Below are 57,671 nucleotides of genomic sequence, written 5' to 3'. Positions count from 1 at the left end.
AGTACGCTTCTGTTTATAAAAACAAAACGCTAGAGGGATTCATTCCTGCGCTGAACCAAACCGTAATGTTTAAAGTGAAAAATATTGATGCCGAAGGTGAATTTGCCACCATTAAAACCACACGTCAAACCGGCGGTTATGATATCCGTAGCTTTAAATTGCATTTGGTACCTGAGCGTCCTGTCAAAGATTTAAAAGTTGGCATGAGTGTTCTATTTAAAATTAAAGAAGAAAAATAAAGCATGTTTGCCAGTATATTACGTGAACTAAACTATCTAAGAAGCAATAAATGGGATTTGTGTATGGTGACACTTATCCCTGCTTTTATCATTTTTTTGTTTAGCAGCATGTTTTATGCAGGTAAGGCTGAACATTTACCTATCGCGATTATTGATCAGGATCAAAGTGAGCTGAGCCGCAATATTGAAAAGTATCTTTCGTTAAATCATACGGTAGATGTTAAAACAATTACTGCAAGCTCGACCGAAGCTGAAAAACTACTCAATGAAACCAAAATTTGGGGCTATGTTTTTATTCCTGACGGCGCTGAAAAACGTTTTGTAAAAGCTCAAGACGCACAAATCAGTATTGCTTTTAATCAGTCATTTTTTAGCGTAGGAAATACGATTTCCTCAGCAATGCTAGTCAGTACACTCAATGCTTTAGCAGACTATGCAGGCCAGAGTTATCTTGCAAATAATATTCCTTATTTAGATGTCCCTACAGCACACGTCAAAATTTCAACACTCTATAATCCAAGCATGAGCTATGAATTTTATTTAGAACCTTTCATGGTTCCTGCTGTTTTGCATCTATTACTCTGTTGTTGTGTGGCTTTTGCTATTGGTCAAGAGCTTAAACACGGCACATTAACCCAGTGGGTTAACCGTGAAAATTTTATTCGCGGCTTATTGGCTAAAAATTTACTTTATAGCTTTATTTTTTGTCTCTGGACTTGGTTATGGATGTTTTGGCTCGTTGAGATTCGCGGTTGGTTTGTCGCAGGTTCTCTTAGTCTTTTATTAGCTGCCCAGTTTTTGCTTTATTTTTCTTATGCACTCATTAGTAGTACTGTTATTTTAGCTACCAAAAATTTAAGTAAAACTTTTGGTTTTATTGCAGTATACGGCGGGTCTTCTTTAAGTTTTGCAGGGGTTACCCTACCTTTAAATAACGCACCGATTTTCACTAAATTTTGGTCTTTAATTATTCCATATACACCTTATGCAAAGCTCCAAACCGAACAATGGGTGATTGGAAGTCCACTTTTTATTTCAATGACGCCTTTTTTAATACTGATTGGCTACTGCCTTATTTATTTTATTTTGAGTTCCTTGCTGCTTAAAAAACTAGTTCGGGGGGCAGCGCAATGAAAGAGTTCTTAAAGGCTTATGCCCAAACGTTTAAAGATATTGTTGGTAACAGTTCGGTTTTCACGACACTGATTTTATCAGTCATTCTTTATAGCTTTTTTTATCCAACTGCTTATAAAGCTGAACGTGCCGAATCAATTCCAATTGTCGTGGTTGATGAAGAACAGAGTCTTTTAAGCTCTCAAATTATTGGACAAGCAAGCAATAGTCCGCACGTTAAAATTGTTAATGTGACTGCTAATTTTCTCCAAGCTGAGCAAATGGTTCGCGAGCAAAAAGCAGATGGTATTTTGCTTTTACCCAACAACTTAACACAGAGCCTACGCCGCGGAGAAACTGGTGGAATTGGCTTGTACTTAAGTACAACCAACTTCTTAAAAACTAAAGAAATTGGGTTAGGTCTTGCTACCTCTATTGAAGCTACATTAAAAGAATATGTTGAAAAATTTGGAGAGCGTACACATTTCCAACCAGCCCTTTCTATTCATCAGGTTCCTTTATTTAACCCCCTTTCAGGTTATGGAAGCTATATTTTTCCAGCAGTTGCAACACTCATTATTCACCAAACGATTGTATTAGGTTTAGCCATGCTGATTGCAAGCTACCGCGAACAGCATGAAAAAATTACCTCCATTCGCTTTGCTGGAATTTTTGCCAGCCTGTTTACTATTGGTTGTTTAAGCAGCTTTTATCTTTTTGGTTTTACCTTGTGGTTCAACGACTACCCACATGGTGGAAACTTTATTGGTTTACTCGTCGCGGTTCCTATTTTTATTAGTTGTGTGATTGGATTAGGCATGTTAGTTGGTTCACTTTTAGATATGCCTGAACGTGCCGGACATATTATCGTATTTAGTTCAGTTCCTCTTTTCTTATTAACTGGTACCGCATGGCCCCACCATGCCATGCCTGAATGGCTAGAATGGTTTGCTTGGTGCTTACCTTCTACACACGGTGTACAAATGTTTGTACAGCTTAATCAAATGGGTGTTCCTTTAAATGTTGTGATTCCTAAATTGATTTTTCTAGCAACAATTGGAATCATTTTTTTAATTATTGCTCATTCACGTTTAAAAAATTCCAAATAAATTTAATGACTCATAAATGTGTATAAATTATATTTTTATTTACTATAAAATCTTATAGTTAAAGCTTATTTCTTAAATAATTGACCAAAAAAATCTAAAAAAACAAATAAATTCAAAGTATTAATTTGTATCAATTGTCATGAAACCTTAAGAAAACTTTAAGTTGAAATTAAGAAATTTTCTCCATAGTAATTAGTATAGTTTTTCAGCAGCTACGCAGAGTATTCTGTAATCCTGCCTATGACGGAATCTGGATATGGCAAAAGTGTGTTATTGCGCAGATGACTTTGCAATGAATGCAGAAATATCAGACGCAATTATTCAACTCATTGAACAAGGTGCCCTACAGGCAACCTCATGTATGACCCAATCTGAATTGTGGGAAACTGCTGCTGCCAAATTAAAACCTTTTAGCGATCAAATTGATATCGGTTTGCATTTAAATCTTACCCATCAATTCGCTTCAGGTAATACTGTTTTTTCCTTACCTATGCTTATTTTACGTGCATGGTCTTCAAGCCTGAATCGTGAATTAATTACGAAATGTATTGAAGAGCAATGGGACTTATTTGTTTCAGTCATGGGAAAACAGCCAGACTTTATTGATGGACATCAACATATTCATCAATTTCCGTTTATACGCGATATTTTGCTGCAATTGTTAAAAGAGAAGAAATTTACGGGCTGGATTCGAAATTTACAGCATCCGATTGATTTACCTCACTATCGTTTTAAGACTCGTGTGCTCTCTGCACTTGGTTCTAACTCTTTGGCAAAAGCATGTCAAACATATCAATTTAATCAGAATGACCAATTTGCTGGTATTTATGATTTTAAGCAAACTGATTATGGCGAACTCAATCAATACTGGCTTGCACATGCAAAAGACCATTTACTGATAATGTGCCATCCAGCACTTGCAGAATCAAATGATCAAGATCCGATTCAGCACGCCCGAATACAAGAATATGAATATTTTAGTTCGGATCAGTTTCAAATTGATTGTCAGCAATATGGTATCCAGCTCACTAGACTAGGGGCAATGCAATGAACACAAAACCATTTTTATCCTGCGTTGTTCCAGCCTATAACGAAGCAGAAAATTTAAAAACTTTTATTCCTGCTTTAGCAAATAGTCTAAAACAGCAAAATCTTAGCTTTGAAATTATTGTGGTCGATGATGGAAGTAAGGACGATACTATTCCAATTTTGCAAACAATGATTGATGACTATCCATTAGTTGTGCTTGAACTTTCACGCAACTTTGGTAAAGAAGCAGCTTTAAGTGCTGGTTTAGATCATGTGACAGGCGAAGTTACTTTACTAATTGATGCGGATTTTCAACACCCATTTGAAGCAATTCCAACCATGATCAACCTTTGGAAAAATGGTTATGACATGGTGTATGGCATTCGTAATCGCTCCACTGAATCTTGGCTTAAACGTGTTTTAACTCAAGGTTACTATCGTATATTAAACTTAAGCTCACCGATCGATATTCCAGAAAGTGCTGGAGACTTTCGTCTATTAGACGCAAAAGTTGTTGAAGCAATTAAACAATTGCCAGAAAAAAATCGCTATATGAAAGGTCTATATGCTTGGGTTGGTTTTAAAAGTATAGGCGTTAATTTTTCTGAACAGGAACGTCAGCACGGCCGTTCTAGTTTTAACGTAAAATCTCTATTTAACTTGGCTATGTCAGGTTTAACTGGTTTTTCAGATTTACCTTTACGCATCTGTATCTATTTAGGTGCAATTCTGGCTTTAGGTGCTATGGGCTACGGCGTATGGATCATCATTAAAACGTTGATAGAAGGAATTTCTGTCCCAGGTTGGGCAACACTTGCAGCAGGTATGACTTTACTTGGCGGTATACAGTTGTTATTCCTAGGTATTGTTGGTGAATATATTAGTCGTATTTACGCTGAAGTAAAAAATAGACCAAAATATATTGTTGCATCCGAACATTCTCGTATTAAACAAGAAAAATCTATCACAAAGCCGGAAAATACTTTCTCTAGTTTCTAACATGTTTGCTCATATTCTTCAGCTCACGCGGTTTGCTACTACTGGAGCCGCAGCAGCACTTACTCACTACAGTGTGGCCATGCTTCTGTTTAAGAAGCATGTTGCACTGCAATACGCCAATTTACTCGCATTTTTAGTTGCCTATTGGGTGAGCTATTTCGGGCATCGTATTTTTACTTTTAAAGCACAGCATCTTGATCATCGTCAGACTCTACCAAAATTCACATTGGTTGCAGGCTTAGGTTTTTTATTTAATGAAAGTTTTCTTCTACTCTCGAACCTCTATTTTAATGTCCCTGTTTCAACCTTAGTGTGTATTGCAATTGTTCTGACTTCTGTCATGACTTTCTTGCTTAACCGTTTTTTTGCATTTCAACATTAAGGATTGTGTATGCAGCAATGGCTTCGTAATTCCAAATTTTTATTATTTTTTTTACCGTGTTGGTTACTTCTTCTTTCTTGGATAAGACCTCTATCTGTACCTGATGAAGGACGCTATGGAGATATTAGCCGAGCTATGGTCGAGTCTGGAGATTGGTTAACTCCACGAATCGATGGTTTGCCATTCATGCATAAACCCCCTCTACTACACTGGTTAAGTTCTATTTTTATGGAGCTTTTTGGCGTACATGTATGGGTGTTACGGTTAGTACCAATTTTAGCTGGTACCCTCATGTTAGTGGGACTATTCTTATTTGTAAAAAAGCATATTTCGGAAGGCGTAGCACAGCTTACGGTTATCATTTTAGCGACCAACCTGCTTTTTTTTGGCAGTAGTCAATATATTAACCATGATTTACTAGTAGCCTCATGGATTACGATTAGTGTTTTATGCTTTGCTGATTTCACCATTTCTGCACGTAAACCTATTTTATTTTTAGGTTACATCGCAGGTGCAGCTGCTTTTCTAAGTAAAGGTCTCATTGGGGTTCTCATTCCAGGTATGATCCTGTTGCCGTGGATACTCTACACAAAACAATGGAAGAAAATACCTTCGCTTCTTAATCCATTGGCGATCTTGCTATTTTTGCTCATCATTAGTCCATGGCTCTATGCAGTACAAAGTAAATACCCTCAATTTTTACATTACTTCTTTATTGACCAACAATTTAGTCGATTTAGTTCAAAAGAATTTAATAATAAACAACCATGGTGTTTCTATCTGCTTATTTTATTTGTCAGCTGCTTACCATGGTTTTTTGCGAGTAGATTTGAATCTATTAAGACCATCTTTAAAGACTATAAGCAATCAGGTGTATTTGCCCTGCTTGTATGGTGGTTTATTTCTGTTACGGTTTTCTTCTCTATTCCGCCATCTAAACTAGCGGGCTATATTTTACCTGCTGTGCCACCTCTTGCTATTTTCTTAGCACTTGTGATTAACAAAGTTCTTGAAAGCAGTTATAAAACCAAATTACAGATTTGGGGTACTCCTGTATTTATTATACTTCTTGGAATTGGTATTGCTGCTACACCTCGTTTTATTCGTGCAAATCAACCTTTTTTCCAACACGAAGCTGTATTTATTTATACCATTGGTGCGCTGTTAATTGTGCTCCCACTGGTTTTAGTGTGGTTATACAAAAAGGAAAAAGTGAGCTATTTAAACTATATTTTTATAAGTTTAATTGTTTTATGTAGCTCTGTTCCTTTTGCCGTTCGTATTTTAGATACCAAAAATAATGTTGGCCAAACAGATTTTGCTGAGTACATTACTCCATCTACAAAAATAGTTTTCTACAATTACTATTTTTATGATGTGCCATTCCTTTTAAAGCTTAAACAGCCTGTCTATATTGTAAATGAATGGGATAGTGTCCATTCCGATAGTGCTTCTTTAGAAATTAAAGATGGCTTGTTATTTGAGCCCCAACTTAAAAAGTATTTGTGGAGCGAACAGCAGCTCAAAGATGCTTTATCTCAAAAGCAAGATCTAATCGTGGTAAGTCAACCAAATAATTTTTCGACTAAAGACCCATCGGTAAAAACTCTACATTACCGAAACTATGATGTATTTATTTTCCATCCGGCAAAATAAATAGACGAGAAATAAAAAAGGAAGCCTAGGCTTCCTTTTTTTTATTTTAAAACGTTTTACTCTTCAGAAGTATCTTCATTATTAGATACAACTTCTTCGCTATCAGTTTCAGTCGTATCTACTTCGCCTTCAAGAAGTTCTTCTTCGTCTTCTACAGCTTCAATTGAAACTACACCAACGAGGGTTTCTTCTTCACTTAAACGGATGAGACGAACACCTTGAGCATTACGGCCTGTCATTGCAACTTCTGCTGCACGTGTACGAACAAGCGTGCCACCATCAGAAATCAACAATAATTCTTTAGTTTCATCAATAGAAACTGCACCAACTAGCTCACCGTTACGTTCACTTGTTTTAATTGCAATAACGCCCTTACCACCACGTTTCTTGGTTGGGAAGTCATTTACAGGAGTACGTTTACCGTAACCGTTGGCACTTGCACATAGTACTTCACCTGTTTCAGGTACAACGACAAGCGATACGATACGACTTACTAGATTCGAATCTGCTGAATCATCATTATCATCTGATTCATCATTTTCTACATCTGCATCTTCTTCACTTAGGATACTGCTAGCAAAGCTCACGCGCATGCCACGTACACCTTTAGCTGTACGACCCATTGCACGTACGTCAGTTTCAGCAAAACGAATTGCCTTACCTTCGTTAGAGAACAACATGATTTGCTGATTACCATCAGTAATCGCAACACCAATTAAGGTATCTTCTTCATTAAGCTCAATAGCACGTAGACCATTTGAACGAATGTTTGCAAATTGTTCTAACTCAACACGCTTAACCGTACCAGAAGCTGTAGCCATAAACACATAGTGGTTTTCTGGGAACTCTGTTAACGGCAAGATTGCAGTTACTGTTTCTGTTGCATCTAGAGGTAACAAGTTCACGATTGGACGACCTTTTGCCCCACGTGATGCTTGAGGAACCTCAAATACTTTTAGACGGTACACTTTACCTACATTGGTAAAGCAAAGTACAGTCGCGTGATTCGATGCCACAATCAGATGTTGAATAAAGTCATCATCTTTCATTGAGGTTGCAGACTTACCACGTCCACCGCGACGCTGTGCCTGATAGTCTGAAAGTGGTTGAGTTTTTGCATAACCCGTTTGTGAAACAGTTAATACAACTTGCTCTTCCGGAATCAAATCTTCACGGCAAAAATCAACACGAGATTCAACAATTTCAGTACGACGTGCATCGCCATATTGTTGTAATACTTGTGCTAACTCTTCACGAATAACGCCCATCAACAAGTTAAAGTCGTTTAAAATTGCTGTAAGTTCAGCAATTTGACCTAAAATTTCAGTATATTCTGCGTGTAACTTGTCTTGTTCCAGACCTGTTAAACGGTGCAAACGTAATTCTAAAATTGCGCCTACTTGTGTCGGAGATAAGCGGTAAATTGAATCGCTTAGACCAAATGGACGATTTGGATCTTCACCTTCAATTTCATCTGGACGAACAGAAATAGCACCTGCTTTTTCAAGTAATGAAACAACACCACCACCTGCCCACTCACCAGCAAGTAAACGCTCACGCGCTTCAGCAGGGTTAGCAGAAGTTTTGATGGTTTCAATAATTTCATCAATATTAGCTAAGGCAACTGTCAAACCTTCCAAGATATGACCACGTTCACGCGCTTTGCGTAATTCGAACATGGTACGGCGTGTCACAACTTCTTGGCGATGACGAATAAATGCCGCAATAATATCTTTCAGATTCATCAACTTTGGCTGTCCATTGTCTAGACAAACCATGTTGATGCTGAATGAGTTTTCAAGCTGGGTATTTAAGAATAAGTTATTTACAACGACTTCTGCGTTTTCACCGCGTTTCAAGTCAATTGCAATACGCATACCTTCTTTGTCAGACTCATCACGAAGTTCTGAAATACCTTCAAGTTTTTTCTCTTTTACTAACTCGGCAATACGTTCAATCACTCTTGCTTTGTTTACTTGATATGGAATTTCAGTAAAGACGATAGTTGTACGGCCTGTCTTTTCATCTTCTTCGAAATGGTATTTACCGCGAATGTGCAGACGACCTTTACCGGTACGGTAGGCATCAACAATACCTGATTTACCGTAAATAATACCGCCTGTAGGGAAGTCAGGACCGGTAATATATTCCATCAATCCTTCAATCGAGATATTCGGATTGTCAGCATAAGCCAAACATGCATTCACAACTTCAGTCATGTTGTGTGGTGCCATGTTGGTAGCCATACCTACAGCAATACCCGCAGCACCGTTAATTAGCAAATTTGGAACACGTGTCGGAAGTACTTCAGGAATACGTTCCGAACCGTCGTAGTTATCTTCCCAGTCAACTGTGTCTTTTTCTAAATCTGCAAGAAGCTCATGTGCCAGCTTAGTCATACGGACTTCGGTATAACGCATCGCCGCGGCGCTATCGCCATCGATCGAACCGAAGTTACCCTGACCATCAACCAATAAATAACGTAAGCTAAAGTCTTGAGCCATACGAACAATGGTTTCATAAACAGCTGAGTCACCATGCGGGTGATATTTACCGATTACGTCCCCAACGACACGAGCAGATTTCTTGTAGGCTTTGTTATAGTCATTGCCCAATTCGTGCATGGCATAAAGCACACGACGGTGAACAGGTTTAAGACCGTCTCTCACATCCGGCAATGCACGAGATACGATTACACTCATTGCGTAATCTAAATATGAATGCTTGAGTTCGTCCTCAATGGCAATCGGTCGGATTTCCGATACGCTCATGCATACTCCTTCTTACAGATAGATATTTCTATCCGTTTATATGTCTTGATCTTGCAAAAAATTTAGTTCCGGAAAGTGAACTAAAATCGAAAAAAATATAGCTGTATACTATAGCATAAATTGCTCGATAACTGGGAGTCTAGCGATCTGAAAATAGCATTTTTTTACAATAAAAATTCTATTAGAATTAATAAGTTAAAATTATAGGTTTCTACTTTTAAATGTATTCATTAAAACTCAATTATTCGACCAAAATATAAACAGCATGAAAGTGCTCTTTTTAGAACACATTTCATGTATTTAAAGAATCTAACTTTTCGTCTTAGCTCAACTTAGCACTATTTGAGTTAAAGATTCCGAGTTCATTTTTAAAGCTAATTACACTTTTTGAAGAATCAATTTACAGGGCGATATTGAGCCGGTATCCATTGGTATCCTGTTGAGCTTTTACCAATGTGTCCAATGCCAGGAAAAGCGATATGTGCTGCCCCTATCCACCAATGGTTTTTATAGGCTTGCTCAAAGATATCTTTACGGACAGCTATGGCTAGTTTCGAGTCAGTATCGGGCTTATAGCTTGCTTCAGGATAAGGAAACTGTACCGCACCGTAGTGCACAACATCACCTAGACCTAAGAACTTTTGTCCGTTTTTTCCATCTACTAAGTATGAAGAATGACCTTCCGTATGACCATGAGTCACGATGAGTTGAACATTCGGTACATTAAAAGAGGATTTGGTAAACGCAACTAACTGCCCTGCCTTTTGGTATGGCTGTAATGCATCACGCGTCATTTTAAATATTGGTTTAAAAAAATCAGTGGCTTTTGCTTCATTAACAGGCGATGTCCAAAAATCTACATCTTCTTTAGCTAGATAAACTTTCGCATTTGGATAAGCCATTTTGCCATCGAGTGTAATACCGCATAAGTGATCGGGATGGGCATGTGTAATTAAAATCGTATCTATTTGTTCAGGCTGTACGCCTGCTTTCTTCAAGTTTTCACGTACATGACCTAAAGTTGGGCCAAAACATTTTGCAGTCCCTGCATCAATCAAAATATTTTGCGTAGGCGTTTGCACAAGATAGGCAGAGAAATCCGTGACAATCTGATTATGCTCATCTACAGGAACAAAGTTTTCTGCAAACAGTCGATTGGCTTTTTCAGCTGAAATACCCAGTAAATCACTACGAGGCAGTCCCAGTTCCCCATCAAACAATGCCGTTACTTTAAGGTTTCCTATTGGTTGTAAAAAATAACCATCAACCTGATGCACGGTTGGCTTTTGTTCTGCATGTATAACTGTACTGGCACTCAGCAGTAATAATATCGCAAGTGATTTTAATGATTTCATCATAGAGTCCTTGGTATTTTCATACTTTAACTCTATTGGTTTTTACTTATTTAAATCGCTCAATAAACTACAAGAAACGCTCAAATTGACTTATTCCGCAGCTAGAACAGCTGGATCTATCCCATAACGCTCTACAAAGCGATCACGAAAAATAGCAACAGACTGGTATCCAGATTTTGCTGCAATCGTTTTCATAGGTAACTTTTTCGAATACAACAACTCAAGCGCATATGTAAGACGTGCATGCGTAATCGTTTCTCTTAAGGTTGTATCTTCATGGCTAAGTTTGCGACGAAGTGTTGCACTGCTCAAACCTAAACGCATTTCAAACTCACTAGACTGCCAATGATGCTGCGGATTCTCTATTACCCAATCGTGAATGATTTTTGTCAATTTAGGTGGCGGTACAATTAGCACATCTGAGAAGTGCTGTTGACATAACTGTACTAGTATAGCGGTAATACATAAACGCGCTTTCACCACATCATGACTAAATAAAGCGGTTTGCCACTCGGTTAAAGAGGTAGCGAAATCATCAATTGAAAACTTTAATATTGCGTCGGTTCTGTCTACAACTGGCTTTGCCCAAATCATTTGTGCAGCTTGAATAACTTCATCACACATAGGCACAAGAATAGTGAGGTATTCACCCGTTATAGGGTCAGGCAAATTAACTGCATCGATAACCGTATCGGGTTTTATAATGTATAGATCACCGGCATTAAAATTGAATTGTTTTTTTTGAAGATTTAATTGTTGCTGCCCATATAAAATAAATCCCATGTGCAACTGGTTAACTTTAATATTGGCTAGCCCATGCTGATTTTTAGATCGAATACATAAATAATCTCGTGCCATATCTGCCCGTGCCAATCTCACCAATGACTGATGCAATTGATGAGCTTTTATGGAAGCAGAATAGTTAATATTCATAATAATGATCGAAATAAAAAACGCCCTTGGCTAGTTATAGCACAAGGGCGTTTTTCGAATAAGTATTAAGCTGTAAATTACAACTTGCTTACCAACTCTGGTACTACAGCATTTAAATCACCAACTAACCAGTAGTCAGCAACGCTGTTAATTGGCGCTTCTTCGTCTTTGTTGATTGCAACAATAACTTTAGAATCTTTCATACCAGCCAAGTGCTGAATCGCACCAGAAATACCTACAGCAATGTAAAGCTCAGGTGCAACGATTTTACCAGTTTGACCAACTTGGAAATCGTTAGGTACGAAACCTGCATCAACTGCTGCACGTGAAGCACCTTGTGCTGCACCAAGCTTGTCAGCTAATGGATCAAGTACTTTGTGGTAGTTCTCACCAGAACCTACACCACGACCACCAGATACAACAATACGAGCAGCTGTTAATTCTGGACGATCAAGTTTAACGATTTCTTCAGATACGAATTTAGAAATGCCAGCGTCTTTTACTTCGCCAACAGTCTCAATCGCAGCCGAACCACCTTCCGCAGCAACTGGATCAAATGCTGTACCACGAACAGTACCCACAATGATTGCTTCGTCAGATTGAACAGTTGCAATCGCGTTACCAGCGTAGATTGGACGCTTGAATGTGTTCGCAGATTCAACAGAAATAATGTCTGTGATCATGCTTACATCAAGAAGCGCAGCAACACGTGGAAGAATGTTCTTACCAGTCGTTGTAGAAGCAGCTAAAACGTATTTGTAACCTTTAGCCAAGTCAGCAACTAAGCCAGCTACGTTTTCAGCTAATTGGTTTGCATAAGCAGCGTTGTCAGCAAGTAATACTTTGCTTACACCAGCAACTTTAGCAGCAGCGTCAGCAACTGCTTGAGCGCCTGAACCAGCAACTAATACAGTAATATCACCACCGATTTTTTGAGCTGCAGCAACAACGTTTAAAGTAGCACCGTTAAGTGTCTGGTTGTTGTGATCAGCGATAACTAAAATACTCATGATTTTATCCTTCCGTATTAGATCACTTTCGCTTCATTTTTCAATTTTTCAACAAGCTCATCTACAGATTTCACTTGTACGCCAGCTTTACGTTCTGCTGGAGCTTCAACTTTAACAGTTTTAAGCTTAGTACCAGCTGTAACACCGTAATCAGCAGGAGATTTAGTATCAAGCGGTTTTTTACGAGCTTTCATAATGTTAGGCAATGCAGCATAACGTGGCTCGTTTAAACGCAAGTCAGTTGTAATAATTGCAGGAAGCGCAAGTTCAACAGTTTGTAAACCACCGTCGATTTCACGAGTCACTTGTACTTTACCGCCATCCACTTTCACTTCAGAAGCAAACGTACCTTGACCAGCACCTAATAATGCGCCAAGCATTTGACCTACTTGGTTAGAGTCATCATCAATTGCTTGCTTACCAAGAAGGATAAGTTCTGGTTTCTCAGCATCAACAACACCTTTTAAGATTTTAGCAACTTCTAGAGCGCCAATTTCGTCAGTAGTTTCAACTAAAATACCGCGGTCTGCACCCAAAGCCATTGCAGAACGGATTTGTTCTTGAGCTTCTTTAGGACCAATAGAAACAACAACGATTTCTGATACTGTTCCTTTTTCTTTTAAGCGAACCGCTTCTTCCACTGCGATTTCACAAAATGGGTTAATTGACATTTTAACGTTGGTAAGGTCAACCCCACTATTGTCCGGCTTAACACGAACTTTAACGTTGGCATCAACCACACGTTTTACAGCAACAAGAGCCTTCATGTAATCCTCGGCTGTTCTAGCAAAAGTAAATGTTGAGAAAAGTATATTAACTCTTCAATTCAAATTTTTTAGGTACCCTATCTTGCAATGTGTTTGGCATTTCGGTCAAGTCACAATTTTCTGGAACAGTACAAAAAAAATGAAATCATCAGTTCATAAAAAAAATTTCACACCTGACTCGCACTTATTTTATTCCATTTAAAGTCTATTTTATACATTGATTTTTATTATCTTTTTATCTTATTTACCTTATTAGTCAGAAACATAAACGCCTTATAAATGAGTCAAATTTTATCGTTTTTAGGCTATATATGCCGACAAAATGTGCAAAGTTCAAAATGGTCAATTGGGTAATTTCACATATTTCTTTTAAACAAATTTGTAAAAAAGTACAAATGATCTCTACATTCATCTGATTCAATGCAATCAAAGTTGCTTATTGATGGATAATTTATCTTAAATGTCTTAATGCTTGGTCGCTCGCGGATGGGCCTGATCATATACTTGAGCCAAATGATCAAAATCGATATGCGTATAAATTTGGGTAGTCGATAAGTTGCTATGGCCTAACATTTCTTGGACTGAACGCAAATCACCACTACTTGATAACATATGGCTAGCAAAACAATGTCGAAGTAAATGTGGATGTAAGTCGACATTTACACCTGCTCGTTGTGCCTGAAGTTTTACTCGTTTTTCAATTTGTCGTGGAGTGAGCACACCACCACGCTGTGAAATAAAAACAAAAGCATTTTGATCAAAATGCCCTTTCCAGATTTTATAAACTTTAAGCCAGTTCAATAGACTTTCTTTTGCCTTTTTCCCAAACGGGACAATACGGGTTTTATTTCCTTTACCCGTAATACGAACAAGATGACGATTAAAATCGATATCTTTAATTGTGAGGCCTTGTAGTTCAGCAAGTCGTAAACCACTTGAATACAGTAGTTCCAACATGGCTTTGTCTCTTAACCAAAGCTGCTGATCAATTGGTTTTTCCGGCATAGGTTGATCTAAAATTTGATTAACCGTTTCTATATCAATCATGCCCGGTAAAGGTCTAGGCTGACGTTTCAATTTAAAATCGTCAGTAGGATTAATTTCTAGGTATTTGCCCTGTTCAGCCCACTTCATAAACTGGCGTATAGAAGTGAGATGACGCTGCATGCTACTTGCGCTTAACTGGTCTTGCTCAACACGCTGAGCCAGATATTCACGTAAATCTGAAGCTTCAACATTTCTTAAGTCAATTTTTTTTGAGTCACAAAACTCAAGGAAGCTTTTAACATCTCGCTCATAAGCGGTAATTGTATGCTCAGACTGGTTTTGAATTTTTCTTTCTTTTAACCACATTGAGAGCAGTTGTAATGCAAAATCCAAATTGCTCTCCATTATTTGCCCATTTTTTTGAGTGTACCAAAAACTATTTGATCATGAAAATTTCATATCGCACAGCATAATGAATCTAACTTATATATTACAATTTATACCAAGTATTCATTGGACCTTGCTGCCATGACCACCATACTCATTCCTTATTTAATTGCCATTACTTTACTTACGCTTACTCCCGGCTTAGATACAACCTTAATTATTCGCACTGCCACACTTGAAGGTAAATCTAAAGCATTTCAAGCAGCTCTTGGGATTAGTTTTGGCTGTATTGCTTGGGGTATTGTTGTAACATGCGGTTTAGGTGCTCTGCTCATGGCATCTGACTTAGCTTTTAATCTATTGAAATGGATGGGTGCCGCTTATTTAGCATGGCTGGGTTTAAATATGATTTTAAAACCACGTAGCCAACTTGCAGACATACAAGAAAATAATCCAAATCGCTCTACATCAGAGAATTGGTTTGTTAAGGGTTTCTTTGGCAATTTACTCAATCCCAAAGTTGGCATTTTTTATATTTCATTTCTTCCGCAATTCATTCCAGCCCAAGCGTCTGCTGTCACTTGGGTGATGGGACTTGTGATGATTCATGTCGTGATTGGCGTATTATGGTCAAGTCTATTAATTATGGCTATGCAACCACTTTCACGTTATTTAAAACAACCTAAATTTGTGAAATATATGGACCGAATTACGGGCAGTATTTTTGTTCTGTTCGCATTGAAATTAGCTTTAAGTAAAAGATAATAAAATTAAAAAATTATTGTGCATATAAAAGAAAGCCTCTTTTATCACTTTAACTGATGAAAAGAGGCTTCTATTTAGGCTACGCGATTAACCTTGGAAATAACGTAAATCCAAACGTCCATCATATACATGGGTTGTTGGACCAGTCATCCAGACCACATCACCTTCTTGCCATTCAATTTGCAACTTACCACCAGCAAGTTCAACTTCAACTGAGTTCGCAAGCAAACCACGGCGCATACCACTTACCGCAGCAGCACATGCCCCTGTACCACAAGCTAATGTTTCACCAACACCACGTTCAAATACACGTAAGCGAACATGTTTTTCATCAATTACTTGCATAAAGCCAGCATTAACACGCTCAGGGAAACGTTTATGTGATTCAACTTGTGGACCAATACCTGCTACATCAGCAGTGAGTACGTCTGGAACAATAGTGACTGCATGAGGATTCCCCATGTTGACTACGTCAATACTAATGTTTTGGTCATTTGCCAACTCAAGCTTATATAAGGCTTCTGGCTCTTCCGCAACAAATGGAATTTCATTTGGTAGAAACTTTGGGTAGCCCATATTTACGCGTACCCAACCATTTTGCCCAAGCTCAGGCTTAACAATACCTGCTTTGGTTTGTACCGTAATGTTGGTTTTATTGGTTAAATGACGTTCATGCACAAAACGAGCGAAACAACGTACGCCATTACCACATTGCTCAACCTCAGAACCATCTGCGTTGAAAATACGATATTTAAAGTCAGCTTCTGGTACATCTGGTGGTTCAACAATTAAAAGCTGGTCAAAGCCAACACCAAAGTGTCGATCTGCCAAACGTTGAATGGTTGCTGTGTCTAAATAAGCTCTTTGGCTAATTAGGTCAACCACCATGAAATCATTGCCCAAACCATGCATTTTGGTAAATTCTAATAACATCTCATTTACTCCTCAGGCAATAAATGTTCTTTTTCCCAAAGCGACTCAACCGTTTCACGTTCACGAATTAAATAGCTGTTTTCACCTGATACCATGACTTCTGCAGCACGGCCACGCGTGTTGTAATTTGAACTCATCACAAAACCATAAGCCCCTGCACCGAGTACAGCCAACAAGTCATTTTCTTGTAATGCAAGTGAGCGGTCTTTACCAATAAAGTCACCTGTTTCACAAATTGCACCAACGAGGTCCCATACTTTTTCTTCAGTATCAGTACGTGGCACAACAGGCTGAATATCCATCCAAGCTTCATATAAAGCAGGACGGATTAAATCATTCATTGCTGCATCAATAATAGCGAAGTTACGATGTGTAGTTGGTTTAAGCAAATCAACTTTAGTTAAAAGTATGCCCGCATTTGCACTGATGCTACGGCCCGGCTCCATATAAACCTTAAGACCTAACTTTTCTAAAGCAGGTTTCATAGAGTTTGCATATTCTTCAACACTTGGTGGCGTCTCATCTTTATAACAAACCCCTAAACCACCACCGATATCGATATGTTTAAGATTGATGCCTAGTTTTTTCAACTCATCAATCATCACAATGACACGGTCTAAAGCATCAACAAATGGTTTAGTTTCAGTGAGCTGTGAACCAATGTGACAGTCAATACCTACAATTTCAAGGTTAGGTAAAGAAGCTGCGTATTGATAGGTTTCATAAACAGCATCACTTGGAATACCAAATTTATTTTCTTTTAAACCTGTTGAAATATAAGGATGTGTTTTTGCATCGACATCAGGATTTACACGCAAAGAAATAGGCGCTTTTTTACCTAAGCGAGCAGCTACTTTTTGAATGCGGTCTAGCTCTGCATAAGACTCAACATTAAAACAAGCAATGCCTACATTGAGTGAGGTTTCAATATCGACTTCAGTTTTACCTAAACCTGAAAATACGATTTTAGAAGCATCCCCACCGGCTTTTAAAACACGAGCCAGCTCACCACCAGAGACAATATCAAAACCCGCACCAAGTTTTGCCAAGACACTAAGAACAGCCAAGTTTGAGTTAGACTTCACCGCAAAACAGATTTGATGATCAATAAAGTCAAAGGCACGGTCCATATCTAAATAATGTTTTTCAAAAGCTGTTTTTGAATAAACATATAACGGTGTGCCAAATTGCTGCGCAAGCTGCTCTAGAGAACATTGCTCTGCATGCAATACTCCATTAATGCGGGTGAAACTCATGAATGTGTCCTTATTTCAAAGCTTAAGGTGAAGTTGTTTGGGTTGGAGCTGATGATGACTCGACTGGCTGTTCAGCCTTTTCATCTTTTTGCACAACTTGTTTTGATTCTTTATTACGATAGAGCAAGTATTTTGCACGGTGGTCATAATTTGGATCAGAAGGTAGCTGTAATGCTCCTGACTGACCGCAAGCTGTAAGCAAAATACTGCTGCTCAATAAACTGATGAGGCAAATGACACGAAGCATCTGAGCACCTGATTTAAACAATTCGATGCAGTATACCGTGATCATGCAAGCGGCTAAAGAGTAAACTTGAATAGAAAAACAATATGCATAAAAAACGCCAGCTTTTCAGCTGGCGTTTAGTCATAAGTAAATCAATTTCATTACTTTTTATGACGTGGTTTATAGAAGAAGAAATAACCAATGATCAGGATAACAAACCAGATTGGGCTGACTTTCAGTGCTTTAAAAGTATCTGGCTCTAAAGACAGCACATAAATCATGCCAACAAAGAAAATAATCGTGATCCAACAGGTAAATAGGCCGCCCGGCAATTTAAATGTTGATTTGGCATGCAGTTCAGGGCGTGTCGTGTAGTAACGGATATAACTCCAGATAATTAGTAACCACACGCAAATGAACAAAATAGTTGAAAGCGTTGTTGCAAGAGTGAATGCTTCAACTGTATTTGGTACAAAATACTGTAATGCCGCACCTAACAATAAACATGCAGCAGAAAAATACAATGCATTTGCAGGTACTGCACGTCTGTTCAATTTACCAAAAGCTTTTGGACCTTGATCTTCACGAGATAAACCAAACAACATACGGCTTGTTGAGAATACACCGCTGTTCATCGAAGACATAACTGATGACAATACTACTAAGTTCATCAAGATCGCTGCTGCCGCAATACCAGCTTGGCTAAACAAGTTTACAAATGGGCTGATCGCCGGATCAATTCTATTCCACGGAGTTACCGACATCACGATAAGCAATGCCAAGACGTAGAAAATAATGATACGAACTGGAATTGAGTTAATCGCTTTAGGTAAGTTACGCTCAGGATCTTTGGTTTCAGCAGCTGTTGTTCCAACAAGTTCTACGCCCACGAAAGCAAAGATCGCGATCTGGAAGCCAGCCAAGAAGCCATGCACCCCTGTTGGGAAGAAACCGCCATTTGCCCATAAATGAGTAAATGAAGCCACCTCGCCCGTACTAGAAGTAAAGCCAGTAAAGATCATCCATAGACCCACTGCAATTAAAATAATAATCGCAAGAATCTTAATAAGCGCAAACCAGAACTCTAATTCACCAAATAGGCGTACAGTTAACAGGTTCAAGCCCATAATAAATACAATAGCAGCCACACTAATCATTGCCCCTTCAACTGGTGAGAAAGGCTGGCCGTTATTGAAAAATTGTAAGTAATAGATAATTGCAGACAGATCGGCGATACCAATCGTGATCCAGCACAACCAATAGGTCCATCCCACAAAATAACCTGCCCATGGGCCAATTAAATCTGTGGTGAAATCAATAAATGATTTATAGGTTAAATTTGACAGGAGTAATTCGCCAAGCGCACGCATGACAAAAAACACCATCACACCAATAATCAAATAAATGAATAAGATAGATGGGCCGGCAAGACTAATTGTTTTACCTGACCCCATGAATAAACCAGTACCAATGGCACCACCAATTGCAATCAGCTGTAAATGCCGATTGGAAAGACTACGATGGAGCTCACCTTGTTCATGAGGATCACTCAGATTTTGATTCGACATTTTATGAATACACTCCAGTAATTTTTTTAGTCCGTTAGCTAAATTCAAATCAAAAAGACGATATCGCACCATTTGCAGGTATCTTTTAAATGTATATTTTTTGACAACTTTTCAGCTAACCAATTTTTGTCTGTATGGCTGATAATTTCAAGATACATACAATTAAATCCGATAATACGCACAAGAACATAGCAATACAACGCACCTTCCAGTCTAAAATTAAGACTTGAACCACTTTGATTTTTCAATTAAAAAAGGCAATCAGATCGATTGCCTTTTTATATTTTGCTTCTAAGTTATTTATTCTTGGGCAAAATTACGTTTTATTTTTGACTTATAAAAACCAAAGTAACCAATTGCAAGAACGAGGAACCAAATTGGACTGACCATAAGCGACTTAGCTGTGTCTGCTTCAAGGCTTAAAATCGCAATCGTAAATAAGAAGAAAACAATAACGACATAACTCATCGCTACCCCACCCGGCATTTTAAAGTTCGATTTTTCATGCAGTTCAGGAGATAACTTACGGTAGCGGATATAACACACCAAAATCAAAATCCATACCGTTAAAAATAAAATGGTGCATAACGTTGTTGCCAAGGTAAATGCTTCAATCGTATTGGGCACAAAATATTGTAATAAAGCACCACCCATAATACAGGCACAGGAAAAAATTAAACCATTTGCTGGAACTGCGCTTTTAGTCAACTGACCTAATGTTTCAGGTGCCTGACCATCACGCGATAAGCCATACATCATTCGGCTAGTTGAAAAAATACCGCTGTTCATTGATGACATGACCGATGACAACACCACTAGGTTCATAATAATTGCAGCAGTTGGAATACCTGCCATTAAGAATAGTTCAACGAATGGACTACGGTCTGCTTTTACCTGATCCCAAGGCGTTACAGACATCACCACCATTAATGCCAATACATAGAATAAAATGACGCGGATCGGAATTGCGTTAATTGCTTTAGGCAAATGTTTATGAGGGTCTTTAGTTTCAGCAGCTGTGGTTCCGACCAGTTCTACCCCAATAAAAGCAAAGATCGCAATCTGGAAGCCGGCAAGGAAACCATTTACCCCATGAGGAAACATACCGCCATGATTCCAAATATTAGAAATAGCCGCAACAGAGCCAGATGGTGATTGGAACTTGGTTACTACCATATAGATGCCGGCAAGAACTAGAGCAATAATGGCAACAATTTTGATAATCGCAAACCAAAATTCGACTTCGCCAAATAAACGAACCGTCAATAAATTTAAAATCAATAGAAAGAGAACACAGCCTGCACTAATCATTGCCTGTTCTATTGGGCTAAAACTAACTCCATTGGGGAGCCAAAAGCTCAAATAGCTCGTCACCGCAGTTAAATCTGCCATTCCAACAAGCACCCAACTTACCCAATAGGTCCACCCGACATAAAAGCCAGCCCAAGGCCCAATCAGGTCATAAGCCATATCGACAAACGACTTATAATTTAGGTTTGAAAGTAAAACCTCTCCCAAAGCACGCATAAGAAAGAAAATCATGGTGCCAATAATTAAATAGATAAATAAAATTGATGGCCCCGCCAATGAAATAGTTTTGCCCGACCCCATAAACAGGCCTGTTCCAATGGCCCCTCCAATAGCGATCAATTGTAAATGGCGATTGGTAAGCTTTCGCTGTAAGTCGCCAGCATGATCATGATGCTGAAGATTAGACATAGGTAAATATCCTAAAAATTTCCCACCTTAGCTAAAGCAAAATACATTCCAATATTTTTAGACAACGCATGAAAAATAGGCCCTTGAAAAATGATCGGGTTCTGCCTACGTTCAGGGTGTCGTTTTGCTATACTCTGTTTTTACTGATTATGAAGTTAACAAACCGAAGTCGAATATGAGCAAAGTCAAAACTGTTTACCGTTGCGAACAATGTGGTGCGGATCATCCTAAATGGGCTGGTCAATGTTCAGAGTGTGGTGAATGGAATTCTCTGACTGAAGTTAAACTCGAACCTACTACAGCCCATCGCGCTCGTCCTAAAATTGGGGGCTACGCAGGCCAAGTTGCCAATATAACAACACTAAATAAAGTCTCGGTTTCTCATGAAACCCGCTTACCTACAGGTATTAGCGAGTTTGACCGCGTACTTGGCGGTGGCTTGGTCACAGGCTCAGTAGTCCTGATTGGTGGTGACCCAGGTATTGGTAAATCGACCATTCTTTTACAAACAGCAACCTACATGGCAAGTGCAAAAAGTTCTGCACTTTATATTACGGGTGAAGAATCATTGTCTCAGGTGGCCTTACGTGCTCAGCGCCTTGACTTGCCTACAGACCAGTTAAAAGTCATGGCTGAAACCTGTGTCGAACGCATTTGTGAAGTTTTAGAGCAAGAACGCCCTGTGGTAGCAATTTTGGACTCGATTCAAACGCTTTACACAGAAACGCTTCAATCTGCACCTGGTGGGGTTTCACAAATTCGTGAATCTGCTGCGTTATTAACCCGCTATGCAAAAAATAGTGGCACGGCGTTATTTATTGTTGGTCACGTGACCAAAGAAGGTGCACTGGCAGGCCCACGTGTTTTAGAACATATGGTGGACTGTGTGCTTTATTTTGAAGGCCAATCAGACTCACGCTATCGTATGATTCGTGCGGTGAAAAACCGTTTTGGTGCAGTCAATGAACTTGGTGTATTTGGCATGACCGATAAGGGCTTACGTGAAGTGGCTAACCCTTCTGCTATTTTCTTAAGTCGTTATGACGAAGCCATTCCCGGTTCAATTGTCATGATTAGCCGTGAAGGAACTCGCCCACTCTTAGTTGAAGTTCAAGCTTTAGTTGATGATGCTCAAGGACAACCTAGACGTGTCGCTCTTGGTCTTGAACAAAACCGTTTAAACATGTTGCTTGCTGTAATGCACCGTCATGGTGGTGTACAAACTACAGGGCAAGACGTTTATGTCAACATTGTCGGTGGTTTAAAAATTACCGAAACAGGTTCTGACTTGGCTGTTTTACTGGCGTGTGCATCAAGTTTACGTACCAAGGCATTGCCTCAGCAACTTGCAGTTTTTGGTGAAGTTGGTCTTTCAGGTGAAATCCGACCTGTACCGAATGGACAAGAACGCTTAAAAGAAGCAGCAAAACATGGCTTTAAATATGTCATTTTACCTAGAGGCAACGCACCACAAAAAGCGATTCCGGGAGTACAAGTAATTGCTGTGGCGCGCTTACATGAAGCCCTTACCGAAGCGATGCAGCTCAGCGATGAATTGACATAAAAAAACATATTTTTATAGTTGAAATTTAGTGTAAATGACTGCATAAATACAATTACAAATTAATTTTAAACAGGAATTTCCTATGGAAGTACACCAGCGCGGCTTGATAACCGGTATTTTAATGGCTGCTTTGGCAATTTCTCCTCTTGCTGAAGCAAAACGTGCAGGTGGTGGTAAAAGCCACGGCATGGCACGCTCTACCACTTCAAGCCAGTCATATCAACAACCTCGTCAAGTGACTCCAGTTCAACAACCTGCTACAGCACCTCAAAGATCTGGTCCGGGTGTTGGTTCAATGGTTGCAGCTGGTGTAGCTGGTGCTGCCGTAGGTGCTGTTGCAGCACATGCTTTAGCTGATGACAAACCAACATCAACTGAACAACGTGTAACCCAGCCAGACAACGAGCAACAAGCGGTTCAAGCTCAACAGCAACAAGAGAAGAAAGGTGGTATCCCAGGCTGGTTATGGGTATTACTTGCTGCTGCTGTTGCCTTTTTTGTATTCCGCAAATTGGGCGGGAAAAAAAAATTAGCAGCAAATAATCCTTACGCTCCAAACAGCAACGGACAAAACACATTTGGCCGTTCAGCTGCACCAACTAACTCAAACGACAACACCAATATTTTTGGTCAGTCTGTTGGTGGTGGTACAGCAACTCAAGCTCCGTTTGGTGGTGCAACAACAAGTAATGGCAACCAGTTACCAGATGGTAGCGAACCTGCTTCTTTCTTACGTGTTGCCCGTCAGCGTTTTAACCACATTCAGTCAATCAACAGTGCAAGTAACATCGAAGAAATTCGTCGCTACTTAACACCTGAACTTTATAACTCTATGTATAACGACATCATGGAGAATCAAGATCAGGACGTTGCCGAGTTTAGTAACTTAAATGCAATGGTTGTAGACAGTGCGACTGAAAATGGTCAATACATTGTGAGCGTACGCTTTACAGGTACAGTAAGTGAAGATTTAAATAGCTTGCCACAGCCATTTACAGAAATCTGGCACTTTGTAAAACCTGTTGGCTCTCAGCAAGACTGGGTGGTTGCAGGTATTCAACAAGCTTAATTTAAATAAGCTCCAAATAAAAAAGCCACAATATGTGGCTTTTTTATTTGCTCGCCCTCAGGCAATTTCGGCTGGAAATGCGATGACTTTTTCAATTTTAAGTTGTTCGGTTGCAACCATGAGTAAACGGTCTATGCCTAAAGCAATTCCTGAACATTCTGGCATATGAGGCAAAGCTGCTAACAAGTGTTCATCTAATGGCATAACATGAAGCCCTTGCTTAGCCCGTTCTGCATTGTCTGCTTCAAAGCGTGAACGTAACACGTCTGCATCGAGCAATTCATCGTAAGCATTGGCAAGTTCCAGACCTTCGATATAAACCTCAAAACGCGCTGCGACCTCTTCCTCATCTTCATCTACTTTCACTTTTGCCAAAGACGCCATTTCTGGCGGAAAGTCAGTTAAAAAGACAGGTGCATCAAAACCTAAACTTGGCTCAACAAAATGAGAAAACAACAAGTCCATATAAGCTAAGCGGTCATCACCTAAATCAAGATTTAAACCAACACGATTTGCAGTATCTTTGAGTTGCTTTAAAGTTGCTTGTAACGGGTTAATATCTAAACGGTCCTGAAAGGCATGCTTATAACTTAAAATAAATGGACGAACTTCACCAAAACGATGCTGCAAACAGGTTTGCAATAAATCGGCTGTTTCATGCATTAATGCTTTTAAGTCTAAACCCGGACGATACCATTCGAGCATAGTAAATTCACTGTTGTGTTTACGCCCGTGCTCATCGTCACGAAAAACCTTGCATATTTGATAAATCGGTCCGCTACCACTTGCTAGCAAACGTTTCATGGCAAACTCAGGAGAAGTCTGTAAATACTGAGTCTGTAATTTGCCATTGATATGGCGTAACGCCTGAACCGAGGCTAAATGCACATCGGTAACGCCTGCTTGTGAAACTACGGGTGTTTCAACTTCCATGACCCCACGTTCTGCAAAGAACTGGCGAATTTGGGTATAAAGCTTGGCACGAGCCTTTAAAGCATCAATTGAACACGTAGGTTGATAACTTAAACTCATGCTTGCGGTCCCCCGTGTGCTGCCCATTCACGACGCAGCGGGTAATTCTTACGTAATAAATCAAATGCTTTTTGCTCTACTTTGCCGTCTTTAACACAGGCACGAATATTGGCATCATCTTGAGCAATATCATAAATTTGAGATAGTTTTTGCTTTAACACTGCTTTTAAGTCATGTCCTGAAAAATAATCTTCGCATGCAGGCAACTGCGTTTCGAAACGCTTATTAATGTCGTAGCCAAATTTTTGGCAAAACGCTTCATAAATCATTTGTGTACCACGAGCTTTTCCTTCCAAGCTATAACCTGCAATATGCGGTGTCGCCAAAGCCAACATATTTAAAAGCTCATCTGATATCACTGGCTCATGTTCAAATACATCAAGTACAACTTTACGTTTGGTACGTTGAATGTCTTCGATTAAAGCAGCTTCTTTCACAACCGGACCACGAGCGCTATTAATTAAAATCGTATCTGGTTGAAGCGCTGCAAAAGTTTCTTCGTTGAAAAGATGATATGTCGCATGTTCACCGTTTTTGGTGAGTGGCACATGAATTGAAATAGCATTGGCTTGTTGTAATAGGGTTTTAAAGTTCACATTTTCAATTGAATCTAATGTTACATATGGGTCAAAGCCAATTACGTTCCAGCCAAGCAACCGAGCCATATAAGCTAAACGTTTACCCACGTTGCCAAGCCCCACAATGCCTAGCGTAAATTTTTCTTGTTGTTCTAAAAGGCTACCATCTAAATGAAGTAAAGCGGTAATGACATATTCAGCAACTGCCTGTGCATTACAACCTGCGGCATTGGCCCATGTAATATTATGTTTTTCTAGGGCTTGAATATCTAAATGATCAGTCCCGATTGTGGCACTACCTACATATTTTAAAGCAGTGTTTTGAATTAAACTTTCATTTACAGCAGTAACTGAGCGGACCAATAAAGCTTCAGCATCTTTCACATCTGCGTGCGTTAAGGTGCGTCCTGCATGGTGTTGAATATCGCCAAATTCTGAAAAAAAGTAATCGGTAAACGCCAAATTTTCATCTGCGACGATTTTCATGGTCTGCAACCCATAGTTTATAAAAACGTTATTATCCTTTGAGTTGTAGCAAAGCACAATGTTAAGGGTATTAAATTCGCACAGGTTTTAAGACTCAGTTCAACTACAAACCACCACCAAAATAAAAGTAAGCCATTACGGCAAGTGTGAGCCAAATTAAAATAATAAGTACGGCAACCAAATAGTTTTTTGGGCGTTTTTCATGTTCATCTAGCCATTCTTTAGCTTGTTGTTCAGCATCGAAAATGACTTGCTGAGGCGTAAAACGAACTGCTAACCAAATGAGTATGGGTAAAATAACTGCGTCATCAATAAAGCCTAAAATAGGAATAAAATCTGGAATTAAGTCGATAGGACTAAACGCATAAGCCACAGCCACTACCGCAATAACTTTGGGTAACCACGGCATTTGAGGATGCCTTGAGGCAAACCAAAGCATAATAATTTGTTTTTTTAGACGTTTTGCCCATTCTTTTAGTGATTGTAACCAAGACATTTGGACAGACTCTGAACCTTTTGAGTTTTATAATAATCTATAAAATCTATCCTTAGCTTAAAAGCAACAGAAATGTCAGATGAGCTTCGTTTTAAGCCCCTCATATTGAACGATATATTTTAAATTTCTGTATATAAAACAAACCGGTCTCCCCTACAGAAACTTGCCAATGTGAGGCCAGATTGTTTGGCTAACTGAATGGCCATACTGGTCGGTGCAGAAATTGAAGCAAGCAAGCTAATATTCAGCTGAGCGCATTTTCGTATCAGTTCATAACTTGCCCGACTAGTCATGACAACAAAACCTAAACTGATGTCGTAGTTTTCTTGCGCTATATAACCAATTAATTTATCCAAAGCATTATGGCGGCCAACATCTTCAAATAACGCCACGATTTGACCATCAACCACCCACGCTGCGGCATGTGCCCCACCTGTTAAAGCGGTAATTTCTTGCTGGGCTTTTAAATGGGAAATGGCACTCGGAATTTGCTCAAGCCATAGCTTTGATGCATGCGTTGTAATTTTGGGAACATCTAACTGAAACTGCTCCAAACTTTCAATGCCACATAAACCACAACCTGTACGACCAACCATCATGCGTCGATGCTCTTTTAATGCAGCAAATGCTCTCGATGAAATGGTCATTTCAACCGTAATGCCCAATTCATTTTGATGTACATCAAGGACATATAGCTCTTTTAAACTGGTCAAAATGCCTTCCGAGAGACTAAAACCTTTGGCAAATAATTCGACATCGGTCGGTGTTGCCATCATCACCGCATGTGAAATACCGTTATATACCAAGGCAATTGGATACTCTTGCACAATATGATCTAAAACATTTTCAGATTCGGTTTTGTTAAACCGCTGTACTGGCAATGTTTCAACCCCATAAGCATGTGGTGTCAAAATTATTTCCTTTATTTCAAAATGGCGCTTGTTTAGAGCGCCATTTGCTTAGATTTCATTTTAAAAAACAGGTTCACTTAGAGGCTGCTGACTTTCTTATTGGCATCTTCAGGGTCAACGGCTGTTGCCAAGTTAAAGTGCTCTGGTGCATTCCCTGGATGTAAAATCACAGGAACACTTTTAGAAGCCGGAATCTTGGCATATTTGTCATGACTGCTTAAGGCCACCAAAGGATTGGTTTCCGGATAGTAAGCCGCCAAGCTCCCTCGCGGAATGTTGTAGGGCACAATACGGAAACTGTGCACAATGCGCTTCACACCATCCGAGAAAACACTTTCAATATCGACCCACTGATTTGCTTCAAAGCCTGCTTCATCAATATCGGCTTGGTTCATAAACAACACACGGCGCTGACCAAATACCCCACGGTAACGGTCATCCAGACCATATAAAGTGGTGTTGTATTGGTCATGAGAACGGGTAGTCATTAAGGTATAAACCTTACTTTCGGTATATGCGGCAGCGTACTGATTTTCTTTATCCGCGTAGACTTCTTCAAGTGGCGTAATCAGAAATTGCGCTTTACCACTCTTGGTATTCCAGATGTGCTGATTAGCAGGATGCTCTAGGTGGAAACCGCCCGGTTTATAAACACGTAAATTAAAGTCATGGAACTCATCAAACACATCGGCAATGGAGTCACGAATGCGGTCATAGCTTTCGATGTACCATTTCCATTTAATCTGACTGTCTGGAAGAACAGCTTCAGCCATTCTTGCCACAATATCGGGTTCAGACAATATGTTTTTAGAAATTGGCGTATTACGTCCTGCCGACAAGTGAACATTACTCATGGAGTCTTCAACCGAAATGGCTTGTGGGCCATGAAGCTGCTCGTCTATTTCGGTACGGCCTAAACATGGCAAAATAAGTGCATCTTTACCGCATACCAAATGACTACGATTTAACTTGGTTGCTACATGGACGGTTAAATCACATTTTCTAAGCGCTTCTTGCGTATATGGGGTATCAGGAGTTGCAACTGCAAAATTTCCACCTAAACCAATAAAGACTTTTATCTCGCCTTCAGCCATGGCTTTAATCGTTTCGACCACGCCATATCCATTTTTTCTTGGTGATTTAATACCGAATACACGGTCAATATTATCGAGTAGTTTAGGGCTAGGTAGCTCATTGATGCCCATGGTGCGGTCGCCTTGCACGTTACTGTGCCCACGAACCGGACACAGCCCTGCACCTGGTCTACCAATTTGACCACGTGCCAACAATAAATTTGCCAGCATATGTACGTTAGCAGTTCCGTGACGGTGCTGGGTAATTCCCATCCCCCAACAGAAAATGGAGCGCTCGGACTCTAAAAAGAGTTTAGCGAGCTTTTCTAAATGTTCAGGCGACAGGCCTGAGTGCTTATAAATATCTGCCCACTCAGTTCTTTCCACCTGAGCAATCATCTCATCGAAACCAACGGTATTCACCGCAATAAAGTTTCGGTCAAAAACGCTTGGTTTACCTGAAGCAAGTGCTTTTTTATCCCATTCATTTAAGTGCTTTAACATTCCTAACATCAGTGCATAGTCGCCACCAATTTTAGGCTGGAAATAATAACGGCTAATTGGCGTACTGCCGTTGGTCATCATTTCAAGCGGTGCTTGCGGGTCTTGGAAACGCTCGAGACCTCGCTCTTTAATCGGGTTAATCGCAATAATGTTGCCACCGCGTTTAGACACTTCACGCAAAGTACCTAACATACGTGGATGGTTGGTTCCCGGGTTGTGCCCAAAACTAAAAATGGCATCGGCTAAATCAAAATCTTCTAAAGTAACGGTGCCCTTTCCTAAACCAATTGAGTCGAGCAAGCCTACACTTGTGGTTTCATGGCACATGTTTGAACAGTCTGGAAAGTTATTTGTACCAAAGCTTCTCACAAACAATTGATATAAAAATGCTGCTTCGTTACTGGCACGGCCAGATGTATAAAATGCCGCTTGGTCTGGGTTGTCTAGCGCATGTAAATGTTGAGCAATGAGCTTAAAGGCATCGTCCCATGAAATAGGAACATATTTATCGGTTGCAGCATCATAACGAACTGGGTCTGTTAAGCGGCCTAAGTCTTCTAAAAAAAAGTCACTTTGTTCTGATAGCCAACTAACCGTATGGCCTGCGAAATATTCGGGAGTAACGGTTTTACTGGTTGCTTCAAAAGCAACTGCTTTGGCACCATTTTCACAGAAGTTAAAGGCATGGGCATCTTTCTTTTCTGGCCATGCACAACCGGGACAGTCAAAACCTGTAGGCTGGTTAATGTTGAGTAAGGTAATTGAACCTTTACCTAAAATATCTTGTCGCTTTAGGTTTCGAGCGACACTAAGGAGTGCGCCCCACCCGCCAGCAGGATGAGTATATGGCTCAATTCGCGCAAAACCGTTATTTTCCTGTATATGCTTTTGTTCTTCTGAATTATCCACTTTTTCATCCTCTTATTTCTTTTACACTCAACAGATCCAATAAAATCACAATTTAAATTATGGTTATATCAAGACAATCTGCTGTTTAGCTTATTTGTAGAGTCTACTTTTTATAGGTTTCCGCTATTTTAAAAGCTGGCTCAACCGTTCTTATAATATGTGCCATATTGTTTACAATTACAATCATTCAAAACAACCATACTATTTATATAAAAATTTATAAAACAATGGCTTAAAAATTTTACAATCCAATTTTTTACAGATAAAAACATTATTGATTTTCATTTTTATCATATTGAAAGTATTTAAAAATTGACGCCTACATGTGTTTATCTATGTTTTTTTCGTATTAAGCAGTATAAAACAATGAGAAATTTATCCGTATTAGAACGTTTATGAAGCTTGTGATTGCCCCTGACTCATTTAAAGACAGCTTATCTGCTTTGAAGGTAGCTCAAGCCATTGCCAAAGGATGGCAAGCTGTTTTTCCCGATGCCGAAACTGTTTTGTGCCCGATGGCAGACGGCGGTGAAGGCACCATTGAAGCTGTTTTAGAAGTCTGTGAGGGTCAATGGCGTGAAAAAACGGTGGTTGGGCCATTAGGTCAGCCTGTTCAAGCCAAATGGGGATGGTTAGAACATCAAAAGATCGCCATCATTGAAATGGCTCAAGCAAGCGGCATACAGTTAGTCCCACCGTCTGAGCGTGATGCTTGCCACAGCACAACCTTTGGCACAGGGCAGCTCATTTTAGATGCTTTAGATGCAGGTGCAAAAGAGATTATTTTAACTGTGGGCGGCAGCGCCACCAATGATGGCGGTACAGGTTTACTCAGTGCTTTGGGTGCAGTTTTACTTAATGCTAACCAAAATGCCTTACCCGCCGGTGGCCTTGCCCTGAGTCACCTATCAAAAATTGATTTAACACATTTCGACTCACGCATTCAGCACACACGGTTTTTATTGGCTGCCGATGTGACCAATCCACTTTGCGGCCCAAATGGTGCATCACATATTTTTGGCCCACAAAAAGGGGCTTCCCCTGCTCAAGTACAGTTACTCGATGCAGCGCTTGCACATTTTGCCGATGTCTCAGCGGAGCTTTTAGGTTTCGATAAACGAAATGAAGCAGGCTCAGGCGCTGCTGGTGGCTTGGGTTTTGCAGCCAAAAGTTATTTAAATGCAGACTTTAAAGCTGGCGTTAAAGTGGTGGCTGAACTAAACCAACTTGAACATAAAATTGCTAACGCAGATTGGGTGATTACAGGCGAAGGTAAATTTGACCAGCAAACTTTAAGTGGCAAAACTGTTTTTGGGGTGAGCCAAATTGCTAAAGCTCACAACGTACCTGTGATTGTGATTGCTGGGACTTTAGGCGAAGGCTACCAAGCACTTTATGAACATGGGGTTACGGCTGCTTTTTCGCTAGCAAACGGCCCGATCACATTAGAACAAGCTTGCGAACATGCAGCAGAACTCATTTATGAAAGAACCGTAGATATTGCGAAATTAATTCAATTTAGCCAAATGAACTGGAAAGATAAAAAAGCTTAATTGGCTAATTTTAAAAGGCTCTCTTTACAGCTTTCTAAGATTTCATCGCTAAGGTTTGATTGATCTGGGCATGCGCGAGATAAGGCAATTGCCCCTACAGACTGGGCAAGAATATTAATGGCTTGCTTTCTTAACTCAGGCGCTTCTAAAGAAACTTGTTTGGCTCGCTCGTTCATAATGAACTGAATAAGTTGCTCAATACCCTCTTCAAACTCGACTTTTACTTCGTCGGGCTGTCTTGCAGCATCACAAGATAACGCCGTTAGTGTGCAGCCCAAATCCCGATTATCTCGATGAGTGCGGGACACATAAAGCTGAATAAATTGAGTTAAGTTTAAACCTTCTATTCTTTTTAAAACCTGCTCAAGTCCATGTTTAACAGTAATTGAGACAAGGTCTGTTTTCGAACTGAAATGTTTATAAAAGCCGCCGTGGGTAAAGCCTGCGCTAGACATTAATTCGGCAATGCCGACTCCATCGTAGCCTTTGCTACGAAACAGTTGAGTCGCCTTTTCAACAATTTTATCTCGGTTTTCTTTTACCTGAGTTTTACTGACTTTCATGTTGGCGCACCCACTTTTATTCACCCTACTGGTCATAATTATACATTGATTATGATTGACATCAAAAATTAGTTATTTTAGATTATGATCATCATCTAAAAAATAAAGCGTGGAGACATCACATGTCAGCTCAATCAAAAGTACTTATTACAGGGGCTTCGTCAGGAATTGGTTCAGTCTATGCAGACCGTTTTGCACAACGTGGCCATCACTTAATCTTGGTTGCACGAGACACCAACCGCTTAGACAAAATCTCGAGAGACCTTCAAGAAAAATACGGTGTACATGTCGAATTTATTCAGGCCGATTTATCAAAGGCTCAAGACATTAGCAAAATTGAAGATGTTCTAAAAAACGATGCTGATATTGAAATTTTGGTAAATAACGCAGGTATTACACTTAGCGGAAATTTTTTAACTCAAGATATTAAAGAAATTGAAACACTCATGACTTTAAATATGACGGCGGTTGTTCGTTTGTCTCATGCGGTTTCCGAGCAACTCGTACGTAAAGGTAAAGGCTCAATTATTAATTTAGGTTCTGTTGTTGGGTTGTCTCCTGAATTTGGTTCTACCATTTATGGTGCAAGTAAGTCCTTTATACATTTTTTTAGCCAAGGCTTACATTTAGAGTTAAAAGATCATGGCGTACATGTGCAAGCAGTATTGCCTTCTGCAACCAAAACTGAAATTTGGAAACGTTCAGGTATCGATTTAAGCCAAGTTCCGCCATTAATGGACGTCAATGATTTAGTGGATGCTGCTCTAATCGGCTTTGATCGTAAAGAAACAATTACAATTCCTGTGCTGAAAGACGAAAATCAATGGAATAATTTTGAAAAATCACGTATGACATTATTACCAAACTTTTCTTCGGCTGAAGTAGCCCAACGTTATACAAACTAACAAGTACAGCTACCCAATTCTCAAGTAGGAAAATCTTATGAATGTTATTGATGCTCTCCGTAAGCGCCGTGCAATTAAACGCTTCGACCCTTCTTTTCAGTTATCTGAAGATAACAAAAAGCAGTTATTACAAGAAGTTTTAGCAAATGCACCAAGTGCTTTTAACTTGCAGCATTGGCGTCCGGTTGTTGTCGAAGATGCTGAGTTAAGACAAAAAATTCGTGCTATTGCTTGGGACCAACCACAAGTTACAGAAGCATCTTTACTCATTGTATTATGTGCAAAATTAAATACATGGGAAGTTGATGCTAAACGTGTATGGGATGGTGCGACTCCAGAAGTTCAAAATATTATGGCTGGCGCGATTGACCAGTATTACCGTGACCGCCCACAAACCCAACGTGACGAAGTTATGCGTAGTGCAGGGATTTTTGCTCAAACTCTGATGTTACTTGCCCAAGAACATGGTTTAGATAGCTGCCCGATGGATGGTTTTGACTTTGACGCAATGGCGAAGCTCGTTAACTTGCCTGAAGACCATGTGGTTTGTTTAATGATTGCTGTTGGTAAGTCAGCTTCTGAACCTTACCCACGTGTGGGTAAACTTCCTTTCGATGAAGTCATTATTCAAAATACATTCTAAGTGATAAGTCTTTTAGACCCTCATGCTATAAATAGTGTGAGGGTCTAATTTTTAATGACTTTCATTATTTTATGACATCTTTTTTTCGTTTAGCTTATTGGTTAAACGGCGAACTAAAAGAAAGAATAAAGGCACAAAGAAAATAGAAAGCAAGGTTCCTGAAATCATACCGCCCGTTACGGCTATACCAATTTCTTTACGGCTAACAGCTCCTGCTCCTGTAGATACAGCCAAGGGAAGAACGCCCGCAACAAATGCCAGAGATGTCATAATAATGGGACGTAATCGCTGACCTGCTCCTTCAATAATTGCTTCCATTAATGCTTGACCTGCCTCTAACTTGGCTGCCGCGAACTCAACAATCAAAATAGCATTTTTGGCAGAAAGTCCAATGGTAGTAAGCATAGCTACCTGAAAGTAAATATCATTCACAAAACCAGCCAGACTTGCAGCCACCACAGCTCCAATCAGACCTAAAGGAATCACTAGCATGACAGAAACAGGAATGGACCAACTTTCATAAAGTGCTGCCAAACATAAAAAGATAAAGATAATGGATGCTAAATATAACCAAATGGTTTGACCGCCAGCTAACTTCTCTTGATAAGACAACCCGCTCCACTGAAGGTTAAAGCCATGTTGTTGATCAACTAACTCCTGCATCTTATCCATAGCCCCACCAGAACTTTCACCAGTTGCCGCGGAGCCTTGTATTTGTACAGCTGAAAGACCATTAAAGCGTTGCAGCATTTGTGGTCCCATTTGCCATTTTACAGAAGAGAAACTAGAAAATGGTGTCATCTGACCTGTAGCACCGCGAACATACCATTGCCCAATGTCTTGAGGTAAGGAACGATAAATCGCGTCTCCTTGTATATAAACTCGCTTAACACGTCCCTGATCGATGAAATCATTAATATAAGATCCACCCCATGCCGACGACAGCGTATTACTGATATCGGCTTGAGCCAAACCAAGTGCACTGGCTTTTCTTTGATCGATGTCGACTTGTAACTGAGCTTTATCTTCTAAACTATTTAGACGGACTGCTGCTAAGCCAGAATCAGCACTTGCTGCTTTTAAAACAGTGTTTTGTGCCGCCAGTAAAGCATCACGTCCTTTATTTTCAGCATCTTGTAACCAAAGCTCAAAACCACTTGATTGTCCAAGCCCCCTCACTGCGGCTGGTGAAAGTACCTGAACACGTGCGTTACGCAGCGACTTAAAATATGAGTTTGCCCGAGCAATCACTGCTTCTGCTGTGTTTTCACTCCCTTCTCGATCATCCCAATGTTTGAGTCCAGCAAATGCCATTCCCACATTTTGCCCACTGCCCGCGTTATTTCTACCCATCACCATGAAAATCACATTGAGATTATCCTTTTCTTTCGTCAGGAAATAATCTGCTATCAAGTTACCCACCCGTTCTGTTTCAGCGAGTGTCGTGCCTACTGGTGTACTAAACTGGACCATAACTGAGCCTTGGTCTTCTTGTGGTAAAAACCCAGTATTCATTCGCGTATATTGCCAGCCTAACAAAGCTGTAATACCTAAGAATATGATCATAAATATTTTGGGCTTATCTAAAACAGCGAGCAGCTTTGTACGATAGCTTGACTGCCCTTGTTCGACTTTACGATTGAACCAACTAAAGAATTTTCTCTGCTTCTGTTTTTCATTTGCAGGTTTAAGTAAGGTTGCACATAACGCAGGTGAAAGGGTTAAAGCAACAATGGCTGAAAGCACCATAGCCGATACGAGTGTTACCGAAAATTGGCGATAGATAATGCCGACAGAACCACCAAAAAAAGCCATAGGTAAAAATACCGCAGCAAGTACCATCGCAATACCGACCAACGCACCCGATATTTCTTTCATTGAAATTAGGGTAGCTTGCCGGGCATCAAGATGTTGCTCATGCATAACCCGCTCGACATTTTCTACAACGACAATTGCATCATCTACAAGCAAACCAATTGCCAAAACCATCGCAAATAAAGTCAGCGTATTAATGCTATAACCCAATATACTGAGTACACCAAACGTTCCTAACAATACGACCGGAACCGCAATAGCTGGAATTAAAGTGGCGCGCCAGCTCTGTAAAAATAAGAACATGACAATAATGACTAGAACAATTGCCTCAGCTAAAGTTTTAATTACTCCTTCTACAGATGCTTCAACAAATGGAGTACTGTCACGTGGATATGCAACTTTTAACCCTGATGGCATAGAACCGGTTAAACGCGTGACCTCAGCTTTTACTCTTTCAGCGGTTTCTAAAGCATTGGCACCCGAAGCAAGTTGAATAGACATACCCGAAGCTGGCTTTCCATTCAAACGTGTAGAGGTTTGATAATTTTCTGCACCGCGCTCTACACGAGCTACATCTTTAAGTAAAACTACAGCTCCGTTTGTTTGAGTCCGTAAAATAATATTTTCAAATTGATTTACGGTCTGTAGACGGGATAATGCTGTTACGGTTGCATTTAAAGCCTGTCTCTCACGAGTTGGTAATGCCCCCAACTCACCTGCTGTAATTTGTGCATTTTGAGCTTCAATTGCAGTTCTGACATCTGAAGGCATAAGGCCATAGCTATTTAGTTTATGTGGATCGAGCCATATGCGCATTGCATATTGAGCACCAAATACTGTGATTTCACCTACGCCATCGACGCGACTTAGTGGGTCTTGAAGTGTGCTCACCATGTAGTCGGATATATCGACAGAAGTTCTCGTATTACTTTCATCGTAAAGTGCAAAAACCAATAAACTATCGCCTTGTGACTTTGTCACGGTTATACCTTGCTGCTGCACTTCTTGCGGTAGTCGGCTAAGCGCCTGATTGACTGCATTTTGGACCTGAACTTGAGCGGTATCAGGGTTTGTTTTTTGATTAAAACTTAAGCTTATACGTGCCTGACCAGCCGAGCTGCTACTCGATGAAAAATACAGTAAACCATCAATGCCCTTAATTTGCTGTTCCAAAATCTGGGTTACACTATCTTCAACAGTTTTGGCAGATGCCCCAGGATAATTTGCAGTGACGTTTACACCCGGTGGTGCAATATCTGGATATTGTTCAATGGGTAAGGTCAAAATAGAAATGGTACCCAAGGCCATAATACAAATAGAAAGAACCCAAGCAAAAATAGGCCGTGCAATAAAAAAACTCAATAAAAAGCCTCTATTTATAGAGGCTTTTTATTAACTTAATACTTAATTATTTATGAACCCAAGGCACAGCCGGTGAACCAATCCACGCAGATTTAGCCGGAATGTTTTCACCTTTCATGACCAGTGTTAATGGACCTAACACAGCATGGTTGCTTACGTTGGCGTTATACAAAATAATACTGCGTGTATTTACCACAACATCGTTACCAATATTCACTTGCCCGATTTTCATAATACGGTCTTCAAACAAGTGAGTTTGTGGGCCCGAGAAGCTATTAAACTCAGCACGGTCACCGATGCTTACACAGTCAAACTCTGTAATATCAGCCGTATCCATATAGACATCTTTACCAATGCGAACACCTAAAATACGCAAGAAGAATGGCAGCATTGGCGTTCCTCTCAAGTAGTTTAAGAAGTTAGGAATCGCAACTGACTCATATAAGCTCGTGATCCCTTCACTTAACCATACAAACATGGTCCACATTGGAGCTGAACGTGGTTGATAACGACCAATCAAAATCCACTTTAACAATGCAACAATAACAAAGCAGCCGACACCATAGAGCAAACCAGCAAGCGTTAAAGCCAACAAACCAGTTGGAATGTTGTATTTGTTAATAACATCAATAATCTCAAGCACAATCATATAACCCACACCAATCGCAAGAGCGGCAGGTAATACAACACGAAGGCCTTCAATAAAACCACGCATTAAACGGCGCTTGATACTTGGCAAGAATGTTAAATGATCTGGATATTTCTCAGCAGCTTCACGTGCAGGTAATAACAATGGTGGAGAACCAAACCAAGTTTGTCCATCATACATTTCACGGTTATCGGGTGATTTAGATTGCACGCCAATTAAGACATTGTCTGGTAACACGGTACCATCAGCAATATAAGCACTGTTTCCGACAAAACTACGGTTACCAATTTTGGTCGATTTTAATGTCATCCAGCCGCCTTTGATTTCTTCATCACCTAGCATTACAGCATCGGCAATAAAGCTTTCTTCACCCAAAGTCAGCATTTCTGGAATAACACCGTTTGCGGTAGAAATTTCGGTATTTTTACCTACTTTTGCACCGAGCATACGGAACCATGTTGGCGCATAAATGGTCGCAAACAAGCCATGTAAAGTTTGTAAGCTTGTTTCCAAGATTTGAGACGCAAACCATTTACGATAATACGTGCCGCCATGAACCGCATAGGTTCCAGTTTCAAGACGAGGCAATGCAATTTTACGAATGACTGAAGAAATAACAGCAGTAATCATCATCATCATTGCACTAGCTGGAATCGCTAAAATGAAATAGTAAAGTGCGATTTGCAAATGGTCGTTGGTACTAATATTAAAGACGTTTGCATCTAACCAGTCGACCAAAAGGAAGCTTGGGAAAATTGGAATAAAGAACAGACATGCAATAATTAATGCGCTAATTCCATAATATGCATATTCAGCAATTTTACGAATAAACGATAATTTTGGACGCTCTGGCAATTTAGCGTGTTCGTCCACATGCCCAATTTTCTTCGCAGGTGTACCATCCCAAATTTCTCCGGCTGGTACCACTGTGTCATATTCAATTGAGGTTAAGGCATTTACGTGAGCTTGTTTTTCTAACACTGTATTTTCTTCTAATACAGCATAAGAACCCACATAACTATCTTCTTTTAAGTGAATTGAGCCTAATACCAAGTGACCATGTTCGACTTTGGCATTTTCCAAGTTTACTTGAGAACCAATGCTCACCCCATCTTCAACAGTAAGTAAAGATGGCATACGAATATGTACTGAACTAATCGTTACGTCATGGCCGATTTTCGCACCAAGCGCTTTCAAATATAAGTTAAGTAAAGTTGAGCCTGACAAAAGATAGACTGGTGAAATATTGCTAATACGGTCTGCTAACCACCAACGGAAATAAGTTAATCCCCATAATGGATATTGCCCTGCACCAACGCCTGTCATTAATAATCGTTTTACCGTAATTGAAACCACAAAACTGGCAATAATTACGCTGATATAAACCAATAAAGACATCGCGATTGCATTTGGAATACTATCTCGTGTTCCACCGGTAAAATAATGATAGGTAAAGAATGGCGCTAACCACTGCAAGATATTAATCGAGATTAAAACCGGAATAGTAATAAACTGAGCAATACCACATAACCACTTATAAGTTTGATTACGAGGGTTATCTTGTCCAATCTGGCTATCAAATACAGTCGGCGTTGGTTGCTCTAGCATGAGTGCAGCAATTGCCCCAACCCTTCTCGCTTGATATAAGTTTTGAATAGTTAAGTGGCTATATTCCGGATGTTCACGTAGGTTCGAAATTAAAACCGCCGCTAGAAGTGAATGCCCACCTAGGTCATCAAAGAAATCTGAGTCGAGTTTAATCGGCATGTTTGGAAACAAGCGATTTAAAATACCAAATAAAACTTCTTCGGCCGGGTTCTGTGGTTGGTCAGATTCACTTCGATCAATCACACTGGTGAGTGGTCGTGCTTTTAAAGCCTTACGGTCAATTTTTCCTGACAATAAACGCGGAACTTCTTCAATAATCTCAAAACGGTTTGGCACCATATAAGGTGGTAATCGCTGGCTGAGATTATGGCGAATCTCTTTAATTTCGATTGCTTTCTTTGCATCAATTTCTGGTGCAATAAACGCAATGAGCTGGTCAATACCGTCTTCAGGACGAAGAATAACTGCCGCAGTACCAATACCTTCAATATCGCAAAGCGCAGCTTCGATCTCACCGAGTTCAACACGGAAACCACGAATTTTTACCTGATCGTCGGCACGTCCCAAGCAATGTACTTGTCCAAATTCATCAATTTTAGCCAAGTCACCAGTACGATAGAGCGATTGTTCATCTGGACCTTCTGCCCAAGGGTTTTGAATAAACTTATCAGCCGTTAAATCAGGTCTGCCTAAATATCCTTCTGCCACACTTGGCCCGAAAATACAGAGCTCACCTGTTTCACCTTGGGGTAGTAATTCTCTTTCAGCGTTTATGACCAACATGCCATAGTTTGGTAAAGGCTTACCAATCGTAACGAGTTTGCCACGCTCCAAGGCCTCAAGACTTGCCGTAACCGTAGTCTCAGTTGGACCATACGTATTAAACATTTTATGATGAGGCAATGCCCAACGGTCAACCAGTGAATCCGGGCACATTTCCCCACCTAAGTTAATAATTCTTAAGTTAGGTACATCTTCTGGGAATAAAGCAAGTAAAGTCGGTACAGCATGCAATACCGTAATGTTTTCTTGCTTTAATGTTTGGCATAAACGTTCAGGGTCACTCACAAGTGACTTAGGTGCAATCCACAATGTTGCACCAACCAAGTAAGAAAGCCAGATCTCTTCAAACGACATGTCAAAAGCAACAGAAAAGCCTTGATAGACTTTATCTTGCTCTTCAATACCCAAAACATTATTTTCACTACGTAAAAAGTGGCAAATATTTCTTTGGGTAATCACGATCCCTTTCGGCTTACCTGTTGAACCGGATGTATAAATAATATACGCAGGTTGTTCGGGGGTCGTTTTAGCTAAAGGAATATTTTCACTGAGCGGCTTTTGCAATTCAGTATTGGTCCACTTTGTTTGTGGTACTTCATCTAAATGTGCATACCATTCATCTGTAGTAATCATTCCTACAGCTTCGGCATCTTCAAGACAAACTGCTATACGGTCAGCCGGTGTATCCATATCGAATGGAAGCCATGCTGCACCACTTAAACAAATTGCCAACTGAGCTTTTAAAAGCTCAATACCACGAGGCAACCATAACCCAACAATATGACCTGGTTTTACCCCTCTTATCGTCAAATGCTGAGCCATGATTAAAGCTTGCTGATATAACTCACCATAACTCAACGTTTTATCTGCTTCAATTAAAGCCGTCTTATCAGGAAGAGTTTGTGCAGTATGGACAAAAATATCGGCCAAGACTTCATGCTGCAAAAATTCCGGATGATACTTTCCACGAATAATATTATTCGTGTTTGTTACAAACTGGTTCATTTTTATACTCTCTTTAATTTTCTGATTTGGCTCAAATGAAGTCATGTTTGTTTTTGTGACCCATTAAAGAAATCAAGATATGTCATAAATTAAATAATTGAACTTAAATCAAGATTAAAGTTTTAGTTTTAAAGTCTATTTAATAATATATAAATTCCGATTGTTTAGGCTCATTTTTTCTAAAAAAATTAATCTCTTAGCTACAATATTTTAATTTCATCACACTCATCAGGATGAAAAACGTACAAAAACAGCCAAGTAAAAACCTATAATTCACAAGATTTATATAACTCTAATTTTAATAAAACTAATAAATGCTATCCGATATACAAATTCTCCATATTTTAAACTTAATTGATTCATTGTGAACATTTAAAAAGTCCTAAAATGGAAAATTCTATTTAAATTTTTAGAGGGTATTTAATTATTAACAATATATTAAAGTCATTATGAGTCATTTCTATTTATCTTATATTTTTATCTGTATTTTTCTAAAAAACTTTTGCGATCGCTTAACTCAAGCTTACATATGTTTAATATCATTTAGTTATGAGGGAACACTCCCTATTTTGCGCTGCAAGTATTGTTTGTTTATATAGAATCTCAAACATATGAAGAATGAGAGCTGCTGTTACGTTTAAGCAGGTCGAAGTCCCTTCATTTATAATACATTGAAAATAGACTTAAGAACTTAAATAGTAGGGATCATATGAGTCAACACATAATAAACCCAGAAGATATTCCCCTAGCATTTCAAGCCGCTTGGAATAATCATGATATGAAGGCCTTTGCAGCGCTTTTTCATCAAGATGCGACTTTTGTTAATCGTTTCGGTCATTACGTTAAAGGCATTAATGAAATTATTGCTCTTCACCAGCCTATTCATGAAACCATTTATAGCGATTCAACACTAGAGAATGAGCTCATAGACGTCACCTCTTTAACTAATGATATCTGTATTTCACATTTTTGGAGTCGTCTAACCGCAGGCTTAGCTCATCCTCAGGGTCCCCATCAAATTGATACCCTTCTTCTCACCGTCCTTGTTAAGCAAAATAACTCTTGGTGTATTCAGGCGCTAGAAAATGTGACTTTAACGAACCCACGCACAGGAGAGATCATACTTAGAAATTTATGAAACAGAGTAATATAATTTTTTAAGTAATTTATAGATATAAAAAAAAGCCCTTGTCATTAACAAGGGCTTTTAAGAATTTTGGCGGAAGCGGTGAGATTCGAACTCACGGAGGACTCACACCCTCGTCGGTTTTCAAGACCGGTGCATTAAACCGCTCTGCCACGCTTCCAACGAGCGCTATAATATAAACAAAAATGCAAGTTGGCAAATCTTTTATTTAATTTTTAATTCAAACGCTCAAAATAAAAACAAATCTATTTAAATTTCATCATTTTTAGGCTTTTCATAACGAATTGCATTGATATACCAAAGCTTTTTACCTAAAGGAGTGTGCACTTCAACCTCATCATCGACTTGTTTACTCAAGAGTGCACGTGCCATTGGCGACTCAATCGAGATATGTTGAGGATGATGATCATAAATTTCATCAATCCCTACGATACGTAAAGTTTTTTGTTCACCTTCTTCATTTTCAATTTCGACCCAAGCGCCAAAGTAAACTTTGCCTTCTTGCTCGGGAGCATAATCGACAATTTTTAACTCTTCTAAACGTTTTCCTAAATAACGTACCCGTCGATCAATTTTTCTAAGCAGCTGCTTATTGTACTGATAATCGGCATTTTCACTGCGGTCGCCAAGGCTTGCCGCCCAATTCACTTTCTTTGTGATTTCTGGTCGTTCTTCATGCCAAAGTTGTTTTAATTCAGCAACTAATTTGTCATGTCCTGACCGAGTGATTAAGTTAGATTTCATGATAAAAAACCACTGATGAACAACATACTGCTTACAAGATGTAGCATTTTATACCCTATTTACTCATATCAGAAGTGTATAAATTTTCTTCCTTAATAAATTCATGTTGTTATGTTGATATATCGAATATTTAATTGTTCAAAATTTGACAATCTTTTTTTTGAAGATTATGATGCGCGCATCTTAAATGTTGAGTATTTTTTAACCCAACCAAAAACTTTGTAGATTTTCTACATAGTTTATTTTTTTCATTTCATGTCATTTTGAATGACGTCATGACTGCCCACCCCTTATTGAATTTATCAACTTTTAAAAGTTATGGCAGCTTTTTGTCTGGCTTTTAGGGCATAAATTATCTGTAGCGGAGACAACATGCACAGTAATTCAAGTTCTGGGTCGAGGCTTGGCCTTAGCTCTTTATTTTCTTCTCTCCCATTGAAAGTTCTTGCACTCAGCACTATGTTTTTTCCCTTTCATAGTATTAATGCAGGAAAAACCCTACAGTACAATACTGTAGTTAACACCAACACATTAACCGTAGTTGCTGTAGAAAGCCCAACTACTGTTTTTAAAGAAGATCAATTTTTACATGGCTTCGGTTATGACTTGGCTCGTAACTATGCACAAAGCTTAAATGTAAAGTTGGACTTCAAAATCGTGGCAGATAACGCCACCGCACTCAAGTGGGTCCAGCAAGGTAAAGCAAATCTTGCCATGACGACCGCGAGCTTAAGCTCAATCGAGAACAAAGGTTTAATGTCTTTTTCTGCAAGTTGTGGTGACATCGTAAATTTGCAAAAAAATGGATTAAATCCCGATTTAAGCTGGGTGTTTAAACAAGCAGATGATCCTCTTACACAAACAGCTAGTGGTTTTGTTTGTCAAAGCAAGCAAAATGGTCTGACTCAACAACTGGCTTCATTTTACAACCGTAACGTTGTAAAACCTGAGTCTTGGTCGACGATTCAACGTGATATAAGTACACGTCTACCTATTTACAAAGCCAGCTTTAAACAAAGCGCGGCCAAGTATGATTTAGATTGGCATTTGCTTGCAGCAATGAGCTATCAAGAATCGTATCTTAAGCCAGAGTCTGTTTCACCAACAGGCGTACGCGGGTTAATGATGTTAACCAACAGTACAGCTCGGGCAATGGGTGTAAGTAACCGTAGCGATCCAGCGCAAAGCATTCAGGGCGGTGCGAAATATTATGATCTCATGCTAAGTGAGTATGGTGATATTCCCTACCCAGATCGTAACTGGTATGCCCTTGTGGCCTACAATATGGGTCCGGGAGCAGTAAACCAGATCCAGAAGCGCTTACAAACCCAAGGAAAAGACCCAAACCAATGGGTTAATCTCTATGACTATTTACAACGCAATCAAATGCGAAATGGTCGATACAAACAAGCGGTACAGTATGTGACTCGTATCCGTGCTTATCTTGAGCATATTAAAACGGCTCAAACACGAATCAATATCTAGTTTTATTGTTTTAAAAGTTGATAAATTCATTGTTTGTATCAATAAAAAGCTTACCTCTTGGGGTAAGCTTTTTATATGAATTCTTTTAGAATTAAGCTGTTTGTTCTAATACTTTCTTGAACAAATCCTTTTGTTCTTGGCTTGGTTTAGCTGTTTGTAAAGCCATTAACTGAGACATGTCGCCTTGAACTTTAATTTTACCAGTCATGAATGCTTGCATAGCTGCAGCCATATCAAACTCTAGGAATACTTTACGTAAAGTTTCAGCATCCATGTTTAAAGTTGTTTTGGCATTTGAAGACAAACCTTTTTGGATTTTACCCCCATCTAACGCTAATTCGGTATTTCCAGAAGCATCTGTAACTACTAAATTAATTGCCAAATTCGCAAGAGCTGGTGGCAAATTAAGATCACCTGCTTCAGCAGTTAATTTTTCGACAGTCGCAAACCAATCATCAGTTAAAAATGCAGGCATGATTCTTCCTCAAATTTATTTGTTCAATTTCTCTAGTTAGTTGCCTATCCAGACAACATCATATGAAGCACTTCTGCTTGTGCGTTGTTATAGCATGTAATTTTAAGGTTGGGCTATGACTTTTTGTACGGAACATTCATTTTTTAGTATTTTGATACATTAAAGGCACTTGTTTATAAAGTGCCTTTAATTGACTTACTTAATTGTTTTATTCAGCAGCAAAACTTAAGTTCACGACATCTAAACGTTTTTTAAGTTCTTCAGGGTCTTTAAAGTCGATCTCGCGCTGAGAATCTAGCGCTTCGAAATCAAACAAATCACGGTCTGCTAACTGAGACGGAGACACGTTTTGTAACGCACCAAAAATACTGTGTAAACGTTTCGGATATTGTTTATCCCACTCACGCAACATTTCATTAAGCATGGCACGTTGTAAGTTCTCTTGTGAACCACAAAGGTTACACGGGATAATTGGGAACTTACGTAATTCTGCATATTTGATAATGTCTTTTTCTTCAACATAAGCTAAAGGACGAATCAAAATATTTTTCTTATCCGAAGACAAAAGCTTAGGTGGCATTGCTTTTAAGCTACCGCCATGGAATAAGTTCAAGAAGAAAGTTGCAATGATGTCATCACGGTGATGGCCTAACGCAACTTTAGTGGCACCAATTTCTTGAGCAAAGCCATAAAGCGAACCACGGCGCAAACGTGAACACACTGCACAGTATGTTTTACCTTCAGGTGTTAAACGCTTGGTAATGGTATAAGTGTCTTTTTCCAAAATGTAATATGGAATGTTATTTTCTTCCATATAGCGTGGTAACACATCTTCTGGAAAGCCCGGCTGTTTTTGGTCAAGGTTAACCGCAACAATATCAAAGTTGATTGGTGCAATACGTTTGAACTGCAACAAAATGTCGAGCAAGGTATAACTGTCTTTACCACCAGACACACACACCATGACCTTGTCACCATCTTCAATCATGTTGAAGTCACGGATGGCATGTCCAACTTGACGGCGAAGCTTCTTAAGCAAACGATAATAGGCCGAGCTTGTTGGAAGTTCAGGCTTAAAATTAAATCCTTCGTTGGACTCAACTGGCGCGTACATAGACGAGATATACCCATAAATAAAAATACCGCGCAATTTTATATGATTCGGACGGGAATCGCATCAAAAGAATAGTTTCAATTCTTGAAGTCGTCATAATGCTCAGGCATGATGCAAAAGCAGTGCTCCATTTTGACCGATGAGTTCATTTTTTGCGCAAAATGCTTACTTTTTGGACTTTTCCACAGTTTTCCACAAAACCTGTGGATAAAATTGTGGATTTCTTAATACTTGACAAACTGTTTTCACCTTCTGTTAAGGGTTTTATTTAAATTGATCATTTTTTAACCAATGATTTTTGCCTTTAATTTTCAAATAGTTAGACAAGTCAATAGAATCATTTTAAAAATTTTTTTTAATTTTTTTTGATGATCATTCGAACAAAACAGCTTGATTTTTTAAAAGAGCAAAAATAAAAAAAATTACACAAAACTTCTTTCTGTAATATTTTTTGATAAACTCTTTGACTAGTTACGAATACCTTAAAATTGTGAATAACATAAAATGAAAAATTCGGTTCAATATCTTTTTTCGTGTTTACTGGGGATGACCACTTTTTCGGTAGGTATAACACCGACTTTAGCGGGTCAAATGTACATTTACCAAGACAAAAATGGCAGCACTTTACTCACTAACCGTAAAAGCTATGACCATTCACTCAAGAAAGTAAAGGTGACTTACTACCCCGATAGTAATATTCATAGTTATACAAACTGGGGCGCTTCAGAAGCTTCTGTTCTACCAAGCTATAGCAAAAATAAAAATGCTTTTGACCATATTATTAAACAGGCAGCACAACAGCATGGTGTATCCGAAGGTCTAATTAAGGCAGTCATGCATACCGAATCTGGTTTTAATGTGAATGCTCACTCTCCTGTGGGTGCGCAAGGTTTAATGCAACTCATGCCAGCTACTGCTCGTCGTTTTAACGTATCTAATGCTTATGATCCTCAGCAAAATATCTTTGCTGGTGCTAAATATCTAAGTTGGTTGCTCAAACGATTTAACGGCAATACGCAAATGGCTCTTGCGGCTTATAATGCAGGTGAAGGGAACGTGGATAAATACGGTGGCATTCCGCCATTCCGTGAAACCCAAGATTATGTACGACGAGTCACAAGTCGATATCAAAACTTATATTCTTCTGGTGTAAGCCTTTCATCTTTTAGTAATTCAAATATTTCTACCCAGACTGTAAATCAGCCAGAGTTGACCCAAACCACCACAACTCAACAAGTATCGGCTAAACCTGTTAAATATTCTTCTGCACGCCAAATCGTGACATTGTCTGATGGCACCTATACCGATGCACCAACAGGGACTTATGTCACCAATAATGCAACGGCAATTGCCCATATCAGAATTGAGTAAAATTAAAAACCGCATACTTTGCAGCTCATGCTTTAATAAGGCCCATCGTCTAAAAATTGTAATGATCTATTACCCCGACCCTAGTATTTAGACGGGCCTTATAAATAACTTGTTTAATTTGAATACATTCGTATACCGGAAAGAATGTATCGATTCCTTATTTTTTCCTTGAATTTTTCCCCCAAGCGCCGCATATTAGCTGAGTGATTTATAATTTATAAATCAGATAATATTTTATTTATAAGAGGATTTTCTCAATGATGCGGATTGGTTTGTTTTTGCTTACCAACCTCGCGGTACTGGTTGTAGCTGGCATTATTTTGTCACTCTTCGGTGTCGGTAGTTACCATGGCGCGGGTGGCTTAAATCTAGGCAACCTTTTAGTCATCTGTTTTGTGTTTGGTATGGTGGGCTCTTTAGTCTCTCTATTTATGTCCAAATGGATGGCTAAGAAAACTACTGGTACAGAACTGATTGACCCAAATGCTCCTCGTAACCAAGCTGAAAGCTGGTTATTGCAAACAGTCGCTGAACTTTCTCAACGTGCTGGTATTAATATGCCAGAAGTTGGTATCTTCCCTTCATATCAGTCTAATGCTTTCGCAACAGGCTGGAATAAAAATGATGCGTTAGTTGCCGTTTCAAGCGGTCTACTTGAGCGTATGAACAAAGATGAGCTACGTGCCGTGCTTGCGCACGAGATTGGTCACGTTGCAAATGGTGACATGGTCACCTTGGCACTCATCCAAGGTGTTGTAAACGCCTTTGTTATGTTCTTTGCTCGTGTAGTAGGTGATTTTATCGACCGTAATGTTTTTGGTCGTCAAGACAATGAAGCACCTGGTATGGGTTACTTCCTCATTACGATGGTTTTAGATATCGTGTTCGGTATTCTAGCTTCTGCTATTGTAATGTGGTTCTCTCGTTACCGTGAATACCGTGCAGATGAAGCCGGTGCACGTTTAGCTGGTAAACAAGCAATGATTTCTGCTTTATTACGTTTGCAAGCTGAAACAGAGTTACCAGACCAAATGCCAAAAGAAATGAAAGCGTTCGCGATTGCGGAAGGTAAAGAACAAGGTTTCAGCTTAGCTGCTTTGTTCCAAACTCACCCAACGATTGAACAGCGTGTCGCAGCTCTACATCAGTTAGATTGCCCATAACACAGTAAATAAAAAAGCCTCCAGTTGGAGGCTTTTTTATTAGGCTGAATGATGGGCCAGTCCCCAAAGAAAACTAATCCCCCACCACATTGCTAAACCAATCAGAACAAGCACCAATACCCCTAATAAATCCGGTATATGTAGCCATAGCCAACTCACAACAGGATTACGCCAGAAGGCTGACTGTTGCTGTTTCTTTTCAAGCTTTTCATGTAAATACGGATGAATAACATGTATATCACTTTGAATCGCATATTCTTCACGAATATGGGTATGAACCACATCTAATGCTTTTCTACTAGGACGTATAAAAATATCGAAAATGGTTCCTGCAACTGGTACACACCCCACCACAGCATCGACTACAGCCAATTTTATGACGGGAGTAAGCTTGTGCTGTGGCACACCAATTTGCTTGGCTTTATATATGGCGTAGCAAGTCAGGACAAAACCCGCAACATCACCAGCAATTGGAATAGTACTTAAAGCAGCATCGGCACCAATACCCTGCTTTGTAAAAGGAATACGGACGGCGCTATCCATCATGGTTGCAAACTTGGCAAGGTCCCGTTCTAGTGCGATGACCTGCTGCTGTGTTAGTTTTTTTTCTTGAGGCATCTAAATCAAATATATGAAGAGAAGTTAAACTTAATATACTTGATTTAACGCCGGTTTTTAAATTGTTTGCTTTTAACTTGAAGCTTTCGATTTAAACAATGAACGCAATAACACATACATAACTGGAATAAAGAATAGAACCAGTACAGTACCAAACATTACGCCACCTAAAATACTAATACCAATTTCTTGGCGGCTCACCGCACCAGCGCCTTGTGCAAATACAAGTGGAATCACACCTGCACCAAAGGCTAAAGAAGTCATTAAAATCGGTCTTAAACGCAAGCTCGCGCCTTCTAAAGCGGCCTGAATAGCATTCTTTCCTTTCTCTTGGGCTAATGCAGCAAACTCAACAATTAAAATTGCGTTTTTACATGACAATCCAATCGTGGTTAGAAGTGCAATTTGGAAATACACGTCATTTGGTAAACCAAAGATATAAGAGAAAATGACACTTCCTCCTACACCTAGCGGAATAGAAGTCATCACGGCAGCAGGAATACTTAAGCTCTCATACAAAGCAGCTAAACATAAGAAAATAAAACCTGCCGAAATCAGATATAACCATACCGCCTGATTGGTCGACTTCTGTTCTTCAAAAGACAGACCAGTCCAAGCCAAACCAATATCTTTTTGCTGGTTGACGAGTTGTTCAACATCTTTCATAGCCTGACCAGAACTGCTACCACCGGCAACATCAGCCTGTAACTGTAAAGCACTATATCCCATATAGCGTTTTACAATTTCTGGTGCCCCACCCCAGCTAAAGTTAGCAAACGAACTAAAAGGCACCATTTCATTTTGATTATTACGCACAGACCAATTATATAAATCTTCAGGTTTAGATCTGAACTCGGCATCGCCTTGAATCATGACACGTTTAATACGTCCCCGATCAATAAAGTCGTTTACGTAAGTTCCGCCCCATGCACTCGACAAAGTGTTATTAATTGCAGAGAGTTCCAAACCATTTGCCAAAGCCTGTTTCTGGTCAATTTTGATATTCAGATTTGCTTTACTATTGGTAGACTGCTTATCAAAGTTTTCAAAAGTTGAATAGTTTTTACTTTGAGCCTGTAACTGACGGAACATACCATCTAAGAAGTTTTGCCCTTGACCATTTAAATCTTGAATCCAGAAATCCAAGCCATCAGTCTGCCCCAAACCATTTACCGAAGGAGGTAAGGTCACGTTAATTTGAGCATTACTAAAATTTCTGAAATATTTCATTGCACGCTTTTGTATAGCGTCAGCCGAGTCCTCTTTCGCCGTACGTACATCCCAAGGTTTTAAAGCAATAAAGCCTTGCGCTAAATTTTGTCCTGTCCCGGCATTATTTCGACCGTAACGAATTAAAACCAGATCAACATTTTTATCTTCTTTAGTGAGAAAGTATTGGCGCACTTGTTCACCAATTTTCTGACTTTCAGAAATTGGAGCACTGTCTACCAGCTTAATTTGCACACTTAAAATACCTTGGTCTTCTTTAGGAATAAAGCCGCTTTTTAAACCACTGTAGAAGAGCATAAAAACTGCAATCAGCGCCACAAAAATCACAATAACCGATTTACTGTAATGAATACTCGTCTGAACAAGCTTGATATATTTATTTTTAAGTTGATCAATTTTTTGGTTAAACCACACTGCCCAGCGCATAGGTTCAGGATTAGGTTTTAAAATTAATGCACACAATGCAGGCGTTAAAATGAGTGCAACCGTAAGCGATAATGCCATAGCGGCAACTAAAGTAATGGAAAACTGACGGTAAATCACGCCAATTGAACCACCTAAAAAAGACATTGGAATAAAAACAGCAGTTAAAACCAATGTAATGCCGACTAATGCACCGCTAATTTCACCCATTGACTCAATTGCAGCTTCTTTTGGAGTTAAGTGCTGTTCATGCATGAGCCGCTCAACGTTTTCAACTACGACAATCGCATCATCAACCAACAAACCAATGGCGAGTACCAGTGCAAATAACGTTAATGTGTTAATACTAAAACCAAGCACATATAAGACTGCAAAAGTTCCCAAAATCACAACCGGAACGGTAATACTCGGAATGAGTGTTGCACGCCAGCTTTGCAAAAACAGGAACATCACCAAAATTACCAAAATAATGGCTTCTACAAGCGTCTTTACAACTTCCTTAATCGACTCTTGAACAAACGGCGTATTATCTCGTGGATAAACGATTTTATAGCCTGCTGGTAATTTAGCGGCGAGCTGATCTAAGGTTTGATGGATGAGCTTAGAAGTTTGAATAGCATTTGCGCCCGAGGACAGAGATATACTTACACCCGCAGCAGGATAACCATTAATCGTGTTGAAAGACTGATAGTTTTCTGCACCGAGCTCAACTCTTGCAATATCTTTTAAATAAACATAACTCGCCGTTTTATCGGACTTTACGACAATATTTTTAAAATCATCAACAGTCTTTAGTCGAGAACCTGCCGTCACTTTTGTATTTAGATATTGACCATCAATGACTGGTAAATCACCGATTGCACCTGCAGCAACTTGGGTATTTTGAGCAGTGATTGCATTAGCCACATCACTGGGCATTAAATTATATTGCTTTAACTTATCTGGATTTAACCAGATACGCATCGCATATTGCGAACCGAATACATCCGTTTCACCCACCCCTTCAATACGGTTTAAGTTATCAACGACATGTGTAGTTAAATAGTCCGACAGCTCAATATTTCCGGTTTTACCAGTCGAGTCGTATAAACCAATTACCATAAAGGTATCGCCTAGTGACTTACTGACTGTCACCCCTTGACGTTGCACTTCATCGGGTAAACGGCGTATGACACCACTAATACTATTTTGGACTTGGACCTGAGCAGTATCGGGGTTGGTTCCGTTATCGAAACTAATGGTAATTCGGCTACGTCCTGATGAATCACTTGATGAGCTAAAATAGAGTAAGTGATCAATCCCTTGTATTTGTTGTTCTAAAATTTGGGTAACACTTTGCTCAACCGTTTGTGCATCTGCCCCGCTATAACTTGCCGACACTGTAATTTTCGGAGGTGCAATATCGGGATACCGTTCTACGGGCAAGTGCATCACCGAAAAAATACCAAAAGCCATGACAATGATCGCCAGTACATTGGCAAAAATGGGGCGCTGAATAAAAAATTTAGATAGCATGGCTGCTCGGTATGATGTCGTTAATTAACAGGAGTAAATGCCGCTTTGAGACCTTGTGATCATCAACGAGCGGTGTAAAAAAGACAAGTGGAATTAAAACAATAAATGTAATTAAGACAAAAACAAAGCGTGATTCACTATTTCCAACAAAGCAATAAAGAACTAGTTAAATAGTGTCACTTAAAATTCATGAATTCTTCATGATCACGTCAAACTAAATCCCAATACTTGAGTCGTTTCAACTAAAACAATATGAGTAGAATTATGTTTAGAAAAGCACTTTTATGCTTAAGTTTAATTAGCTTGGTCGGTTGCAATGACGATGATAAAACCGAAACAACCCCAACTACACCAGAATATCAACTTCCTAAAATTTTAGTGATTGGACACCGCGGCGCTAGCGCTTTACGTCCTGAACATACTTTGGCTTCATATCAAAAAGCGATTGATGATGGTGCTGACTTTATTGAACCTGATCTGGTTTCAACAAAAGATGGTGTATTGGTTACTCGTCATGAAAACGAAATTGGTGGTACTACCAATATCAGTACTCTTGCCCAATTTGCAGACCGTAAAACCACAAAAAATATTGATGGTGTCAATTTAACGGGTTGGTTTACGGAAGACCTCACTTTAAATGAATTACAACAAGTTAAAGCACGTGAACGTATTCCTGAGTTCCGACCAGCAAATACGGCTTATAACGATCTGTATTCAATTCCAACACTTGAACAAGTCATTGAACTTGCCGAAGCAAATTATAAAAAAACCGGAAAGATTATTGGCTTATATATTGAAACCAAACATCCAACTTATTTTAAAAACAAGAATTTGGCCATGGAAGACACACTTCTTAAAACTCTTGCCAAATATCAATATACACGTGATATTGCCCCTATCTATTTGCAATCGTTCGAAGTCAGCAATTTAAAGTATTTAAAAGATCAACTTGATCTACATAAAACACTTAAACATGCACAAATTATTCAGTTATATGATGCAAAAACTTCTCGACCAGCAGACTTTGTTGAATCTGGTGTGTCTAAAACATATGGTGATTTAGCTACAGCGCAAAGCTTAAAAGATGTTGCTAAGTATGCAAATGGTGTAGGCCCAAGCAAAAACTATATTCTCAATTTCAATAATGATGGTTCAGTACAAACTACTTCATTTATTAGCGATGCACATGCCGCTGGCCTAAAAGTACACCCATATACTTTCCGTCCAGAAAATAACTTTTTACCACAGCCTTTAAAATGTAGCGACAAACCTGCCGAGCGTTGCCCGACAGGTGCTCTAAAAGAGTTTGAAGCATATTTCAAAGCAGGTGTAGATGGTATCTTTACAGATGACCCAGCACTCGGCCGTGAAGCAGTCAATAATTTTGAGAAAGCAACAAAATAGTTAAAGACTTAATAAAAAACAGGGCATTTAATGCCCTGTTTTTTTTACTTATCAACACTGTTATTAAAATATAGAGGAATCCATTGGTATTGCTCTGCATTTACTTTATACACATGGCCAATTCCTGGGAATGGCAAATGTGGAGCAGCTACCCATTGCTGTTTATTTGAGATTTCAGCAAACATTTTCAAACGAGTGTTAATTGCCTGCTCAGAATTTACATCAAAATCTACGCCGGTTTTTGGAGCATCAAACTGCAAAGAATGTGAGTGGACAATGTCTCCCACAAAGACAATTTGTTGATTTTTACTCTTTAAACGGAAACTGTGGTGACCCGGTGTATGCCCTTGTGTATTGATTACTTCAAAACCTTGAATGACATCGCCATCTTTAAAGGTCTTGAAAGCTTTTTTCGCTTGATACGGTGCAAGCGCAGCTTTTATATTTTTAACCGTGCCTAAATAGTTTTCTTTTTTATCTGCGGGTACAGTTTTTTCAGAAGCTGGATTTAACCAATAGTCAGCTTCACGTTCATGTGCATAAATAGTTGCATTAGGAAATACAGCTTTTCCATTTTGAGCAATACCACAAACATGGTCTGGATGTAGATGGGTTAACAAAACCGTTTTCACGTTAGCAAGTTGATAGCCTGCCAATTCAAGATTTTTAGCAATTGAACCCAACTGTGGGCCAAAACAACTTGAAGCACCACTATCAACAAGAGTTAAACTTTTACCGTCATCTACCAAGAATGCATTTACCGAAGTTTGAACCCCTTTCTCATTAACAGCGGCGTATTTTGTTAAAATTTTAGTCTTCTCAGCCTGACTTAAATTTTTAAATAACTTAGGATCTAAATAAATAGTGCCATCAAGTAAAGAGGTGATGCGGTAATTACCAAATTGATGCTTATAATATCCCGGTACTTGTTGAGCTGAGACAGGCTCTGCATAGCTTACATGTAACCCACCCATGACAAGTCCTAATGCTACAAATAATTTTTTCATCTCTTCTTCTCTATCAAGTTATAAAGTCAAAATCTTTAAAAAAGATTTAATATTTTTTTTAAGGGCCGCGATATATAATGCATGAAAAGTGTTAAAAATATAAGTGAATGAATAGTTATTCTCCCTACAAAGGCAAAAGCGGACTAAAGCGCATCTTGAATGCGACAGGTTATTCAATTTCAGGATTTAAAGCAGCTTATAAAAATGAAGCCGCTTTCCGACAAATTGTTTTAATTAATGTTGTGCTTATCCCTACTAGCTTTTTTCTAGATGTAACTCGCGGTGAACATGCACTTATGGTGGTTGTGTGTTTATTTGCAATTATTGTAGAACTATTCAATTCTGCGATTGAAGCGGTAGTTGACCGTGTATCACTTGAAAAACACCAACTCTCTAAAAATGCTAAAGATATGGGAAGTGCTGCTCAATTTGTCGCGCTTTCAATTATTGCAGTGACATGGCTTATCATTTTATTAGGTTAAAAAAAACCATGCTTATAAGAGGATAAGCATGGTGTAACAAAAAAGAGGAACTACAGCTATGGTTCCTGACTATAAGTTTAAGAATATCAACTTAACTTTTTCTTAATTTATATAAGAAATAAAAAAATCCCTGCAAATGCAGGGATTTTTTTATTTAGACGTTGATGTTTATTACATCATGCCAATTAACAATCTAACCTTCTATAAATACAAATCACATTACAACCTATCCAATTGATTCAACGATATTTTTATTCTAACCTTCCATAACAATGTAATACATGCAATTACCAATTTTTGTGAGTAAGATTGTGAGTAAGCCCTTTCAAAAATAGCGTTACTCACAACATATGCTGAACGATTTAAAAATCAAAAGATTAAAACCACGTGAAGAATTATACCGCATGGCTGATCATTCAGGGCTCTGTATAGAAGTCCGCCCATCTGGTAGCAAATTCTGGCGTTATCGTTACCGCTTTCTTACTAAAGCAAAAATGCTCACAATCGGTAAATATCCTGAAATTACTTTAGCATATGCTCGATTAAAAACTATTGAATATCGAGAGCAACTTGCCAAAGGAGTAGACCCAATAGGTCACCAGAAAAATGAACGCCTTGAAGCAATTAAAGCAAATAATGGTACATTTCGGTTAGTCGCAAGTGAATTTATAAATTCCCGAAAAGCTCAACAATCCAAGGAATGGGAACAACGCCGAAGCAGTTATTTTGAGAAAGATGTTTACCCTCTTATTGGTAACAAACCTATTCATGAGATTGACTCTATTGATATTAAAACTGTGCTTGATAGCACTATGGCAAGAATCAAAAAATCAGGAAGAGGCACAGGAGAAGTTAAAGGGATTTTTGTAAGACAAATCATTGGTGAGGTTATGGAATATGCAATTATCACAAAACGCATTTCTATAGATCCTACTTATGTTCTTAGGGGTTACATTAAACAGCCAGATGTAACCCATGCCAGACCATTAACTGAGTCTGAAAAAAAAGTACTTATGCTTAAGCTCAATGCATACGGTGGCTCAATTAGCACACGAAATGCTATTAAAGCCGCAATATACACATGGCTTAGAAGCATTGAGATACGTCGAGGTAAAAAGGAATATATTGACTTTGAAGATAAGACATGGACGATTCCAGCAGTATCAAGGGCTGATATTTTGGCTGGCAAGCGCAATATGAAAAAGAACAGAATGCATGTTGTACCATTGTCTGACCAAGCCATTGAAATCATAAAAGAGCAATTTGCACTTTATCCAGATAGTGAATATATATTTGCAGGAGAAGACGGGGAAATGATGGGTAAAACCACATTGAATACAGCCCTGAGTAATATGAAATTAGAGTTCAGGATGCATACTCTAAGAGCAACTGCATCCACTGTGGCTAATGAGAATGGTTTTAATAAGGATTGGGTTGAATTACAACTTGCCCACGTTTCAGATAATAAAACAAGGGCATCGTACAATCATGCTCAATGGTTAAATGATCGTAAAACGATGATGCAATGGTGGGCTGAACATGTAGATAGTTGGGATAAAAATAATAATCTATAGTATAGGTATAAATTCTTTATTTTTTCCCTTTGTACACGACAAAAAAAGACAACTCATTGAAATAATGGCATAATACTTGTTTTCTGACGATGAATATGATGACACATTTCAATGAGTTACATCTCATCTTAAACAAATATCTAAAGTGGAACAAGTCACGTGTAAAATGTTTTACACTGATTATGCTTGCATTAATTGTAAAACAGACATGTAATCTTTCTTCTGCATCTAAAGCCTTACCCATCAAGTGCTTACCACAATCATTTTATCGACGTATACAACGCTTCTTTGCAGATCAGTATTTCGATTATCGTCAAATTTCTCAGTTAATTTTCAATATATTTTCATTCGATAAAGTCCAATTAACTTTGGATAGAACCAATTGGAAATGGGGAAAACGAGATATCAATATCTTGATGTTAGCCATCGTCTATCGTGGAATAGCGATACCTATTGTTTGGACATTGCTCAATAAACGTGGAAATTCAGATACAAAAGAGCGTATTGCTTTGATTCAACGCTTTATCTCCATTTTTGGTAAAGATCGTATTGTGAATGTGTTTGCAGACAGAGAATTTATCGGTGAGAAATGGTTTATATGGTTAATTGAAAATGACATTAACTTCTGTATACGTGTTAAAAAAACTTTATTGTGACCAATCACTTAGCCAAGAGTCATAAAATTAGTGATTTATTTCGTCATCTTCAAGTTGGTCAAACTGAATGTCGTAAACGACGTATTTGGGTTGGTCGAGTGAAACTGTATATTAGTGCGTTACGATTAGAAGATGGAGAACTTTTACTTGTTGTTTCTCCTATGTTTAATGCTTCTGCTATTGGTGATTATGCATTACGCTGGGAAATCGAAACCTTATTTAGTTGTCTCAAAGGACGTGGATTCAATCTTGAAAATACTCGTTTAACAGACCCTAGACGAGTCAAGAAATTGATAGCAGTGCTAGCGATCGGTTTCTGTTGGTGCTATTTAACAGGTGAATGGCAACATGATCGAAAAAAAGCGATAAAAATAAAGAAGCATGGACGACTTTCAGTAAGTTTATTTCGCTACGGTTTGGACTATGTTCAAATGGCTATTCTACGTTTGATTGGTTTTGGAAAAAAAGAAGAATTTAAGAAAGTGCTCGCAATTTTAAGAAAGAAAAAGCCTGATAGGACAAGGGCTCTATGAAATTTGTCGTGTACAGAG

45 protein-coding genes, 1 tRNA gene and 1 pseudogene (1 of these 47 running past the window's edge) are annotated in these 57,671 nt (G+C 39.1%); 21 read left to right on the top strand and 26 right to left on the bottom strand.

Annotation, left to right across the window (positions count from 1 at the left end; translation table 11 throughout):
• From MKL35_RS04330 to MKL35_RS04300, 7 genes are all read left to right on the top strand, one after another.
• Positions 1-239: the end of an HlyD family secretion protein gene (locus MKL35_RS04330; RefSeq protein ID WP_270912905.1), read on the top strand. It extends 880 nt beyond the left edge of the window; only the last 239 of its 1,119 coding nucleotides appear in the window; the start codon falls outside the window, past its left edge; it ends in the stop codon at positions 237-239.
• A 3-nt stretch (positions 240-242) separates the two neighbouring features.
• A complete protein-coding gene (locus MKL35_RS04325) occupies positions 243-1,373 on the top strand; it encodes an ABC transporter permease (protein WP_146134253.1) in 1,131 nt (376 codons plus the stop codon).
• Positions 1,370-2,461 (top strand): A1S_2622 family ABC transporter permease subunit, encoded by a 1,092-nt coding sequence (locus MKL35_RS04320; RefSeq protein WP_004707441.1) that lies wholly within the window; start codon positions 1,370-1,372, stop codon positions 2,459-2,461. The genes MKL35_RS04325 and MKL35_RS04320 overlap by 4 nt, the downstream gene beginning before the upstream one ends.
• A gap of 256 nt (positions 2,462-2,717) precedes the next feature.
• Positions 2,718-3,512: a ChbG/HpnK family deacetylase gene (locus MKL35_RS04315; protein WP_002048545.1), complete on the top strand. Its 795-nt coding sequence runs from the start codon at positions 2,718-2,720 to the stop codon at positions 3,510-3,512.
• On the top strand, positions 3,509-4,489 hold the full coding sequence (locus tag MKL35_RS04310) for a glycosyltransferase family 2 protein (RefSeq protein WP_004707439.1): 981 nt from the start codon (positions 3,509-3,511) through the stop codon (positions 4,487-4,489). Before MKL35_RS04315 ends, MKL35_RS04310 begins: the two co-directional genes overlap by 4 nt.
• A 1-nt stretch (position 4,490) precedes the next feature.
• Complete coding sequence (locus MKL35_RS04305; RefSeq protein WP_032011581.1) at positions 4,491-4,871, top strand: GtrA family protein; 381 nt, start codon at positions 4,491-4,493, stop codon at positions 4,869-4,871.
• Positions 4,872-4,880: 9 nt separating this feature from the next.
• Complete coding sequence (locus tag MKL35_RS04300; protein WP_032011582.1) at positions 4,881-6,527, top strand: ArnT family glycosyltransferase; 1,647 nt, start codon at positions 4,881-4,883, stop codon at positions 6,525-6,527.
• Between the two features lie 56 nt (positions 6,528-6,583).
• Here the strand turns inward: MKL35_RS04300 and gyrA are convergent, their stop codons facing one another.
• The 6 genes from gyrA to xerA all read right to left on the bottom strand — a co-directional run bounded on the left by gyrA (position 6,584) and on the right by xerA (position 14,716).
• Complete coding sequence (gene gyrA / locus MKL35_RS04295) at positions 6,584-9,298, bottom strand: DNA gyrase subunit A (protein WP_002048588.1); 2,715 nt, start codon at positions 9,296-9,298, stop codon at positions 6,584-6,586.
• 395 nt (positions 9,299-9,693) lie between these two features.
• Positions 9,694-10,653: an MBL fold metallo-hydrolase gene (locus tag MKL35_RS04290; RefSeq protein ID WP_017393011.1), complete on the bottom strand. Its 960-nt coding sequence runs from the start codon at positions 10,651-10,653 to the stop codon at positions 9,694-9,696.
• A gap of 90 nt (positions 10,654-10,743) precedes the next feature.
• Complete coding sequence (locus tag MKL35_RS04285) at positions 10,744-11,586, bottom strand: helix-turn-helix domain-containing protein (protein ID WP_032011584.1); 843 nt, start codon at positions 11,584-11,586, stop codon at positions 10,744-10,746.
• Positions 11,587-11,663: 77 nt separating this feature from the next.
• Entirely contained in the window at positions 11,664-12,596 is a 933-nt protein-coding gene (locus MKL35_RS04280; protein WP_004699815.1) for an electron transfer flavoprotein subunit alpha/FixB family protein, read from the bottom strand.
• 17 nt (positions 12,597-12,613) lie between these two features.
• Positions 12,614-13,363: an electron transfer flavoprotein subunit beta/FixA family protein gene (locus MKL35_RS04275; protein ID WP_000646180.1), complete on the bottom strand. Its 750-nt coding sequence runs from the start codon at positions 13,361-13,363 to the stop codon at positions 12,614-12,616.
• Between the two features lie 465 nt (positions 13,364-13,828).
• Positions 13,829-14,716, bottom strand: coding sequence for a site-specific tyrosine recombinase/integron integrase (xerA, locus tag MKL35_RS04270; RefSeq protein WP_081404465.1), 888 nt, complete (start codon positions 14,714-14,716; stop codon positions 13,829-13,831).
• 162 nt (positions 14,717-14,878) lie between these two features.
• On the opposite strand from xerA, the gene MKL35_RS04265 reads away from it, so the two are divergent.
• Entirely contained in the window at positions 14,879-15,502 is a 624-nt protein-coding gene (locus tag MKL35_RS04265; protein ID WP_032011586.1) for a LysE family translocator, read from the top strand.
• Positions 15,503-15,589: 87 nt separating this feature from the next.
• Here MKL35_RS04265 and dapF read toward each other — a convergent pair whose 3' ends face one another.
• The 5 genes from dapF to MKL35_RS04240 all read right to left on the bottom strand — a co-directional run bounded on the left by dapF (position 15,590) and on the right by MKL35_RS04240 (position 21,204).
• Positions 15,590-16,435: a diaminopimelate epimerase gene (gene dapF, locus MKL35_RS04260; protein WP_032011587.1), complete on the bottom strand. Its 846-nt coding sequence runs from the start codon at positions 16,433-16,435 to the stop codon at positions 15,590-15,592.
• A gap of 5 nt (positions 16,436-16,440) precedes the next feature.
• Complete coding sequence (lysA, locus tag MKL35_RS04255) at positions 16,441-17,691, bottom strand: diaminopimelate decarboxylase (protein ID WP_031953135.1); 1,251 nt, start codon at positions 17,689-17,691, stop codon at positions 16,441-16,443.
• 22 nt (positions 17,692-17,713) lie between these two features.
• On the bottom strand, positions 17,714-17,938 hold the full coding sequence (gene lptM, locus MKL35_RS04250; RefSeq protein WP_002048546.1) for an LPS translocon maturation chaperone LptM: 225 nt from the start codon (positions 17,936-17,938) through the stop codon (positions 17,714-17,716).
• A gap of 140 nt (positions 17,939-18,078) precedes the next feature.
• Entirely contained in the window at positions 18,079-19,485 is a 1,407-nt protein-coding gene (locus MKL35_RS04245) for an amino acid permease (protein WP_004885673.1), read from the bottom strand.
• Positions 19,486-19,785: 300 nt separating this feature from the next.
• Positions 19,786-21,204, bottom strand: coding sequence for an amino acid permease (locus tag MKL35_RS04240; RefSeq protein WP_002048578.1), 1,419 nt, complete (start codon positions 21,202-21,204; stop codon positions 19,786-19,788).
• A 175-nt stretch (positions 21,205-21,379) separates the two neighbouring features.
• On the opposite strand from MKL35_RS04240, the gene radA reads away from it, so the two are divergent.
• Complete coding sequence (gene radA / locus MKL35_RS04235; RefSeq protein WP_032011589.1) at positions 21,380-22,768, top strand: DNA repair protein RadA; 1,389 nt, start codon at positions 21,380-21,382, stop codon at positions 22,766-22,768.
• An 82-nt stretch (positions 22,769-22,850) separates the two neighbouring features.
• On the top strand, positions 22,851-23,837 hold the full coding sequence (locus tag MKL35_RS04230) for a Tim44 domain-containing protein (RefSeq protein ID WP_002048497.1): 987 nt from the start codon (positions 22,851-22,853) through the stop codon (positions 23,835-23,837).
• A gap of 57 nt (positions 23,838-23,894) precedes the next feature.
• Here MKL35_RS04230 and epmA read toward each other — a convergent pair whose 3' ends face one another.
• The 5 genes from epmA to MKL35_RS04205 all read right to left on the bottom strand — a co-directional run bounded on the left by epmA (position 23,895) and on the right by MKL35_RS04205 (position 29,826).
• Positions 23,895-24,869, bottom strand: coding sequence for an EF-P lysine aminoacylase EpmA (epmA, locus tag MKL35_RS04225; protein ID WP_032011590.1), 975 nt, complete (start codon positions 24,867-24,869; stop codon positions 23,895-23,897).
• Positions 24,866-25,933, bottom strand: coding sequence for a 4-phosphoerythronate dehydrogenase (locus MKL35_RS04220; protein WP_106479654.1), 1,068 nt, complete (start codon positions 25,931-25,933; stop codon positions 24,866-24,868). The genes epmA and MKL35_RS04220 overlap by 4 nt, the downstream gene beginning before the upstream one ends.
• A gap of 103 nt (positions 25,934-26,036) precedes the next feature.
• Positions 26,037-26,429: a YkvA family protein gene (locus MKL35_RS04215; protein WP_032011592.1), complete on the bottom strand. Its 393-nt coding sequence runs from the start codon at positions 26,427-26,429 to the stop codon at positions 26,037-26,039.
• A gap of 119 nt (positions 26,430-26,548) precedes the next feature.
• Complete coding sequence (gene fdhD, locus MKL35_RS04210) at positions 26,549-27,340, bottom strand: formate dehydrogenase accessory sulfurtransferase FdhD (protein ID WP_032011593.1); 792 nt, start codon at positions 27,338-27,340, stop codon at positions 26,549-26,551.
• A gap of 77 nt (positions 27,341-27,417) precedes the next feature.
• Positions 27,418-29,826, bottom strand: coding sequence for an FdhF/YdeP family oxidoreductase (locus MKL35_RS04205; protein WP_032011594.1), 2,409 nt, complete (start codon positions 29,824-29,826; stop codon positions 27,418-27,420).
• 395 nt (positions 29,827-30,221) lie between these two features.
• Here MKL35_RS04205 and MKL35_RS04200 point away from each other — a divergent pair, with 395 nt between their 5' ends.
• Positions 30,222-31,379, top strand: coding sequence for a glycerate kinase (locus MKL35_RS04200; protein ID WP_032011595.1), 1,158 nt, complete (start codon positions 30,222-30,224; stop codon positions 31,377-31,379).
• Here the strand turns inward: MKL35_RS04200 and MKL35_RS04195 are convergent.
• Entirely contained in the window at positions 31,376-31,942 is a 567-nt protein-coding gene (locus MKL35_RS04195; protein ID WP_004707404.1) for a TetR/AcrR family transcriptional regulator, read from the bottom strand. The genes MKL35_RS04200 and MKL35_RS04195 overlap by 4 nt on opposite strands.
• A 122-nt stretch (positions 31,943-32,064) precedes the next feature.
• Here MKL35_RS04195 and MKL35_RS04190 point away from each other — a divergent pair, with 122 nt between their 5' ends.
• Together MKL35_RS04190 and MKL35_RS04185 are read left to right on the top strand one after the other, a co-directional pair.
• Positions 32,065-32,847, top strand: coding sequence for an SDR family NAD(P)-dependent oxidoreductase (locus tag MKL35_RS04190; RefSeq protein WP_032011596.1), 783 nt, complete (start codon positions 32,065-32,067; stop codon positions 32,845-32,847).
• A 37-nt stretch (positions 32,848-32,884) separates the two neighbouring features.
• On the top strand, positions 32,885-33,490 hold the full coding sequence (locus MKL35_RS04185) for a nitroreductase family protein (protein WP_002048541.1): 606 nt from the start codon (positions 32,885-32,887) through the stop codon (positions 33,488-33,490).
• 69 nt (positions 33,491-33,559) lie between these two features.
• On the opposite strand, the gene adeE is transcribed toward MKL35_RS04185, so the two are convergent.
• Entirely contained in the window at positions 33,560-36,685 is a 3,126-nt protein-coding gene (gene adeE, locus MKL35_RS04180) for a multidrug efflux RND transporter permease subunit AdeE (RefSeq protein ID WP_374993141.1), read from the bottom strand.
• A gap of 28 nt (positions 36,686-36,713) precedes the next feature.
• Complete coding sequence (posA, locus tag MKL35_RS04175) at positions 36,714-40,712, bottom strand: delta-poly-L-ornithine synthetase PosA (protein WP_017394273.1); 3,999 nt, start codon at positions 40,710-40,712, stop codon at positions 36,714-36,716.
• A 618-nt stretch (positions 40,713-41,330) separates the two neighbouring features.
• Here posA and MKL35_RS04170 point away from each other — a divergent pair.
• Positions 41,331-41,850: pseudogene (locus MKL35_RS04170) on the top strand (SgcJ/EcaC family oxidoreductase).
• A gap of 79 nt (positions 41,851-41,929) precedes the next feature.
• Here MKL35_RS04170 and MKL35_RS04165 read toward each other — a convergent pair.
• Both MKL35_RS04165 and greB read right to left on the bottom strand, forming a co-directional pair.
• Positions 41,930-42,019, bottom strand: a tRNA-Ser gene (locus MKL35_RS04165).
• Between the two features lie 89 nt (positions 42,020-42,108).
• Positions 42,109-42,603 carry a transcription elongation factor GreB gene (gene greB / locus MKL35_RS04160; protein WP_002048569.1) on the bottom strand — a complete coding sequence of 165 codons (495 nt, stop codon included), beginning with the start codon at positions 42,601-42,603 and terminating at the stop codon, positions 42,109-42,111.
• A gap of 372 nt (positions 42,604-42,975) precedes the next feature.
• Here greB and MKL35_RS04155 point away from each other — a divergent pair, with 372 nt between their 5' ends.
• On the top strand, positions 42,976-44,088 hold the full coding sequence (locus MKL35_RS04155) for a transglycosylase SLT domain-containing protein (protein WP_004707379.1): 1,113 nt from the start codon (positions 42,976-42,978) through the stop codon (positions 44,086-44,088).
• A 91-nt stretch (positions 44,089-44,179) separates the two neighbouring features.
• On the opposite strand, the gene MKL35_RS04150 is transcribed toward MKL35_RS04155, so the two are convergent.
• Entirely contained in the window at positions 44,180-44,563 is a 384-nt protein-coding gene (locus MKL35_RS04150; RefSeq protein ID WP_001110719.1) for an SCP2 sterol-binding domain-containing protein, read from the bottom strand.
• A gap of 208 nt (positions 44,564-44,771) precedes the next feature.
• The gene (ttcA, locus tag MKL35_RS04145) at positions 44,772-45,677 is read right to left on the bottom strand and encodes a tRNA 2-thiocytidine(32) synthetase TtcA (protein WP_002048552.1); all 906 of its coding nucleotides are present in this window, start codon (positions 45,675-45,677) and stop codon (positions 44,772-44,774) included.
• A 504-nt stretch (positions 45,678-46,181) separates the two neighbouring features.
• Between ttcA and MKL35_RS04140 the strand changes: the two genes are divergently transcribed.
• Both MKL35_RS04140 and htpX read left to right on the top strand, forming a co-directional pair.
• Positions 46,182-47,048, top strand: a complete 867-nt coding sequence (locus MKL35_RS04140; protein WP_002048562.1) for a lytic transglycosylase domain-containing protein — start codon at positions 46,182-46,184, stop codon at positions 47,046-47,048.
• Positions 47,049-47,305: 257 nt separating this feature from the next.
• Positions 47,306-48,211, top strand: coding sequence for a protease HtpX (htpX, locus tag MKL35_RS04135; RefSeq protein ID WP_002048489.1), 906 nt, complete (start codon positions 47,306-47,308; stop codon positions 48,209-48,211).
• A gap of 39 nt (positions 48,212-48,250) precedes the next feature.
• Here htpX and MKL35_RS04130 read toward each other — a convergent pair whose 3' ends face one another.
• A complete protein-coding gene (locus MKL35_RS04130; RefSeq protein ID WP_032011610.1) occupies positions 48,251-48,829 on the bottom strand; it encodes a DUF4112 domain-containing protein in 579 nt (192 codons plus the stop codon).
• A gap of 72 nt (positions 48,830-48,901) precedes the next feature.
• The gene (locus tag MKL35_RS04125) at positions 48,902-51,997 is read right to left on the bottom strand and encodes a multidrug efflux RND transporter permease subunit (protein ID WP_002048493.1); all 3,096 of its coding nucleotides are present in this window, start codon (positions 51,995-51,997) and stop codon (positions 48,902-48,904) included.
• Positions 51,998-52,261: 264 nt separating this feature from the next.
• Here MKL35_RS04125 and MKL35_RS04120 point away from each other — a divergent pair, with 264 nt between their 5' ends.
• Complete coding sequence (locus MKL35_RS04120) at positions 52,262-53,401, top strand: glycerophosphodiester phosphodiesterase (protein WP_031953180.1); 1,140 nt, start codon at positions 52,262-52,264, stop codon at positions 53,399-53,401.
• A 44-nt stretch (positions 53,402-53,445) separates the two neighbouring features.
• Here MKL35_RS04120 and MKL35_RS04115 read toward each other — a convergent pair whose 3' ends face one another.
• Positions 53,446-54,408, bottom strand: coding sequence for an MBL fold metallo-hydrolase (locus MKL35_RS04115; protein ID WP_032011611.1), 963 nt, complete (start codon positions 54,406-54,408; stop codon positions 53,446-53,448).
• A 107-nt stretch (positions 54,409-54,515) separates the two neighbouring features.
• Between MKL35_RS04115 and MKL35_RS04110 the strand changes: the two genes are divergently transcribed.
• The 3 genes from MKL35_RS04110 to MKL35_RS04100 all read left to right on the top strand — a co-directional run bounded on the left by MKL35_RS04110 (position 54,516) and on the right by MKL35_RS04100 (position 57,653).
• Positions 54,516-54,890 (top strand): diacylglycerol kinase, encoded by a 375-nt coding sequence (locus MKL35_RS04110; RefSeq protein WP_004699662.1) that lies wholly within the window; start codon positions 54,516-54,518, stop codon positions 54,888-54,890.
• A 350-nt stretch (positions 54,891-55,240) separates the two neighbouring features.
• On the top strand, positions 55,241-56,464 hold the full coding sequence (locus tag MKL35_RS04105; protein WP_004885576.1) for a tyrosine-type recombinase/integrase: 1,224 nt from the start codon (positions 55,241-55,243) through the stop codon (positions 56,462-56,464).
• 98 nt (positions 56,465-56,562) lie between these two features.
• Positions 56,563-57,653, top strand: a protein-coding gene (locus MKL35_RS04100; protein ID WP_208728222.1) for an IS4 family transposase whose coding sequence is annotated in 2 segments (ribosomal slippage) — positions 56,563-57,103 and positions 57,103-57,653 — 1,092 coding nt in all. Because the reading frame shifts where the segments join, the coding sequence is not laid out codon by codon here.
• The last annotated feature ends 18 nt before the right edge of the window (positions 57,654-57,671 follow it).

This window comes from Acinetobacter sp. AOR41_HL (assembly GCF_027854645.1).
GTDB classification, from domain to species: Bacteria; Pseudomonadota; Gammaproteobacteria; order Pseudomonadales; family Moraxellaceae; genus Acinetobacter; species Acinetobacter nosocomialis.
Note: the sequence above shows the minus strand (reverse complement) of the source record. Positions and strands in the feature narration are given on the sequence as shown.

Coding starts and splice junctions, on each gene's coding strand:
- MKL35_RS04325 (WP_146134253.1), top strand. CDS start 243: ATGTTTGCCAGTATATTACGTGAACTAAACTATCTAAGAAGCAATAAA.
- MKL35_RS04320 (WP_004707441.1), top strand. CDS start 1,370: ATGAAAGAGTTCTTAAAGGCTTATGCCCAAACGTTTAAAGATATTGTT.
- MKL35_RS04315 (WP_002048545.1), top strand. CDS start 2,718: ATGGCAAAAGTGTGTTATTGCGCAGATGACTTTGCAATGAATGCAGAA.
- MKL35_RS04310 (WP_004707439.1), top strand. CDS start 3,509: ATGAACACAAAACCATTTTTATCCTGCGTTGTTCCAGCCTATAACGAA.
- MKL35_RS04305 (WP_032011581.1), top strand. CDS start 4,491: ATGTTTGCTCATATTCTTCAGCTCACGCGGTTTGCTACTACTGGAGCC.
- MKL35_RS04300 (WP_032011582.1), top strand. CDS start 4,881: ATGCAGCAATGGCTTCGTAATTCCAAATTTTTATTATTTTTTTTACCG.
- gyrA (WP_002048588.1), bottom strand. CDS start 9,298: ATGAGCGTATCGGAAATCCGACCGATTGCCATTGAGGACGAACTCAAG.
- MKL35_RS04290 (WP_017393011.1), bottom strand. CDS start 10,653: ATGAAATCATTAAAATCACTTGCGATATTATTACTGCTGAGTGCCAGT.
- MKL35_RS04285 (WP_032011584.1), bottom strand. CDS start 11,586: ATGAATATTAACTATTCTGCTTCCATAAAAGCTCATCAATTGCATCAG.
- MKL35_RS04280 (WP_004699815.1), bottom strand. CDS start 12,596: ATGAGTATTTTAGTTATCGCTGATCACAACAACCAGACACTTAACGGT.
- MKL35_RS04275 (WP_000646180.1), bottom strand. CDS start 13,363: ATGAAGGCTCTTGTTGCTGTAAAACGTGTGGTTGATGCCAACGTTAAA.
- xerA (WP_081404465.1), bottom strand. CDS start 14,716: ATGTGGTTAAAAGAAAGAAAAATTCAAAACCAGTCTGAGCATACAATT.
- MKL35_RS04265 (WP_032011586.1), top strand. CDS start 14,879: ATGACCACCATACTCATTCCTTATTTAATTGCCATTACTTTACTTACG.
- dapF (WP_032011587.1), bottom strand. CDS start 16,435: ATGTTATTAGAATTTACCAAAATGCATGGTTTGGGCAATGATTTCATG.
- lysA (WP_031953135.1), bottom strand. CDS start 17,691: ATGAGTTTCACCCGCATTAATGGAGTATTGCATGCAGAGCAATGTTCT.
- lptM (WP_002048546.1), bottom strand. CDS start 17,938: ATGCTTCGTGTCATTTGCCTCATCAGTTTATTGAGCAGCAGTATTTTG.
- MKL35_RS04245 (WP_004885673.1), bottom strand. CDS start 19,485: ATGTCGAATCAAAATCTGAGTGATCCTCATGAACAAGGTGAGCTCCAT.
- MKL35_RS04240 (WP_002048578.1), bottom strand. CDS start 21,204: ATGTCTAATCTTCAGCATCATGATCATGCTGGCGACTTACAGCGAAAG.
- radA (WP_032011589.1), top strand. CDS start 21,380: ATGAGCAAAGTCAAAACTGTTTACCGTTGCGAACAATGTGGTGCGGAT.
- MKL35_RS04230 (WP_002048497.1), top strand. CDS start 22,851: ATGGAAGTACACCAGCGCGGCTTGATAACCGGTATTTTAATGGCTGCT.
- epmA (WP_032011590.1), bottom strand. CDS start 24,869: ATGAGTTTAAGTTATCAACCTACGTGTTCAATTGATGCTTTAAAGGCT.
- MKL35_RS04220 (WP_106479654.1), bottom strand. CDS start 25,933: ATGAAAATCGTCGCAGATGAAAATTTGGCGTTTACCGATTACTTTTTT.
- MKL35_RS04215 (WP_032011592.1), bottom strand. CDS start 26,429: ATGTCTTGGTTACAATCACTAAAAGAATGGGCAAAACGTCTAAAAAAA.
- MKL35_RS04200 (WP_032011595.1), top strand. CDS start 30,222: ATGAAGCTTGTGATTGCCCCTGACTCATTTAAAGACAGCTTATCTGCT.
- MKL35_RS04195 (WP_004707404.1), bottom strand. CDS start 31,942: ATGAAAGTCAGTAAAACTCAGGTAAAAGAAAACCGAGATAAAATTGTT.
- MKL35_RS04190 (WP_032011596.1), top strand. CDS start 32,065: ATGTCAGCTCAATCAAAAGTACTTATTACAGGGGCTTCGTCAGGAATT.
- MKL35_RS04185 (WP_002048541.1), top strand. CDS start 32,885: ATGAATGTTATTGATGCTCTCCGTAAGCGCCGTGCAATTAAACGCTTC.
- posA (WP_017394273.1), bottom strand. CDS start 40,712: ATGAACCAGTTTGTAACAAACACGAATAATATTATTCGTGGAAAGTAT.
- greB (WP_002048569.1), bottom strand. CDS start 42,603: ATGAAATCTAACTTAATCACTCGGTCAGGACATGACAAATTAGTTGCT.
- MKL35_RS04155 (WP_004707379.1), top strand. CDS start 42,976: ATGCACAGTAATTCAAGTTCTGGGTCGAGGCTTGGCCTTAGCTCTTTA.
- MKL35_RS04150 (WP_001110719.1), bottom strand. CDS start 44,563: ATGCCTGCATTTTTAACTGATGATTGGTTTGCGACTGTCGAAAAATTA.
- ttcA (WP_002048552.1), bottom strand. CDS start 45,677: ATGTACGCGCCAGTTGAGTCCAACGAAGGATTTAATTTTAAGCCTGAA.
- MKL35_RS04140 (WP_002048562.1), top strand. CDS start 46,182: ATGAAAAATTCGGTTCAATATCTTTTTTCGTGTTTACTGGGGATGACC.
- htpX (WP_002048489.1), top strand. CDS start 47,306: ATGATGCGGATTGGTTTGTTTTTGCTTACCAACCTCGCGGTACTGGTT.
- MKL35_RS04130 (WP_032011610.1), bottom strand. CDS start 48,829: ATGCCTCAAGAAAAAAAACTAACACAGCAGCAGGTCATCGCACTAGAA.
- MKL35_RS04125 (WP_002048493.1), bottom strand. CDS start 51,997: ATGCTATCTAAATTTTTTATTCAGCGCCCCATTTTTGCCAATGTACTG.
- MKL35_RS04120 (WP_031953180.1), top strand. CDS start 52,262: ATGTTTAGAAAAGCACTTTTATGCTTAAGTTTAATTAGCTTGGTCGGT.
- MKL35_RS04115 (WP_032011611.1), bottom strand. CDS start 54,408: ATGAAAAAATTATTTGTAGCATTAGGACTTGTCATGGGTGGGTTACAT.
- MKL35_RS04110 (WP_004699662.1), top strand. CDS start 54,516: ATGAATAGTTATTCTCCCTACAAAGGCAAAAGCGGACTAAAGCGCATC.
- MKL35_RS04105 (WP_004885576.1), top strand. CDS start 55,241: ATGCTGAACGATTTAAAAATCAAAAGATTAAAACCACGTGAAGAATTA.